Origin of the sequence: Bacillus sp. REN3 (assembly GCF_017912555.1) — a bacterium.
Lineage (GTDB): Bacteria > Bacillota > Bacilli > Bacillales > Cytobacillaceae > Mesobacillus.
The window spans coordinates 74796-132466 of record NZ_JAERSD010000001.1; the positions used below are offsets into that span (position 1 = coordinate 74796).

A 57671-nucleotide genomic window follows, 5' to 3' on the forward strand; every position below is an offset into this window, starting at 1 on the left:
GAGTCTGCCGTGAGAGTCAAAAGGTAGCGCAAAGCCGTCTCTCGTTCCCGAAGAGTCTGCCGTGAGAGTCAAAAGGTACCGCAGAGACATCTCTCGTTCCCGAACGGGTTCTCGGAAAAGCAAAAGGGGAACGATCCGAGCCAGATCGTGTCCAAACGGGTTCCCCGCCGAAAAGCAAAAAGGTAAAAGAGAGCCCGAGAAGTAAAAAAGGGGACAATCAAGATAATCAATACAATCAAGACAATCAAGACAATCAAGACAATAGAATGTCCATAGAGTGCCCGGCAAGGCGAAGGGGACAAAACGGAGATAGACCGTACCCCAAAAAGGTTTGCCTGGACTGAAACAAAGAGGAACGGACATAGGCAGAAAAGGGCTGAAGAGATTGCAATAAGGAGAAAAACGGTGTAAAAGCCTTCGTTTCGCAAAAATCTTCCTTCTTCGGGAGATCCTGCTGTACATGTTAAATGTTTTCCCGGCTCAGTGTGTTGTCTTAGGAAATAATACACCTAAAGAGAAACGGGAGGCGAATATAATGGAGGGAAATCTTGATATTATCTATAGTGAGCTCCTTGAAATGAGGGCGGAACTGTCAGCTTATTTAGGGACATCACATCCAAACCCAGTGATTTTGCATGATATCATTTCCGAAATAGAGGATATCGATTCTGCGTTAGCCAAGATCCGAACAGGGGAATATGGAAAGTGCGAGGTTTGTGGTACAAACATGCCTGCGAAGCTTCTCCAAAGCATCCCTACAGCAGCCTCAGTCCATGATTTTTCCGAAATTCAGAAATATTATCGTAAGCCGCTGTATTGTTAACGCCATCCCGGGGAATAGCTATCGTTTTTAATTCAGATGTGCTAAAATGCAAAGGGAATCTATGCTGTGAATGTGGAGGTAACTTTTGTGTTTTATTACATAATAGGACTTTTTGTTGTTTTGCTTGATCAGCTGACTAAGTGGCTGATTGTTAGAAAACTGGAGCTTGGTGAGAGCATCAAGATCATTGAGGATTTTCTTTATATCACTTCCCATCGCAACCGGGGGGCTGCATGGGGGATCCTTCAGGGTCAAATGTGGTTCTTCTATGTCATCACAATCGTTGTCATCATTGGCCTTGTGATTTACATCCAGAAGGGAGCCAAAGGCAAAACGCTGCTCGGGGTTTCACTGGGTTTGATGCTTGGTGGAGCCATCGGAAATTTCATAGACAGATTATTCCGGAAAGAAGTTGTTGATTTTATCAACACATATATTTTTGGATATGATTTCCCGATTTTCAACATTGCGGATTCCGCACTTGTCATCGGTGTAGGCCTGCTGCTGATTGATATGATCAGGGAAGAGAGAGAGGCGAAAAGAAAAGCATATGGAGAGAATGGAACACATCATCAGTGAGGAACAAGCTGGTGACAGAATCGATAAAGTTGTATCGGCCCTTGATCCAGAATGGTCTAGGACCCAGGTACAGCAATGGATAAAAGGCGGGAGCGTCCTTGTGAATGGATTGCCGGTGAAGACGAATCATAAATGCGGTACCGGCGACAGGCTTGAAATCATGATACCTGATCCAGAGGAACTGGATGTCATCCCGGAGGAAATGGATCTCGACATCTATTTTGAGGATCAGGATGTGCTCGTTGTCAATAAACCGAAAGGGATGGTTGTCCATCCCGCTCCTGGACATATGTCAGGGACGCTGGTAAATGGGCTGATGGCCCACTGCAAAGACTTGTCAGGCATCAATGGTGTGCTGAGGCCGGGTATTGTCCACCGGATCGATAAGGATACATCGGGGCTGCTGATGGTGGCGAAAAACGACCTCGCCCATGAATGCCTTGTGAACCAGCTTGTTGAAAAAACGGTTACCCGCAAATATAAGGCGTTGGTGCACGGGAATATTCCGCATGATTTCGGCACGATCGACGCCCCTCTTGGCAGGGATGTGAAAGACCGCCAGAGCATGACGGTTGTTGACAATGGGAAGCATGCCATCACCCATTTCAATGTGCTTGAGCGCTACAATGATTTTACATTTGTCGAATGCCAGCTTGAAACAGGAAGGACACATCAGATTCGTGTTCATATGAAATATATTGGATATCCACTCGCAGGAGATCCAAAATACGGTCCGAAAAAGACACTTGATATCGGGGGACAAGCATTGCACGCTGGACTCCTTGGTTTTGACCATCCGAGGACAGGAGAGTATCTGGAATTTGAAGCGCCGCTCCCTTCTTATTTTGAACAGCTTTTGGATAAGCTGAGAGAAAACCATTGACATTGTCCATGAATTGCCGTAAGATAGCCTTAGTTTAATAAGTCCTTTAAAGACAGTCCCGTGAGGCTGGGAAGGAAACGGATCAGCATTGGCAGTTGTCTGCCATGCATTAGCATGTCGTTTACCCTCTTGTCTGCACAGGCAAGAGGGTTTTTTACTTCCCGTTTTCAACCGTAAACAGAGACAAAGGAGTGGAAACAATGGCGGAGAAAGCAGTCGTCCTCGACAATCAGGGGATTCGCAGGGCGCTGACAAGGATTGCCCATGAAATCATTGAAAGAAATAAGGGCATCGAGGACTGTATCCTTGTCGGCATCCGGACAAGAGGGATCTATATAGCAAGAAGGCTTGCTGAGAGGATCCGCGAAATCGAAGGGGCTGAAATTCCGGTCGGAGAGCTGGATATCACCCTGTACCGCGATGACCTCTCAAAAAAAACAAAAGACCTTGAACCGGAAGTGAAAGGTTCGGATATCCCAGTGGATGTTGCCAACAAGAAGGTCATCCTTGTAGATGATGTGCTATACACAGGAAGGACCGTCCGGGCAGCGATGGATGCCTTGATAGATATCGGCCGTCCAGCGACCATCCAATTGGCTGTACTGGTGGACAGGGGACACCGCGAACTGCCGATCAGGGCGGATTTTGTAGGGAAGAACATCCCGACCTCCAGTATGGAGAGGATTGTCGTTGAATTACAGGAAGTAGACAATGAAGAACGCGTAAGCATCTTTGAAAAATAAAATAGTGCCCTTTTAACGCAGTCCAGAGAGGCTGGGAAAGGGGGAGCGCCTGGCCTGTCCGGCTTCGTGCGGTTTTTTTGACCATACCCTCTTTGCACCCTCTGGCAAAGAGGTTTTTTTAATCGAAAAAAGGAGAGGGGAATAAAAATGAATAAACCAATTCTTGATATCAAAGATGTACCATCACCATTCCAGTGGCTGACGCTGAGCTTGCAGCATTTATTCGCGATGTTCGGGGCGACTATCCTTGTCCCTTACCTTGTAGGACTCAGCCCGGCGATCGCCTTGATCTCTAGTGGACTTGGAACGATTGCCTTCCTGATCATTACTAAATTCCAGGTTCCGGCCTACCTCGGCTCTTCCTTCGCCTTTATAGCGCCGATTATCGCTGCGAAAGCTGGCGGAGGGCCGGGAGCTGCCATGATCGGAACTTTCCTGGCAGGCTTTGTATACGGGATAGTGGCTCTCATCATCAAAAAGGCAGGCTATCGCTGGATTATGCGTCTGCTGCCGCCGATTGTTGTCGGGCCAGTGATCATCGTCATCGGACTTGCGCTGGCAGGTACAGCTGTCAATATGGCAATGAATGTACCCGGAACAGAAAACTACAGCCTGATCCACTTCTCTGCAGCTCTTGTGACCCTGGCAGCGACCATCGGATTCTCAATCTATGGGAAAGGGATGCTGAGCATGGTGCCAATCCTTGGCGGGATCATTGTCGGATATCTGTACTCATTGGCGATCGGAATCGTCGATTTCGGCCCGGTCAAGGAAGCTAGCATTTTCGAAATGCCTGACTTCATCATCCCGTTTGTTGATTACAATGTAAAAATCAATCTTGATATCATCCTCTTGATGGTACCTGTAGCGATTGTCACACTGTCTGAACATATCGGCCATCAGCTCGTCCTAAGTAAGGTCGTCGGCCGTGACTACATCAAGGAACCAGGGCTCCATCGTTCCATCCTGGGTGACGGAATGGCGACAATGATTTCCGGGCTGATCGGGGGCCCGCCAAAGACAACCTACGGCGAAAACATCGGTGTGCTCGCAATCACCAAAGTATATAGTGTGTATGTACTCCTGGGAGCGGCTGTCGTCGCGACAATATTCGGATTCATCGGCAAGATCACTGCCCTGATTAGTTCAATTCCAACTCCGGTCATGGGCGGAGTATCCATCCTCCTGTTCGGGATCATTGCTTCCTCAGGCATGAGGATGCTCGTTGACAGCAAGATCGATTTCGGCAACACGCGCAATCTGGTCATCTCCTCTGTCATCCTGGTGGTCGGTATCGGAGGGGCATTCATCAAGGTATCGGAACAATTCCAAATCCAGGGCATGGCACTCGCAGCAATCATCGGTGTAGTCCTGAACATCATCCTGCCTGGCCGTCCGGAAGTTGCCGAGAACATGTTCGAGGCGGAAACTGAAAAAAAAACTGAGGAAAAGAACGATGTAGCATAAGTTATCACCTTTTAAACAAGTCCAGAGAGACTTAGAAGGGTGTTATGGGCGAACTGGCTGGCGTATCTCTGTATACACATGAAACCTAAGCAGGTTTTATGCCGGCTTGTCCATAATCAAGCACCCTGTTGAATGACAGGGTGCTTTTTTACGGTCTAACAGGAGGGATGAAAAGTGAAAAATGATTTGTTGACGACTGCCCAGCTTAGCACGGATGAGATTTACGAGCTCCTTGATGAGGCGCAAAAATTCGCGGAAGGAAAAACCTGGAGTCCAAATGGAAAGGTGTTTATCAGTAACTTATTCTATGAACCGAGCACGAGGACGAAAATGAGCTTCGAAATCGCTGAACGGAAGCTGGGGCTCGAGGTCGTCCCTTTTGAAGCACAGACATCCAGCGTCCAGAAAGGGGAAACGCTTTATGACACCGTCAGGACATTAGAATCGATCGGAATGGACGCAGTGGTGATCAGGCATGGGGCAGATAATTATTTTGCAGAACTGGAATCAGGCATTTCCATCCCCATCATCAATGCAGGAGATGGTAGAGGGCACCATCCCACCCAATCATTGCTTGACCTAATGACGATCAAGCAAGAGTTCGGAAGGTTTGCCGGGCTAACAGTCGCCATCATGGGCGATATTCTCCACAGCCGGGTCGCGAGGTCAAATGCCGATACTCTTGTGAGGCTTGGGGCAAGGGTGATTTTTTCGGGACCAGAGGAATGGGTAGAACTGAAGGGGCTTCCGGCAGGCTGCAGTTATATGGATCCAGACAGTGCGATTAAAGAAGCAGATGCCGTCATGCTTCTCCGCGTGCAGCATGAACGCCATGATGGCAAGGCGCTTTTTGATAAAGACGAATACCACCTGCGATACGGATTGACGATCGAAAGGGAAAAGCAAATGAAACCTGGTAGCATCATCCTCCATCCTGCTCCAGTCAACCGGGGTGTGGAAATTGCCGATGGACTCGTTGAAAGCAGGCGATCTCGGATTTTTAAACAAATGGAAAATGGTGTTTATGTAAGGATGGCGGTGCTGAAGCGGGCAATAGAAAACAGGAATGGGGGAAGCAAACATGAAAATGCTAATCAAAAATGGCAAATTGCTTACTGAAGAAGGAAGCTTTGAAGAAATCGAAATTTTAGTTGAAGATGGCAAGATTGCAAAAATCGGGATCGAACTGGATGAAGAAGCAGGAAACATCATCGACGCCGGCGGAAATCTGATCTCACCCGGATTCATCGACCTTCATATCCATTTAAGGGAGCCTGGCGGTGAGAAAAAAGAAACAATTGCAACGGGTACTCAGGCAGCTGCCAGGGGAGGCTTCACGACAGTGGCGGCAATGCCGAACACAAGGCCTGTACCTGATTCAAAAGCCCAGCTGCAATGGCTTCAGGATCGAATCCGCGAGACTGCGGCTGTAAGAGTCCTGCCATATGGTTCGATAACAGTAAGGGAAATGGGGCAGGAGCTGACGGATTTCTCAGAATTGAAAGAAGCTGGCGCCTTCGCTTTTACAGACGATGGTGTAGGTGTCCAGTCAGCAGGGATGATGCTTTCGGCAATGAAGCAGGCAGCAAAGTTGGATGCGGCGATCGTTGCCCACTGCGAAGACAATACTTTGATCAACAAAGGTTCACTCCATGAAGGAATAAAGGCGGCGGAATTAGGGATGAACGGAATTCCTTCAGTATGTGAATCTGTACATATTGCCAGGGATATCCTTCTTGCCGAGAAGGCAGGCTGCCACTACCATGTCTGCCATATCAGCACGAAGGAGTCTGTCAGGGCAGTCCGTGATGCAAAAAGGCACGGTATTAAAGTCACAGCGGAAGTGACGCCTCACCATTTACTATTGAATGAAGAGGATATTCCTGGAGATGATGCGAACTTCAAGATGAATCCGCCGCTGAGGAGCAAGGAGGACCAGGAAGCATTGATCGAAGGGCTGCTTGATGGAACCATCGATTTTATCGCAACCGATCATGCTCCGCATACAGAGGAGGAAAAAGCGGAAGGAATCGAAATTGCACCGTTCGGGATCGTGGGGCTCGAAACAGCATTTCCGCTTCTGTATACACATCTGGTTGAACAAAACATCATCACTTTAAAGCAGCTGATCGACTTTTTGACAGTAAAGCCAGCAGCCGCCTTCGGACTTCCATATGGTAAATTGGAGGCCGGAGCGGAAGCGGATATAACAATCATCGACCTTGGTGAAAAGCGCGCGGTCAATCCTGAGGAGTTTTTATCAAAAGGAAAAAATACACCGTTTGCCGGCTGGGAGTGCAAGGGCTGGCCGGTGCTGACAATCGCGGCAGGTAAAATAGTCTGGGATAAAGGAAGTGTGACGGCATGAAAAGACAATTGATTCTTGAAGACGGCACGATATTTGTTGGTGAAGGGTTCGGCAGCGAAAGGGAGACTTCAGGAGAGGTGGTCTTCAATACAGGAATGACTGGCTACCAGGAAATCCTGTCAGACCCTTCCTATTGCAATCAGATTGTGACACTTACTTATCCGCTTGTCGGCAATTATGGCATCAACCGGGACGATTTTGAATCGATCAACCCGGCTGTCAGTGGACTGGTTGTCAAGGAAAGCGCCGATTTCCCATCGAATTGGAGGTCAGAGCTTTCGCTTGATGAGTACCTGAAAATGAAAAACATCCCCGGTATTTGCGGAGTGGACACAAGAATGCTGACTAAGATCATCCGTCAGCATGGCACACTAAAGGGTGCAATTTGCAGTATTGACGAACACCCGGAAAAAATCATTGAAGCCCTAAAAAACAAAGAACTGAGAAGTGACCAAGTCAAGCAGGTATCTACAAAGACAGCCTATCCAAGCCCAGGGAGAGGGAGCAGGATTGTATTGGTTGATTTCGGGATGAAGCATGGCATTCTTAGGGAGTTGAATGACAGGAACTGCGATGTGATTGTCGTTCCATACAACACAACTGCAGAGGAAATCCTCAGTTTGAGTCCCGATGGCATCATGCTCTCGAATGGACCGGGAAATCCAAAGGATGTTCCGGAAGCAATCGGAATGATCCGAAAGCTTCTCGGCAAAATTCCGCTGTTCGGGATATGCCTTGGACACCAGCTGTTCGCACTTGCGTGCGGGGCGGATACAAGGAAAATGAAATTCGGCCACCGGGGTTCGAACCACCCGGTAAAGGAGCTTCGTACCGGAAAAATTGCGCTCACTTCACAAAACCATGGTTACACTGTCGAGGAGCAATCTATCGCTGGTACGCTGCTTGAAGTCACCCATACAGCATTGAATGATGGCACCATCGAAGGACTTAAACACAGAGATTTCCCGGCATTCACGGTCCAGTACCATCCAGAGGCATCACCTGGACCAGAGGATGCGAATGGGCTTTTTGATCAGTTCCTGCAAATGGTGGAAGCAGAAAAAAGGGAGGCGATTGCCAATGCCAAAGCGTAAAGATGTTAAAAGTATTCTAGTGATCGGTTCTGGCCCAATCATCATTGGGCAGGCCGCGGAGTTTGATTATGCAGGGACACAGGCGTGCATCGCCTTGCGGGAGGAAGGCTACAGGGTCATCCTTGTCAACTCTAACCCGGCAACAATCATGACAGATACAGAGATTGCCGATGTAGTCTACATCGAGCCTCTTACACTTGAATTCGTTTCAAGAATCATCCGGAAGGAACGTCCTGACGCCATCCTCCCAACATTGGGTGGACAGACAGGCTTGAACCTTGCGGTTGAACTCTCAAAAGCAGGCGTGCTGGAGGAATGCGATGTAGAAATCCTAGGGACGAAGCTTGAGGCAATCAACCAGGCAGAAGATCGTGAGCTTTTCCGCAGCCTGATGAACGAACTTGGCCAACCTGTCCCTGACAGTGATATTATCCACAGCCTTGAAGAGGCATACGCTTTCGTTGAAAGGATCGGCTATCCTGTCATCGTCCGCCCAGCCTTCACGATGGGAGGAACAGGCGGAGGTATTTGCAGCAACGAGAAGGAACTTGAGGAAATCGTTTCCGGCGGGTTGAAAAACAGCCCTGTGAATCAATGCCTGCTCGAAAAGAGCATTGCAGGATACAAGGAAATCGAATATGAAGTGATGAGGGATTCAAATGATAATGCAATCGTCGTCTGCAACATGGAGAATTTCGACCCTGTCGGTATCCATACTGGCGATTCGATTGTCGTCGCTCCAAGCCAGACGTTGAGCGATCGTGAATACCAGCTGCTTCGGAACGCGTCACTCAAGATTATCAGAGCTCTTAAAATCGAAGGTGGATGCAACGTCCAGCTTGCTTTAAACCCGGAGAGCTATGATTATTATGTCATTGAAGTAAACCCCCGGGTAAGCCGTTCATCTGCCTTGGCTTCAAAAGCGACAGGCTATCCAATCGCCAAGCTCGCGGCAAAAATCGCCGTGGGCCTGACACTGGATGAAATGCTGAACCCTGTGACCGGCAAGACCTACGCTTGCTTCGAACCGGCACTTGATTATGTCGTGACGAAAATCCCTCGCTGGCCATTTGACAAATTCGAATCAGCGAACCGGACCCTTGGAACACAAATGAAAGCTACAGGCGAAGTGATGGCAATCGGCCGCAGCTTCGAGGAGTCCCTTCAGAAGGCGATTCGTTCACTGGAAGCGGATGTTACACACCTTGATTTGAACAATGCGGATGAAATCGATGATGGATTACTTGAGAAACGGATCCGCAAAGCGGGGGATGAAAGGCTTTTTTACCTCGCGGAAGCACTAAGGAGAGGAATCACGATCGAAACGCTGCACAGCTGGAGCGGAATCGACTTATTCTTCCTTCACAAGCTGGAAAGGCTGATTGCTTTCGAAGACGAAATTTCCAGCCATCCATTTAATCTGGAAACAGCCCGCACTGCCAAGCAAAAAGGTTTTTCAGATAAAGTGATTTCCTCGCTGTGGGGGGTTGCTGAAAAAGAAGTCTATCGTTGGAGGCTAGAAAACAGGCTTACTCCGGTGTTCAAAATGGTTGATACATGCGCAGCGGAATTCGAATCGGGTACACCATACTTTTACGGCACATACGAACAGGAAAATGAATCGGTTGTGACCGAAAGGGAAAGTGTGATAGTCCTTGGTTCCGGTCCGATCAGGATTGGGCAGGGCATCGAATTCGATTACTCAACCGTCCACTCTGTCAAGGCAATCAAGGAAGCAGGCTATGAAGCAATCATCGTCAACAATAACCCTGAGACGGTATCTACCGACTTCAGCATTTCCGACAAACTTTACTTCGAGCCGCTGACAATCGAGGACGTCATGAATATCATCGATCTTGAAAAGCCGATCGGCGCGGTCGTCCAGTTTGGCGGACAAACCGCAATCAACCTTGCGTCACAACTTGTCGACAGAGGCGTCCAGATTCTCGGTACCAGCCTGGAAGATCTCGACCGGGCGGAAGATCGGGATAAATTCGAACATGCCCTTGCGAATCTAGGCATCCCGCTGCCAAAAGGGGATACGGCGAAATCGGTTGAGGAAGCAGCTGTGATTGCTGCAGGGATCGGCTATCCGGTGCTTGTCCGCCCGTCATATGTACTTGGCGGCAGGGCGATGGAAATTGTCTACAAAGAGGAAGAATTGCTCCATTACATGAGGAATGCTGTGAAAATCAATCCGGAATATCCAGTGCTGATCGACAGGTACCTGACTGGCAAAGAGGTTGAAGTGGATGCAATTTCCGACGGTGAGACTGTATTGATACCGGGCATCATGGAGCATATCGAGCGGGCTGGAGTCCATTCAGGCGATTCAATTGGGGTTTATCCGCCGCAAAGCCTCAGTGATGAAATCAAGGACAAGCTCGTTTCCTATACGATCGACCTGGCACGGGGCTTGAATATCGTCGGACTCTTGAACATCCAATATGTGGTTGCCAATGAAGAGGTATATGTCCTTGAAGTCAATCCGCGATCAAGCAGGACTGTCCCGTTCCTGAGCAAGATCACAAATGTGCCGATGGCGAAAATCGCAACAAAAGTGATCCTTGGCCAGAAGCTCCGTGATCAAGGCTATACTTCTGGCCTGGTTCCTGAAGCAGACGGTGTGTTCGTGAAAGTTCCGGTGTTCTCGTTCGAAAAATTGCGACGGGTGGACATCACACTTGGGCCCGAAATGAAATCGACAGGTGAAGTCATGGGGAAAGACACCACACTCGAGAAAGCATTGTATAAAGGCATGATTGCTTCAGGAATGAAGATACAGGAGTTCGGGACCGTCCTGATGACAGTAGCCGATAAAGACAAGGATGAAGCATCTGCGCTGGCGAAAAGATTCTCTAATATCGGCTATCAATTAATGGCGACTGAAGGCACAGCCCGTTTCCTTGAATCGGCAGGAATCAGGGTAAAAACAGTCGGCAAGATCGGCTCTGGGGGTCCTGACCTGATTGATGTGATCCGCAGCGGAGAAGCCCAGCTTGTTGTCAATACCCTGACAAAGGGCAAGCAGCCTGAACGCGATGGCTTCCGGATCCGCCGTGAATCAGTTGAAAACGGCGTACCTTGCCTGACATCACTTGATACGGCAGAAGCAATATTGCGAGTGATCGAAGCGATGACTTTTTCCGCCGAATCCCTTGCTCCTATGGAGGACAGAAAAGTAGGTGCACTGTCATGATCAGGCAGGAGAACTGCAAGGTCATTCATAATAGACAAATAGCCGACTCGATCTTCCAGCTCAATTTAACAGGGAATATCGTAACGGAAATGGCGCAGCCTGGACAATTTGTCCACCTGCGGATTTCCGGGGGCATTGACCCATTGTTGCGCAGGCCGATAAGCATCGCTGAGATTGACCGGGAGAACCATACCTTTACAATCATTTACCGCAGACAGGGGAGAGGGACTTCCCTGCTTGCCGATAAAACAGCGGGAGAAGAGGTCGATGTACTGGGACCGCTTGGCAATGGGTTTCCTGTTCATGCTGTACGACCAGGACAGACCGCCATACTGATTGGCGGAGGTGTAGGAGTCCCTCCCTTGCACGAGCTTGCAAAACAACTGGAAAGAAAAGGCGTGTCGGTCATCAGTGTGCTTGGCTTCCAGACAGAACAAGCGGTTTTTTATGAAAAAGAGTTAGCGCGATGCGGGGAAGTGTATGTATCTACGGTTGATGGCACATATGGTTTGAAAGGCTATGTAACAGATGTTCTTGAGACTGAAGCGCTTAGCGGCGACTTCGTCTTTGCCTGCGGCCCGACTCCCATGCTAAGGGCGGTTGAGGCAGGAGGATTCGCTCCCCAGACATACTTGTCACTTGAAGAAAGGATGGGCTGCGGCATCGGTGCATGCTTCGCTTGTGTCTGCCACACGAAAGAAGACCCACAAGGCCATTCGTATAGGAAAGTCTGCATGGATGGGCCGGTATTTGCGGCAGGGGAGGTTGTCATATGAGTGGAAGTCCATTATCTGTCGAACTGCCAGGGCTCAGCCTGAAAAATCCGATCATGCCGGCTTCTGGATGTTTTGGCTTTGGAAGGGAATTCAGCCAACTATATGATCTCAACCAGCTAGGGGCAATCATGATCAAGGCGACGACTCCAGAGCCCCGGTTTGGCAACCCGACGCCAAGGGTTGCCGAGACGCCGGGCGGGATGCTGAACGCGATAGGCCTTCAAAATCCAGGCCTCGATAAAGTCCTTGATGAAGAACTCCCATGGCTGGAACAATTCGAAGTCCCAATCATTGCCAATATTGCGGGCTCAACTGAGGATGATTATGTGAAGGTAGCCGGAAAAATTTCCAAAGCGCCGAATGTCCATGCACTTGAGCTTAATATTTCTTGCCCGAATGTGAAAACAGGAGGCATTGCTTTTGGCACTGATCCCGAAATGGCTCAGAAACTAACCAAAAAGGTGAAGGAAGTTTCGGCCGTTCCAGTTTATGTGAAGCTCTCCCCGAACGTTGCGGATATCGTTCAGATTGCGAAGGCTGTGGAACAAGGAGGAGCAGATGGCATCACGATGATTAATACACTGCTCGGCATGAGGATTGACCTGGCAACTGGACAGCCGATCCTTGCCAACAAGACCGGCGGGTTATCCGGCCCAGCAGTGAAACCAGTGGCAATCAGGATGATCTACGAAGTAAGCCAGCAAGTGTCAATACCGATCATTGGGATGGGCGGGATTCAAACTGCTGAAGATGTGATTGAATTTTTCATGGCAGGTGCGGATGCGGTCGCGGTCGGCACACAGAATTTCATCGATCCGTTTGTCTGCCCCGGGATCATCCAAGAACTGCCCAACCTATTGGAAAAGCTTGGGGTTGAGCATATTTCTGAACTGACTGGAAGGAGCTGGAGAAAACATGAAAGACTCGCTTATTATCGCCCTTGATTATCCGGAACGGAGGCAGGCTCTCGAGTTCGTGGAGAAATTTGAAAATGAGCAGTTGTTTCTGAAGGTTGGAATGGAGTTGTACTACTCAGAGGGTCCTTTGATCATTGAGGAAATCAAAAAGCGCGGCCACAAAATTTTTCTCGACCTGAAGCTGCATGATATCCCTAACACTGTAAAAAGTGCGATGAAGGTGCTTGCCCGGATGGGATGCGACCTTGTGAATGTCCACGCAGCAGGCGGTTCTGAAATGATGAGTGCGGCAGTCGAAGGCCTCGAAGCGGCAACACCTGCAGGAATGCGCCGTCCTTTTTGCATTGCTGTTACACAGCTGACCAGCACCTCGGAAGAACAGGTAAGGGAGGAACAACTGGTCGGAGCCTCACTAGCGGCATCTGTCATGCACTATGCGAGCCTGGCGGATAATTCGGGACTTGATGGGGTCGTCTGTTCGCCACATGAGTCAAAGCAGATCCACGATACCCTAGGTTCCCGATTCCTTACTGTCACGCCGGGAATCCGTCCCGCCGGCAGCAATGTCCAGGATCAAAAGCGGGTTGCGACACCCGGGATGGCAAGGGAATTTGGAGCCTCGGCGATTGTTGTCGGCCGGCCGATCACGGGTTCTGATGACCCAGTAGCAAGCTATTATAAAATTTTGGATGAATGGAAGGGTGTTTGTAGATGAAGAGAGAGATAGCGGAATCCTTGCTTGAGATTGCAGCAGTGAGCCTGCAGCCTGAAACCCCTTTTACATGGTCATCGGGATTGAAATCTCCGATATACTGCGATAACCGCCTCACGCTCTCCTACCCGGACATCCGCCGGAAAATTGCCCAGGGATTGCAGGAACTGGTTGAGGAGCATTTTCCTGGATGTGAGGTGATTGCTGGTACGGCGACTGCTGGCATTCCACATGCCGCCTGGGTAAGCGACCGGATGGATTTGCCGATGTGCTATGTGCGTTCCAAGGCAAAAGGCCATGGAAAAGGCAATCAAATTGAAGGAATGGTCACTCCCGGACAGAAAGTCGTCGTAATCGAAGATCTGATTTCAACGGGCGGAAGTGTCATCGAGGCCGTCATTGCACTACGGGAAGCCGGCTGTGAAGTCCTTGGGGTCGTATCCATTTTTACCTATGAGCTCCAGAAGGGAACTGCACAGCTGAAAGAGGCAGGAATCACTGCGTACTCCCTGACTGACTTTACGACTCTATCAAAAGTAGCCGAAGAAAAAAGCATGATTTCGGAGAAGAATCTAGAGAGTCTTTCGCAGTGGAGACAGGACCCGGCAGGATGGGGCACGGCCAAGTATGAATAATCAACCTGGAAACGCAGCCGGCAGAAGCTGCGTTTTTCTTTTGGTCATATTTTATTGACTGACTGGGCAGAACGGTCTTCAGTGCACCATTAAGGCTGCAGGCTGCAGGATTTCTAAGATCTCCCATGACAGTTTTGCTGAATGTGCGGACACATTATAGTGCGATAAAACCCTATAGGTTCATTTTACGCAAAATTGAACCCTGCCTTCCACAGGCAGGGTTCAATAACATCATTGCTTCATTTTCAGGATCATGTCTTCATCAGGTGTCACATAGACAGTTTGCTGCTGTTCATAAATGACGAATCCGGGCTTCGCTCCAGACGGCTTCTTTACATGGCGTACCTTTGTGAAGTCAACAGGTACAGAGCTCGAATTACGCGCTTTACTGAAGTAAGCGGCGATATTGGCAGCCTCAAGGATTGTTTCTTCGGAAGGCTCCTTGCTGCGGATGACGACGTGCGAACCTGGGATGTCCTTTGTGTGGAGCCAGATTTCGTCACGTCCGGCGACTTTATTCGTTAAGTAATCATTTTGCTTGTTATTTTTTCCGGCCAGAATTTCCATGCCATCGGATGAAATATACTTTTCAAGCACAGGTTTCAAGTTTTGTTTGTTCTTGTTCTGCTTTCTCTGGCGTGCCCTGATATAGCCTCCCTCAATGAGTTCTTCCCTGATCTCTTCAATATCTTTTGGCGAAGCAGCTTCAATTTGCTGTAGCAATCCTTCAAAGTAGGCTGCCTCTTCTGCGGCGATTTCGATCTGTTCCTTGATGATCTTCACTGAATTCTTTGCCTTTTGGTATTTCGTAAAATATTTCTGGGCATTTTCGCTAGGTGTTTTACGCGGATCCAGCGGGATTGTGACCGACGCACCTTCTTCATCATAGTAATTCACAACGGTTAGTTCCTTCATTCCTTTTTCAGCCATGAAAAGATTCGCGGTCAGCAGTTCTCCAAACAGCTGGTACTGATCCGCTCTTTTCGCCTCGACTAAGGTAGCTTCAAGTTTATTGATTTTCTTTTCATTCTTTTCTTTTTCATTGATGATTAGCCGTTCAAGATCACTTCCCTGCTGTTTGACTCTGTCACGTTCAGCTTTTCCGAAGTAAAACCGGTCAAGCATGCTGCTGATAGAGGGGAATGTTTTCGATTCGCCTACAAGATGTTCCAGCGTGAACAGGTAAAATGCTTCTTTATTCTTTCCATAGGTGATTGCGGGCTTATAGGAATGGCTCCTGAACCGATCCATTAAACTAATGAACGACTTTGGCAGGGTGACCCGATTCGCAAGGCCGGCTCTATGGACAATTTCCTTCGCGAGCAAGGGAGAGACTCCGGCAAAGCCAGCGACCAGCTGCTTTTCGAGGTTCCCTGCGTTGAAATCAATTGCCCTAAGGATATCGTCCGTTCCAGCGTTGAGTGGGTCTGCTTTTTTCTGTTCCGGGGGCATAATGTATGGATGCCCTGGCATGACGGCACGGTGGGAATTGATGGCAAATGAAACATGCTTTATGCTGTCAAGAATGTTATTATTAGTTTGATCGACAATGATGATGTTGCTGTGGCGTCCCATGATTTCCACAATGAGCTGCTTGCTAGAGACATCTCCGATTTCATTCCTGCCTTTCACCTCGAAAATGATGATGCGGTCCAAACCCGCCTGCCTGATGTCCTCGATAATGAATCCTTCCAGATGCTTTCGCAGCAGCATACAGAACATTGGCGGTTCATTTGGGTTATCGTATTGCTCATTCGTAATCTGCACCCTTGCATAGGTTGGATGCGCGGAAAGCAGGACTTTATGGTTGCCGCCGTGCGCCCTTACAGACAGGATGATTTCGTTTTTATATGGCTGGTGGATTTTATTGATTCGTCCACCTTTCAGCAGGGAAGAAATTTCGTTTGTTATCGCTCGTGTAAACAATCCATCAAATGACATGGCATGACATCCTTTTAAATATTTGTCTTATTTTTCATGATAGCATTTTTTTGGACAGGGCTGAATAAGCTTTCTGTAGATAGCATGAAGGTTAAATTTTTTTTGGGTTTTGACAAATGTCCTGCCTGAGCCGCAATCGGCTGGAGGATTGATCTCTTTCGATTCGAAAGGCTAAAGAACATCATCCGCCGTGGCGCCCTCTGCCTGGTTTCCAGGTTCGGTGTTTAGCCAAGTTTCCCTATATGGGCACCCTGCGCTTTGCTTCAGGACAGGACATAGAAGGAGGAAGTGTGATAGCCCCATGAAATTCCATGAGATGAATCAAAAAGAAATTGCCTACGCTTTAAGAACAGATTTTACAGAAGGTTTGGACGAAAAGGAAGTAAAAAGCAGACAGGAACAGCATGGATTTAACGTTTTGGCGGAAGGTGAAAGACAGTCTGCTTTGCTGCTGTTTTTCAGCCAGTTCAAGGATTTTATGGTCCTTGTGCTTTTGGCTGCAACGCTGATTTCCGGACTGCTTGGGGAAGTGATCGATGCAATCGCGATCATTGCCATCGTTATTGTCAATGGGATTCTTGGCTTTTTCCAGGAAAGGAAAGCAGAGAAGTCATTGGATGCGTTGAAGGAATTATCCGCCCCGCAAGTCAGTGTGCTTAGGGATGGGACCTGGATAAAAATTCCTTCGAAGGAGGTCGTCCCAGGAGATATCCTGAAATTTGCAAGCGGTGACAGGATTGGAGCGGATATCCGTCTAATTGAATCAAGGAGCCTGGAAATCGAAGAATCAGCTCTTACCGGCGAGTCTGTTCCAGTACAAAAGCATGTTGACCCATTAAGGATTCCAGACCCGGGACTAGGGGATATGGAAAACATGGCATTCATGGGTACGATGGTCACAAGGGGAAGCGGTACAGGGGTTGCGGTGGCAACAGGGATGAAAACGGCGATGGGGCAGATCGCTAATTTGCTCCAAACAGCCGAGGCACAGGAAACCCCGCTCCAGCGCAGGCTTGGGCAGCTCGGGAAAATCCTGATCACGACAGCATTGTTCCTGACGCTGCTAGTTGTCGGCATCGGTGTTCTCCGCGGGCACGATCTATATACGATGTTCCTCGCGGGTGTGAGCCTCGCAGTCGCAGCTATTCCTGAAGGTCTGCCGGCGATTGTAACGGTCGCGTTGAGCCTCGGCGTCCAGCGGATGATCAGGACGAATGCGATTGTCAGGAAGCTGCCTGCGGTTGAAACCCTTGGATGCGCGTCTGTTATTTGCTCGGACAAGACAGGGACGATGACTCAAAACAAAATGACTGTCACCCACTTGTGGAGCGGGGGAAAGACGTGGACAGTGGATGGTGTCGGCTATTCTCCTGAAGGATCGTTTTTCCATAAAGGGACAAAGATTGAACCGCATTCCGAAAAATCGCTGCAGCAGCTGTTGACATTCGGGATGCTATGCAACCATGCAGAAATGGCAGATAAAGATGGGGAATATGCTATAGATGGAGATCCGACTGAAGGAGCGCTATTGGTTGCTGCCATGAAGGCGGGATACAGAAGGCCGGATTTGCTTGAGCAATTTGAAATTGTGAAGGAGTTCCCATTCGATTCACAAAGGAAAATGATGAGCATGATTGTCAAGGATAAGACTGGGAGGACATTCGCAGTCGTAAAAGGGGCGCCTGACGTCCTTGTCGGCTTGAGTAATTCGATCCTTTGGGATCATAGACAGCAAATGCTTTCAAAGGAGCTGGCATCCAGAGTTCAAAGTGCTATCGATGAACTGGCTGGAAATGCGCTGAGGACGATAGCCATCGCCTATAAGCCAATACCGGAAAAAACGGTCGTCCTGAATGAAAATGAAGCTGAAAATGGGCTGACGTTCATCGGTCTGCAGGGCATGATCGACCCTCCGCGCCCGGAAGTAAAGGCAGCGGTTAAAGAATGCAGGGATGCAGGCATCAAGACAGTAATGATTACCGGTGACCACGTGATCACAGCCAAAGCAATCGCACAGCAGCTTGGGATTTTATCAAAGGGCAGCAAGGTCATCGATGGCAAGGTGCTCTCGGAATGGTCCGTCAATGAGCTTGAGGAAGTAGTCGAAGAAGTAACCGTTTTTGCCAGGGTTTCGCCAGAGCACAAGCTGAAAATCGTCAAGGCACTCCAGAACAGAGGGCACATTGTCGCAATGACGGGCGATGGAGTGAATGATGCGCCCGCGATCAAGGCAGCCGATATTGGTGTTGCGATGGGCATCACCGGTACCGATGTAGCAAAAGAGGCATCATCACTAGTTTTGCTGGATGATAATTTTGCGACGATTAAAGCTGCGATCAAGGAAGGGCGCAATATCTATGAGAATATCAGGAAATTCATCAGATACCTGCTTGCATCCAATGTAGGGGAAATTTTGGTAATGCTTTTTGCGATGATTCTCGGTCTTCCGCTACCGCTCGTCCCCATCCAGATCCTTTGGGTCAACCTTGTGACTGACGGTTTGCCTGCGATGGCCCTTGGGCTTGACCAGCCGGAGGATAACGTGATGAAACGGCCGCCGCGACATCCAAAAGAGGGAGTCTTTGCCCGCGGTCTCGGATGGAAAGTGATATCCAGAGGATTTTTGATTGGACTTGTTACATTGATAGCCTTTATGATCGTGTATAAAAGGGACCCGGACAATCTCGTCTATGCCCAGACAATTGCCTTCTCCACTCTGGTAATGGCCCAGCTGATCCATGTGTTCGACTGCAGGAGCGAAAAGTCTGTTTTTGCCCGCAATCCGTTTGGCAACAAATACTTGATATGGGCTGTGGTATCTTCATTAGTGCTGGTTTTGGCAACCATCTATATTCCTGCTCTCCAGCCGGTATTCCATACAATGCCCATTATAGCAGCTGACTGGCTGCTCGTGGCCGGCTTATCAGCAGTTCCCACATTTTTGCTCGCCGGAACATTTTTTGCAAGAAAAACAAAGAGAAATATGGTATAATCCGTTAGGTAATAGAGAAGGCTCTATTGCCTTTCTTTTTTAGATAAGTTTTGTTGGTTGATAGGGTGGTTTTTTCCGAAGGAGGGCCCCTTTTTTTATATCACGGCTGCTCCCATTCTTGCAGCGTGTCCCGGAAATCTCTTTGGGAAAGGTTTTTTTGGTTCCTCTATCACGTATAACATAGAATTTGCCCTCTTCATGGGTCTATAACAGGTTCGACTTTTTAGAGAGATTGGATGTGTCTTCAATGGTCGTCAGTATGACTGGATTTGGAAGGAGCAAAGCTGAATCGGACCGATTCAGTGTGACGGTCGAGGTGAAGACGGTTAACCACCGTTTTTGCGAGTTTCATATTCGCATGCCCCGCCAGCTCCTGAAAACAGAAGAAAAGATAAAAAAGAAACTTGGCGAACAGATCAAAAGAGGGAGAGTAGAAGTTTTTGTTACTTTGGAAGGGGAAGGAATTGTCAGCAGGAGCGTACATATTGACTGGGAAGCACTGGACGAGTACGTCCATTACATATCTGAAATAAAAAACAGATACAGCATTCCGGGGGAAATCCAGCTTTCGGATCTTATAAACCGGGAAGAAATCATCTATGTTGAAGAGAAAGAGACAGAGAATGCCGAACTTGAACAGCTTGTGCTGGCTGCAGCTGAGAATGCTGCCATCCAGTTGAAAGAAATGCGCCTTCAGGAAGGAAGAGCCCTTGAGAGCGATGTCCTAAACAATATTCAGTTATTGAAAGAACATACCGCCAAAGTCGAACGATTCGCTCCGGATGTGGTTGAACAATACCGGGAACGGCTTCTCAAAAGGATGGAAGAGTTCGTAACTGGCCAGGCTGATGAGGACAGGGTGCTGACGGAGGTGGCTTTTTTTGCCGATAAAGCAGATATCAGTGAGGAAATCACCCGGCTTCGCAGCCATGTGGACCAATTCATGCAAATCCTCAAGGCTAGTGAACCTGTTGGCAGGAAGCTTGATTTTTTGCTTCAGGAAATGAACCGGGAGGTCAATACGATCGGCTCCAAAGCAAATGACGCTAGAGTTGCCAGGGAAGTTGTCGAGATGAAGAGCCTCCTTGAAAAGGTGAAAGAACAAGTACAGAATATAGAGTAGAGTTTAGAAGGACCTTAACAAGGCCAAAATAAATGATGATTGGGGGGCAATCATGGGAATAAAACTTATTAATATAGGTTTCGGCAATATCGTTTCGGCAAACAGGATCATTTCAATTGTCAGTCCTGAATCCGCGCCGATCAAAAGGATCATCCAGGATGCCAGGGACAAGGGGTCCCTGATCGATGCCACATATGGAAGAAGGACCCGGGCTGTCATCGTGATGGACAGCGACCATGTCATTCTTTCTGCGGTCCAGCCGGAAACGGTGGCACATCGTTTGAATGACCGGGATGATATTATAGATGAAGGGTAGGACTAGATAAATGCAAGAAAAGGGATTGTTGATTGTACTCTCCGGGCCATCTGGAGTAGGGAAAGGAACGGTAAGGAAAGAGCTTTTTTCCCATCCGGATACAGCTTTTGAATATTCTGTATCCGCCACCACCAGGCTTCCTCGGGAAGGAGAGCGAAACGGCGTTGATTATTTCTTCAAAACTAGGGAAGAATTCGAGAAAATGATCAGGAAAGATCAATTGCTGGAGTATGCGGAATTTGTCGGGAATTATTATGGCACTCCCGTAGAGTATGTTCGTGAAACGCTTGATGCGGGAAAAGATGTTTTCCTTGAGATTGAAGTCCAGGGTGCAAGCCAGGTCCGCAAGAAATTTCCGGAGGGGCTTTTCATTTTCCTAGCGCCGCCAAGTCTATCGGAACTTGAGAACAGGATCGTCACGAGAGGCACAGAGACTGAAGATATCATAAAGGGCCGTATGAAGGCTGCAAGGGAAGAAATCGAAATGATGGAACTTTATGATTACGTTGTTGAAAATGATCAGGTGGAACGTGCAAGCGAGCGCATCAAGGCGATTGTCGTAGCTGAGCATTGCCGCCGGGAAAGAGTGCAACACCGCTATAAAAAAATGCTGGAGGTAGATTGACCATGCTATATCCTTCTATCGATTCTTTAATGACAAAAATTGATTCGAAATATTCTCTTGTATCAGTGGCTGCCAAGCGCGCCCGCAGCATGCAGCTGCAAATGGATGGCAAACTCGATAACTATGTTTCCCATAAATTCGTCGGCAAAGCACTTGAGGAAATCAACGCTGATAAGCTTCACTTCAAAACAGCCGGAAGCCACGAAGAGTTAAACATCAATGAATGACCGATGATAACAACCTGTTCCGGGTTGTTATTTTTTTTGCGGCCAATAGGGATTCCGCTTTTATGCTTAATGAGCAAAAAAATGGTATAGTTCTATCATAATGAAAGTTTGTGACCAATGGGGGTTCTCTGACATGCTGAACGGAAAGAAAATCTTATTATGCGTAACCGGCGGAATCGCCGTATATAAGGCTGCCGCACTTACGAGCAAACTGACGCAGGCCGGAGCGGAAGTAAAGGTTATCCTAAGCGAATCGGCAGCAAAATTCGTCACGCCGCTGACCTTTCAGGCATTGTCGCAAAGCGAAGTGTATACAGATACATTCGATGAAAAACATCCTGAAAAAATCGCGCATATCTACCTCGCAGATTGGGCGGATTTGATCATGATCGCCCCTGCGACTGCAAACATTATCGGCAAGCTGGCGAATGGCATTGCTGACAATATGATCTCGACAACATTGCTTGCTGCCACGGCTCCGGTTTGGATTGCCCCGGCGATGAATGTCCACATGTATAGCCATCCAGCCGTACAAAGAAACATGGAAACGTTAAAAACTTTTGGATACAGCTTCATCGAACCGGGAGAAGGATATTTGGCCTGCGGCTATACCGGGAAAGGAAGGCTGGAGGAACCTGATACAATCGTTGAACTGGCAACAGGATTCTTCAACAGGAAAACGGGTGAGCTTGCAGGAAAAACCATCCTGATTACTGCTGGACCGACACGCGAAAGAATCGATCCTGTCCGGTTCATCTCTAACCATTCAACAGGAAAGATGGGCTACGCGCTTGCAGCAGAGGCCGTCAAAATGGGAGCGAAAGTCATCCTCGTCTCAGGCCCTGTAAACATTGAAGCCCCTGATGGGGCAGAGCTTGTGCGTGTTGAGAGTGCTGCCCAGATGTATCATCAAGTGCTTGAACGATTTGATGATGCCGATGTTGTCATAAAGACGGCAGCAGTGGCTGATTACCGGCCGAAACATGTGTATGATGAAAAACTGAAGAAGAAGGAAGGCGGCCAATCGATCGAACTTGAGCGCACAAAGGATATCCTATTCGAGCTCGGACAGAAGAAAAAAGGCCAGTTTCTTGTAGGCTTTGCCGCTGAAACGAACAATGTCGAAGATTATGCCCGAGGAAAGCTTGCGAAAAAGAATGCGGATATGATTGTTGCGAACAACGTGAAACAGGCAGGGGCTGGTTTTGGCTCTGATACGAATATTGTTACCATCTTCAAAAAGGACGGCTCCCAGCTCGATTTTCCGCTGATGGCAAAAGAGAAGGTGGCAAAGGCAATCCTTACGGAATTGGTGAAGGTGATGAAAGAGGGGGATCGCCTATGAATATAGCAAGTGTGATTGTCGACGTTCCAGCCAAGCAGACGGACCGAACCTTCGATTACAAAATACCCGACCATCTACTCGATGTCATCAAACCAGGTATCAGGGTGATTGTCCCCTTTGGTCCTAGAAAGATCCAAGGGTTTGTAACAGGCTTAAAAAGCGAGTCGGACTTCTCAAAGCTAAGAGCGATCATCGAGCCGCTTGATTTGACACCGATTTTAAATGAAGAACTCCTAGCCCTTGGGGAATGGCTGACGGAAAATACGTTAAGCTACAAGATATCCTCCTACCAGGCTATGCTACCCGCGGCATTGAAGGCAAAGTATGAAAAGAAAATCGTATTGGCTGAAGGGGCGAACCCGAAGGACTTTCCAGAAAAGGTAAGGGCACTTTTTAAGAATAACAGGGAAATCAAGTGGGAAGACGCTGTTTCCCAAAAGCTTGTCCAGCAGCTGCAAAAAGAAGCGGCTGCCGGCAGGGTCGAAGTCATTTACCAGGTGAAGGACCGGGTGCGGAAGAAACTGTTGAAGCATGTTTATCCAGCCGTCGATGCTGCGGACTTGAAAGCAATAAAGGATATACTGCCTTCGCAGGCATCAGGACAGCAGGCGATCATTGATTTTTTCCTGGAGCACCCGGAACCGGTTGAACAAAGGCTGATAGTTTCTTCCCTTGGCATTTCCCAGGGGTCGGTGAATTCGCTTGTGAAAAAAGGAGCCCTGAAAGTAAAACAACTTGAGGTATACAGGGATCCGTACGCTGAACGGGAGTTTGAGAGGAAGCAGGCACTTATACTTACAGATGAGCAGGAAAAAGCGATTTCACCGATCCTTTCTTCAATAGAAGAAGGCAGGCATGAAGTCTTTTTATTATATGGAGTGACAGGAAGCGGGAAGACCGAAGTCTATCTGCAGTCCATCCAGGAAGTGCTCGACAAAGGGAAGGAAGCAATTGTGCTTGTACCGGAAATTTCACTGACACCCCAGATGGTTACAAGATTCAAGGAGCGGTTTGGGGAAAATGTCGCTGTCATGCACAGCGGTCTATCGGCAGGGGAGAAGTACGATGAGTGGAGGAAAATCCAGCGACAGGAAGTAAAAGTCGTAGTTGGCGCCAGGTCAGCCATTTTCGCTCCATTTGAAAACCTTGGCATCATCATTATTGACGAGGAACATGAAACAAGTTATAAACAGGAGGAAAATCCAAGATACCATGCCAGGGATGTTGCAATCCAAAGGGCAAAGACCTATAATTGTCCAGTTGTCCTTGGTAGTGCGACGCCATCACTGGAATCGTTCGCCCGCGCCAAGAAAGGAAGGTATACATTGCTTTCCTTGCCAAGACGGATGAACAACCAGCCGCTTCCAACAGTTGAAATTGTCGATATGAGAGAGGAACTCAGGTCAGGCAACCGTTCGATGTTCTCCGTCAAGCTTTTTGAAAAATTGAAGGATAGGCTCGAGAGAAAAGAGCAGACGGTCCTTTTTTTGAACAAAAGGGGCCATTCATCCTTTGTCATGTGCAGGGATTGCGGATACGTAATGAACTGTCCGCATTGTGATATCACTCTCACATATCACAGATACACGGAGAAGATGAAATGCCATTACTGCGGTTTTGAGGATCAGGTCCCAGTCATATGCCCGGAATGCAATAGCGAGCATATCCGCTATTTTGGGACAGGCACCCAAAAGGTTGAGGAAGAGCTGAACAGGCTGCTCCCAGAGGCCAAAGTCATCCGGATGGATGTCGACACGACTGGAAGGAAAGGGTCGCATGAAAAACTCCTCTCCGCTTTCCAGGAAGGACAGGCTGATATTTTGCTAGGAACACAGATGATCGCAAAAGGACTTGATTTCCCAAACATCACGCTTGTCGGTGTCCTTTCCGCAGATACAATGCTGCACCTGCCTGATTTCCGGGCTTCGGAAAAGACTTTCCAACTATTGACCCAGGTCAGCGGCAGGGCTGGGAGGCACAAACTGGCAGGAGAGGTTGTCATCCAGACTTATACACCTGAACATTATAGCGTCGAGCTAGCGGGCACACAGGATTATGAACGATTTTACCAGCAGGAAATGCTTGTCCGGAAAGTCCGGCAGTATCCGCCTTTTTACTATCTGTCGCTTGTGACAGTTAGTCATGAAGAGTTGATGAAGGTTGTTGCGGTAACTGAAAAAACAGCCAAATACCTTTCTTCCAAGCTTTCGAAGCAATCGGTCGTGCTTGGCCCGGTCGCATCGCCGATTCCTCGCATCAACGATAGATATCGCTACCAATGTTTGATAAAATACAAAAAGGAACCAGAACTTAACAGTGCGCTGAAAGCCATCCTCGACCATTACCAGCAGGAAATGGGCTCAAGCGGGCTGCAAATTTCCGTGGACTTGAACCCATACATTCTAATGTAAAGGGAATACTAACCACGAAACAAAACAATTGGAGGATTTACTTTGGCTGTACGAAAAATTGTGACCTACCCGGCCGGAATATTGGAGCAGGAATGCCAGAAGGTTGCGGTGTTTGATAAAAAGCTAGCGAAGCTGCTTGATGATATGTATGACACGATGATCGAATTCGATGGAGTGGGATTGGCTGCTCCGCAAATCGGGATAGACCAACAAATCGCCATCGTTGATATTGACGATGAGAACGGCACGATCGAAATGATCAATCCGGAAATAATCGAGACAAGCGGGGAGCAAACGGGCCCTGAAGGCTGCTTGAGCTTCCCGGGTTTATATGGGGAAGTCAGCAGGCCGGCACACGTGAAAATCAGGGCTAAGAACCGGAAGGGAAAAACCTGCTTATTTGAAGCGGACGGCTTCCTGGCAAGGGCAATCCTTCATGAGATCGACCACTTGCACGGTGTTTTATTCACTTCAAAGGTGACAAGATATTTAGAAGAGACAGAACTAGAGGAGTTGAACCAGGAATGACAAGAATTGTATTTATGGGAACACCAGACTTTTCCGTACCTGTCTTGCGGAGGCTGATCATAGATGGATACAATGTGGTGGCTGCTGTCACCCAGCCCGACCGCCCTGTCGGCAGGAAACGTATACTGACACCTCCTCCGGTTAAGGAAGAAGCCCTGAAGCACGGAATTCCAGTATACCAGCCCGAGAAGATCCGCATACAGGAGGAAGTCGATAAAATCCTTGCATTGAAGCCCGACTTGATCGTTACTGCTGCTTTTGGCCAGATCCTTCCCAAACAGCTTCTTCAAGCTCCAAAACACGGGTGCATCAATGTACATGCTTCCCTGCTTCCAGAGCTCCGCGGAGGTGCGCCGATCCACTATGCGATCATCCAAGGCAAAGAAAAAACAGGCATCACGATTATGTATATGGTTGAAAAGCTTGACGCGGGCGACATCCTGACACAGGTTGAGGTCCCGATTTCCGAAAGGGATACAGTCGGAACCTTGCATGATAAATTGAGCGCCGCCGGAGCTGACTTGTTGGCTGAAACCATCCCTAAGCTTCTTAATGGGGAAATCACGCCGATACAGCAAAACGATAAGGAAGCAACATATGCATGGAACATCAAACGGGAACAGGAAAAAATAGATTGGACGAAACCAGGCGAAAAAATCTATAACCATATTCGCGGGATGAATCCTTGGCCAGTTGCGTATACAACATTGAATGGCACAGTGATGAAGCTGTGGGCTGCTGAGAAAGCAGCCTATTCCGGAGCGGGGGAACCAGGAACGATTGTCAGGCTTGAAGAAGATGGCCTTGTCACTGCCTCCGGTAATGGCACAGCAATCAAGATTACGGAACTGCAGCCTGCCGGCAAGAAACGAATGAGCGCAAAACAGTTCTTGCTTGGAGCGGGTTCGGATATCGAGCCGGGCATGAAGTTGGGAGAAAGCAATGGAGAACAATAGGAAAAGTGTCAGGGATGCAGCTCTTGATTTGCTTGAGACAATTGAAAAGAAACAGGCATACAGCAATCTGCTTCTTAACAGCGTAATTGAAAAGAATGGGATCAGCAAAGCGGATATAGGTTTGTTGACGGAACTCGTCTATGGTACATTGCAGCGGAAATGGACACTTGACTTCTATTTGAAGCCTTTCATCGAAAAGAACAAGAAGCTGCAAAGCTGGGTCGTCAACCTTCTTCGGCTGACGGTTTACCAAATGGTGTATTTAGATAGAATACCTGACAGGGCGGCAATCTATGAAGCGGTGGAAATTGCCAAGAGGCGTGGGCATAAAGGAATTGCCAGCCTGGTGAATGGAGTGCTCCGCAGTATACAAAGAAAAGGCTTTCCTTCATTGAATGACATTGCTGATCCGGCAGAACGGATTGCCATCGAAACAAGCCATCCTCTATGGCTTGTGAAGAGGTGGATAAGCCAATTCGGTGTTGATGATACAAGGAAGATGTGTGAAGTGAACCTGACTGCGCCGGTGCAGACAGGACGTGTTAACTTGACGAGGATTACCCGGGAGGAATGCATTGAACTTCTGCGGGCTGAAGGGTTCGAGGTGGAACCAAGCGGAGTCATCCCTGAAGCAATCAAATGCCTGCGCGGCAACCTGGCATCATCAGCTGCCTTCAAGGACGGATATTTGACGATACAGGATGAAAGCTCGATGCTGGTTGCATACGCACTTGGGGTCGAGGAAGATGAAGTCATTCTTGATGCATGCGCAGCTCCAGGCGGAAAATCATCACATATTGCCGAGAAGCTAAGCAACAGCGGGAAGGTGATTTCGCTCGACCTGCATGAGCATAAGGTGAAGCTGATCGTTAAAAATGCCGAACGGTTAGGACTGGAAAACATCGAAGCTCAAAAAATGGACAGCAGGAAAGCAACGGGGCATTTTGAAAAAGAGGCGATTGACCGTATCCTTCTTGATGCTCCTTGCTCTGGACTTGGGGTGATGAGACGGAAACCGGACATGAAATACACAAAAAAGGAAGACGATCTTTTTCAGCTGCAGGCAATCCAGCTTAAGCTGCTTGAATCCGTCTCGCCGCTTTTGAAAAAAGGAGGCACCCTTGTTTACAGTACTTGTACTGTGGACAGGGAGGAGAACCAGGAAGTAATCGGGAAGTTTTTGCGCGAGCACGATGAATACGAAGGAGACCAGCGGCTAGCTGACAGAATGCCGGAAGCGGTAAGGCCATTGATCAATGGCTATAACCTCCAGATTCTTCCGCAGGATTTTGGCTCTGATGGGTTTTACATCGCTTGTTTACGAAAGAAGGTGGAATAATGGAACAAGAGAAAGCAACAAGGAATCATACCGAGGCCGACACAGGGAAAAGGTCCATTTATTCACTTCAGCTTGATGAAATGAAAGACTGGCTGAAGGAACAAGGAGAGAAACCCTTTAGAGCTGAACAAATATTTGATTGGCTATACAAAAAACGAGCAACTTCCTTCGAGGATATGTCGAACGTTCCAAAAACGTTGAGGGAAAAGCTGGACCAGCACTTTGTCCTTACAACACTTAAGACAATCGTTCAGAAGACTTCATCGGACGGAACGATTAAATTTTTGTTTGAGCTTCATGATGGCGTTTCGATTGAAACTGTCTTGATGAGGCATGATTATGGAAATTCCGTTTGTGTCACCACCCAGGTGGGCTGCAGGATTGGCTGTACTTTCTGCGCTTCGACTCTCGGCGGCTTAAAAAGAAACCTGGAAGCAGGAGAAATCGTTGCGCAGGTCGTAAAAGTACAACAGGCCCTAGATGAGACGGACGAAAGGGTAAGCTCGATTGTCATCATGGGAATTGGCGAGCCTTTTGACAATTATGACAGCATGCTCTCCTTCCTGAAAATTGTCAACCATGAAAAAGGATTGAACATCGGGGCAAGGCATATCACTGTTTCAACTAGCGGAATCATCCCGAAAATCTATCAGTTTGCCGATGAAAACATGCAAATCAACTTTGCTATTTCACTGCATGCACCGAACACAGAACTAAGGAGCAGGCTGATGCCGATCAACCGGGCATACAAGCTCCCTGATTTGATGGAAGCCGTCCGTTATTATGTGAACAAAACAGGACGGAGGATCAGTTTTGAATACGGACTGTTCGGGGGCGTGAATGACCAGGTCGAACACGCGGAAGAACTGGCTGACCTTGTAAAAGGGCTGAAATGCCATATTAATTTGATTCCTGTCAATTATGTACCTGAACGTGACTACGTAAGAACACCAAAGAGCCAGATCTTCAAGTTTGAGCGGACACTTCGCGAAAAGGGAGTGAACGTGACGATCAGAAGGGAACAAGGGCATGACATTGAAGCAGCTTGCGGACAACTTCGGGCCAAAGAAAGGAAAGAAGAGACGAGGTGAAAAGATGAAGGCTGTTTTCATGACAGACAGGGGCAAAGTTCGCCTCCACAATGAAGACAATGGCGGCATCTTCATCAATCCTGACGGGCAGCGCCTTGCCATCGTAGCAGATGGCATGGGCGGCCACCGCGCAGGTGATGTTGCCAGTGAGATGACAATCAAACACTTAAAGGCTCTATGGGAAACATCCGCCAGGATCGAGACGGCGGCAGATGCAGAGAAATGGCTGAGGGAGGCAGTAGTCGATGTTAACAAGCAAATATTCCAGCATTCGTTAAAGAATACCGAGTGTGAAGGAATGGGAACCACAATTGTTGCAGCGATCAGTACAGATCTTTTTGCGACAGTTGTCAATATCGGGGATAGCCGCTGCTATTTATTGAATGAGGCAGGTTTCAAGCAATTGACCGAAGATCACTCGCTGGTCAATGAACTGGTCCGTTCTGGGCAGATCTCAAAGGAAGATGCCGAACACCACCCACGGAAAAATGTATTATTGAGAGCCCTGGGGACAGAAGAAAATGTGGAAGTGGATTTGAAGACGATTACTTTTGAAGAAGGCGATGCTTTACTTCTTTGCTCCGACGGACTTTCCAATAAGGTGAGCCAGGCAGAAATGGAAAGCATCATTTCGAGTGAACAGCCGCTGGAGGATAAAGCAGCGGAATTGATTTCAAAGGCCAACCAGTACGGCGGCGAAGATAATATCACTCTTGCAATCGTCGAATACCAGGAATTCAGCGAGGGCAGGTGAAGAAAATGATCATCGGAAAAAGAATCAGCGGGCGTTATAAGATACTCGATATGATTGGCGGGGGAGGCATGGCGAATGTTTATCTTGCCCATGACATGATCCTCGACAGGGATGTTGCAGTCAAGATGCTCCGGCTCGACTTCGCCAATGATGATGAATTCATCCGCAGGTTCCATAGAGAAGCTCAATCCGCAACCAGCCTTGCCCACCCAAACATCGTTAGTATCTATGATGTGGGGGAAGAGGACGGATTATATTATATCGTCATGGAATATGTCGATGGACAGACATTGAAGCAATACATACAGCAGCATGCACCCATTCCTGTGGAGGAAGCGCTTGACATCATGCAGCAGTTGACCTCCGCAATCTCGCATGCCCATCATAACCATATCATCCATCGTGATATCAAGCCTCATAATATCCTGATTGACAGCAGCGGAATGGTGAAAATCACTGATTTCGGGATTGCGATGGCCCTGAGTGCGACGAGTATCACGCAAACCAACTCGGTGCTCGGATCTGTCCATTATCTTTCCCCCGAGCAAGCCAGGGGCGGAATGGCAAACAAGAAATCGGATATATACTCGATCGGGATCGTTATGTTTGAGCTCTTAACCGGCAGGCTCCCATTCTCTGGTGAGTCAGCTGTTTCGATTGCTTTAAAGCATTTGCAATCGGAAACACCATCCCTCAGACGCTGGAATCCAAAAATACCGCAGAGCGTAGAAAATATCGTTTTGAAGGCTACGGCAAAGGATCCTTTCCATAGATACGATGATGTAGATGAAATGGAAGATGACTTGCGGACTGCCTTGGATGCGAATCGCATGAACGAAGGGAAATTCATCATTCCGGATGATGATGAGGCAACCAAAGCGATTCCGGTGATAACGGATGACCAGGACTTCCATAATATGGATGAAACGATTATCCGGAAAGAGCCTAGGGATTCACAGACAGAAACGAACAAAGAAAAATTAGACAAGAAGAAAAAGAAGAATAAGAATAAAAAGAAGAAGAAGAAGTGGCCTATTATCCTGACACTCTTGTTTTTGCTGATTGCTGCGGCTGGCATTGTGGCCGTCACGAAAGGCCCAGACCTTTTCGGGCCGAAAGAAGTGGAAGTACCAGACGTAAGCGGCATGGAATTGGAAGAAGCGGTCTCAGAGCTGATGTCAGCGGGATTCACCATTGGGGACCAGAAAGAAATCAGTGATGATGAGGTAGAAAAGGGAAGGATCATCCGCACCAATCCTAAGGCAGGAAAGCTCGTAAAGGAACAGAGTGAAATCGATTTGTACATCAGCACAGGGAAAGAAGAGCTGGAGCTGTCGGATTATCGTGGGAGGATGTTCGATGATGTCGTAAGATTGCTTGAAAACAAAGGGTTCAAGGATATCACCAAGACAGAGGTACACGATGACAGTGAACCCGGTACAATCCTGGATCAGTATCCTTCAGACGGGGAATCGGTCATTCCAGAGGAAACGGAACTTGAATTCACAGTCAGTCTTGGACCTGAATTAGTCAAGCTGATCGATCTGAGCGGATATACCGAAAAGGCTGTCAACGATTATGTGAATACGAACGGCCTTGTCGTTGAAACTTCAGAGGAGTTCAATGACACGGTTGCAAACGGCCAGGTTATTTCCCAGGTACCTGCGCCTGGCACAGAACTGGAAAAAGGCAGCAAGGTTAAAGTTGTCATTTCAAAGGGACAGGAAGGCCCCAAGACAGTAAAAAAAGAAATAGATATAAAGTATGATACAAGCAAAGCAGGAGAACCCCAGACAGTCCAGGTTTATGTGCAGGATTTCAACCGGACCACGCTTACACCGGTTGACAGTTTTGAATTAACCGAAGACAGGAAATATCCGCTTGAACTGGTGATTGAAAAAGGCAAACAAGCCTCTTATCAAGTCATCATCGATGGCTCTGTGGCAATAGAGGATAAGTTAGATTATCCTAAAGAATAAAAGACAAGGAGTGATGCTATGCCTGAGGGCAAAATCATCAAAGCGCTTAGCGGGTTTTATTACGTTGCCAGCGAAGAGGGGATTGTCCAATGCAGGGGACGGGGGATATTCCGGAAAAACAAAGTGACCCCTCTTGTTGGCGACGAAGTCATATACCAGGCAGAAAACGATAGTGAGGGCTATATTCTGGAGGTCAAGGAGCGGAAAAACGAACTCGTACGCCCTCCAATTGCGAATGTCGACCAGGCGATCCTGGTGTTTTCAGCCTTAGAGCCAGATTTCAGCACTGCCCTGCTTGACCGGTTTCTCGTCCTCGTAGAACACAACCGTATTGAACCGATCATTTGCATAACAAAAATGGACCTGGTTTCAGATGAGAAAATGGCCCGTTTCGAGGCATTTGCGGCCGATTACCGGAAAGCAGGATACAAAGTCGTCTTCACCTCATCGGAAACTTCAGCAGGAATCGAGCAGCTAAGCCCTCATCTTGCTGGGAAGATTTCTGTATTTGCCGGACAATCTGGAGTTGGGAAATCCTCCCTTTTAAATGCCATACGCCCCGATTTAGCACTCAAGACAGACGACATCTCATCTTCTCTCGGGCGAGGCAAGCATACGACCAGGCATGTCGAACTGATTTCAATCAACGATGGCCTTGTTGCCGATACACCCGGCTTCAGTTCACTTGAATTCACGGATATCGAAGCCGAGGAGCTTGATGCATGCTTCCCAGAGATCGCTGAATACAGCAAGAAATGCAAGTTCAGGGGCTGCCTGCACATGGCGGAACCCAAATGCGCGGTAAAAGCAGCAGTAGAGGCAGGGGAGCTTCCGGATTACAGATATGGGCATTACAAAGACTTTTTAATGGAAATAAAAGATAGAAAGCCGAGGTATTGAATCATGGTAAAAATTGCACCATCGATCCTGTCAGCTGACTTTGCGAGATTGGGAGAGGAAGTCAAGGATGTAGAGCAAGGAGGAGCGGATTACATCCATGTCGATGTCATGGATGGCCATTTCGTGCCGAATATTACGATTGGCCCGCTGATCGTGGATGCAATCCGGCCTGTAACAACTCTGCCGCTGGATGTACATCTGATGATTGAACACCCAGACCAGTACATCGAGGCTTTCGCAAAAGCAGGGGCCGATTATCTCACTGTCCATGTTGAAACATGCAGGCACCTGCACAGGACAGTCCAATCAATCAAGGCGGCAGGAGTAAAAGCAGGAGTAGTACTCAATCCCGCTACTCCAGTTGACAGCCTAAAGAATATCATCGAGGACCTTGATATGGTGCTGCTTATGTCTGTCAATCCGGGATTCGGCGGACAGAAATTCATCCATTCTGTCCTTCCGAAAATCAGGCAAGTAAAAGAAATGGCGGATAGCCTTAATCCGGGGCTTGAGATCGAAGTGGATGGCGGCGTGAATGAAGATACAGCCAGCCTCTGCGTTGAAGCTGGAGCAACCGTGCTTGTTGCTGGTTCAGCTGTATTCAATAAGGAAGACAGGGCAGCCGCAATATCAGCATTGAAAAAGTAAAGAAAAGCCAGCCGGATGCCGGCTGGCTTTTGGCATAAGGAGAAAGATATGAAGATAAATATAGTAGCAGGCGGCCCGCTCGAATTGATTCCATCCCTGGAACTTTTCAATGGCCAGCAATCGGTATGGGTTGGTGTCGACCGGGGAGTGTATTATTTGATGGAATCTGGAATCTTGCCTGAAAGGGCCTTTGGCGATTTCGACTCGGTCAGCGAAGAAGAGTTGGAAATGATTGAAAGGAAAGTGCCTCAACTGAATAAGTTCAAGCCAGAAAAGGATGAGACGGATATGGAGCTGGCGCTGAATTGGGCTATTGAACAAGAGCCTGAGTCTATTACAATCTTTGGCGCTACAGGCGGCAGGCTAGACCATTTGATGGCAAACGTGCAGCTTCTTGTAAAACCGGTTATCCTGCAGAGTGGGATACAAATCGAACTGATCGACAAATACAATACTGTATATGTTAAAGAACCAGGAAGCTACAAGGTCGCCAGGAATGAAGACCTGAAGTACATTTCCTTCCTTCCTGTAACGCCATCTGTATCGGGGATGACACTCGAAAATTTCAAGTACCCATTAAAAGACAGACATATTCCGCTGGGTTCAACATTATGTATCAGTAATGAACTTATTGGTGATCATGGTACTTTTTCTTTTTCTGAAGGCATATTATTAGTTGTAAGAAGCAGGGATTGAAAAGTCTTAGGAAAATTTTGCGTATTCGCGAATATATTGATAGGGATACTGAGAGTAGACTTGTTTGCATGAGATGGTGAGGAGGGACGGTATGAGATTCTATACAATCAAACTGCCAAGATTTCTGGGCGGCCTCGTCCGGGCGATGTTGGGTGCCTTTAAGAAGGAATGAAAATCCACAGTTCAAAAAAGTATAGAGATGACAGGCATAACTCTGTGCTTGGATAACTGGCACCCTGGGAACAGGGTGTCTTTATTTATCCCAGGATTAGTATTGTGTAAATGTCAAGAAGGCTATTTCCATATGGGCCGCTCTTTGTATCTGCTTTGCCAGTAAAAATTTGAGGGTTGCGGGGTGATACGTGATTGATTCAAATGAAGCCTGTGGCCCTTGGAGAAAAATGGCCGCTAAAGGGAAACAGACAGCCTTTATTGGATGCGTCATATGCGGAAGAAAGAAAAATGGACATTGTACACAATCTTGCTCAAATTGGCCGCTTGATATTGAATAGAGGCCCTCGCGGTTCCAAGTTTCCTTTTTAAAGGGGGAGTCTCTTTCGGAAGCAAGATCGTTCTATTTTATGCGGTGTTGATATCCTGAATGTAATTCAATGATCTGCCGAAGAAACGGATCAAGGGAAACTTCATAGGCGCGCATGAACTGCCCTTGACGCGAGCGCCTGTATCTAGCCTGGTCCTTCTGATTCCAACAAAAAAGGCACCCTGGTGGATGCCGTACGCCTGCCATTTGGCTGGCCCTTACATTATTAAACGCGTTCTACCTTACCTGACTTCAGGGCTCTTGCAGATACCCAAACACGCTTAGGTTTACCATCTACAAGAATACGTACTTTTTGAAGGTTGGCACCCCATGTACGCTTGTTCGCGTTCATTGCGTGAGAGCGTGCGTTTCCAGAACGAGTTTTTCTACCAGTTACTACACATTTACGTGGCATATGATTCCCCTCCTTACTGACAAAACTAAAACTATTTTTCACTGCAATTATTTGCATATCGTCAGAACTGCTAATTGAACAGAATAACCTCTTTCTGACATACTTTAATAATTTATCATAGATATCAGTGGTTTGCAATAGTTCTGTCAAAGACTATAAAGAAAAAAACCTTGACATCCTTTCCGGATTCTTGCTGAATAATAAGGTGGGGACAGAATGACTTTTAAAAATGGCTGGCTTATAGTAAAATAACTATAGCCTAGTGCAATTTTCCAAAGGGGGAACGATCTATGTCCATCGAGTTGAACACGAATTACGGACAAATTGATATATCAAATGATGTCATTGCGACGATTGCTGGCGGTGCAGCGGTTGATTGCTACGGCATTGTCGGGATGGCTTCAAAGAACCAGATCAAAGACGGATTAACAGACATTCTGCGCAGGGAAAACTTCACTCGCGGAGTGATCGTTCGCCAGGAAAACGATCAAGTACATATCGATATGTATATTATTGTGAGCTATGGAACGAAAATTTCCGAGGTTGCCCACAATGTTCAGTCGAAGGTGAAGTACACCCTTGATAAGACAGTCGGGTTGTCTGTGGACTCGGTAAATATTTACGTTCAGGGAGTTCGTGTAACGAACCCGTAGTGAGGAGGAAAGATTTGTGTCTATTAAAGTTCTAGACGGAAAACGTTTCGCGGAGATGGTCATACAGGGGGCAAATCATTTGTCGGCTAATGCCAGGTATGTAGATGCGCTGAATGTTTTCCCGGTTCCTGATGGCGACACGGGAACGAATATGAATTTATCGATGACTTCCGGTGCGAAGGAAGTGAAAAATAACGTACAGGAGCATGTCGGCAAAGTCGGGGCTGCACTTGCAAAAGGTCTTTTGATGGGGGCGAGGGGGAACTCCGGTGTCATCCTTTCCCAACTGTTCCGCGGCTTTGCGAAAGCGATCGAAAATAAGTCCACGATTACAGCAAAGGACTTCGCTGCCGCCCTTGACGCTGGTGTCAAGACGGCTTATAAAGCAGTCATGAAGCCAGTCGAGGGAACAATCTTGACCGTGGCAAAGGACGCAGCAAAGCATGCAGTCGCAACAGCCAGGACCCATGATGATTTGGTCGGCCTGATGGAGGAGGTCCTGAAGGAAGCAAAAGCTTCGCTGAACCGTACACCAGACCTCCTGCCCGTATTAAAGGAAGTCGGTGTCGTGGACAGCGGCGGCCAGGGACTTGTTTTCGTGTATGAAGGGTTCCTTGCTGAACTGAAGGGAGAGAAGCTTCCGGATTCTCCTTCTTCCCTTCCGAACATGAATGAGCTCATCAATGCTGAACACCACAAGAGCGTCCAGAGCCATATGAATACAGAGGATATTGAATTCGGCTACTGTACTGAGTTCATGGTAAGGCTTGAAGGGAAGGCGCCATTCTCCGAAGAAAACTTCCGCCAGGACTTAAGCAGTTATGGAGACTCATTGCTTGTGATTGCTGATGAAGAGGTTGTCAAAGTACATATCCACTCCGAGCAGCCTGGGGAAGTCCTGACTTATGGACAAAAATATGGTTCCCTTATCAATATGAAAATTGAAAACATGCGACAGCAGCATTCCAACATTGTTGGAGAAACGACAACACCTCTCCGCTCTGAATCGGACGTGCCTAAGAAGGAAAAGCAGGAATATGGCATCGTTGCTGTTTCGATGGGTCCAGGGATTGCGGAATTGTTCCGCAGCATCGGGGCCAATGCTGTAATCGAAGGCGGCCAGACGATGAATCCGAGTACGGAAGATATCGTGAAAGCAATCAAGGAAGTGAATGCGCGGAAAGTCATCATCCTTCCCAACAACAAAAATATCATCATGGCAGCTGAGCAGGCAGCGGAAGTAGCTGAAGAAGAAGTTATTGTCATTCCGTCAAAAACTGTTCCTCAGGGACTGACAGCCTTACTTTCATTCAATCCTTCAGCCGGCAGTCCGGCAAACAAGGAAGCAATGACCGAAGCATTGAGCCATGTGAAAACTGGACAGCTGACCTATGCAGTCCGTGATACAAGCATTGATGGGCTCGAAATTTCCAAAGGGGATTTCATGGGCATCGCCGACGGAAAGATTGTCTTGAAAGACCAGGATAGAGTCAAGGCAGCCAGAAATCTCTTAGGCAAGATGCTTGACGATGAGTCCGAAATCCTGACGATCCTCAAAGGCGAAGATGCATCCCAGGAAGATGTTGATTCACTCGTTGAATACGTTGAAAATGAATTCAAAGATGTTGAGATTGAAGTCCATAATGGCGAACAGCCATTATATGCGTTCATTTTTGCGATTGAATAATTAAAGTTTTTCCAGCCTGGAATGTACTCCGGCTGGACAGATAAAATAAGAATATGGTACTAAGGAATAGAAGGGGCTGCCCCTTCTATTTCGTTATGTTTGAAGATATTTTTCCGGTGATTCCCTAACATCCATTTGAAAGGGGTGCTCATGAATGAAATACAAAAGTGTCTTTGATATTATCGGACCGGTTATGATTGGGCCATCTAGCTCGCATACAGCAGGGGCCGCGAGGATCGGCCGGGTTGCCAGAAGCTTGTTTGGCAGGCAGCCCAAATGGGCGGCCATCTCATTTTATGGTTCCTTCGCAAAGACGTACAAAGGCCATGGAACGGATGTGGCACTGGTCGGAGGGTTGCTTGATTTTGACACATCCGATGAACGGATCACCCGTGCTATAGACATTGCCAAAGAAGCAGGAATGAAAATCAAGTTCATTGAAGAAGAAGCGATAACAGACCACCCGAATACTGTCCGTGTCAAGATTGGTGATGATGAGGATGAAATGGAGCTTGTCGGCATTTCCATCGGAGGCGGCAAGATAGAAATCATCGAACTGAACGGGTTTGAATTAAAGCTTTCTGGGCACCATCCCGCTATCCTAGTTGTCCATAATGACCGCCATGGAGCAATAGCGGCAGTTTCCAACGTTCTTGCTCATGAAGAAATCAATATCGGCCATATGGAAGTTTCGCGCAAGGAAAAAGGAAAAATGGCGCTGATGACGATTGAAGTCGATCAGAATATCGATGCAAATGTCATCAAGAAATTGGAAGAACTTCCGAATGTCCTGCAGGTCACGAAGATTGTCGAGTAATTTTCTCAACGAGGAGGAATGCGCTATGTTCCGGAATGTAGCTGAATTGGTAGAGCTTGCCACCAGTAAAAACAAGAGGATTTCCGAATTGATGATTGAACAAGAGACAGAAGTGACCGGCCGCAGCCGGGAAGAAGTGATGGCAATGATGGACAGGAGCCTGTCGGTCATGGAACAGGCTGTGGAAAGAGGGATCAAAGGCGTGAAATCCCACTCCGGTTTGACAGGAGGAGATGCCGTCTTATTGCAGAAATACATTGAAAAAGGAAACTTCCTTTCGGGTGAAACATTGCTTGATGCAGTCAGCAAGGCAGTAGCGACGAATGAAGTGAACGCGGCGATGGGGACGATTTGCGCTACTCCTACTGCTGGTTCTGCCGGAGTTGTTCCAGGAACGTTGTTCGCGGTAAAAAACAAATTGAAGCCAACCCGGGAGCAAATGGTTTCCTTCCTTTTCACTGCAGGGGCTTTTGGATTCGTTGTCGCCAATAATGCTTCCATTTCCGGCGCTGCAGGCGGCTGCCAGGCTGAAGTGGGATCTGCGGCAGGGATGGCTGCCGCTGCACTGGTAGAAATGGCGGGAGGAACACCAGGTCAAAGTGCCGAAGCGATGGCGATCACACTCAAGAATATGCTGGGGTTGGTTTGTGATCCTGTCGCAGGGCTTGTCGAGGTTCCGTGCGTAAAAAGGAACGCGATGGGGGCTGCCAATGCGATGGTTGCCGCCGATATGGCACTGGCAGGAATCACAAGCAGGATCCCTTGCGATGAAGTCATTGACGCGATGTATAAAATCGGGCAATCGATGCCTTCCGCACTTAGAGAAACAGCACAGGGAGGGTTGGCGGCAACACCGACTGGCCGTGAGTTGGAGGCCAAAATATTCGGTATTCCGCTTGATAAACGTGAATGATACATTAAAGCAACCAGTCACAGCGGTCAAAGGAATCGGCCGGGAAATGGCCGATGCACTTGCAGACATGAACATCAGGTCTGTCGGTGATCTTCTCGATTATTTTCCATACCGTTATGAAGACTATAGGCTGAAAGACCTGGCAGAGGTCAAGCATGACGAAAAAGTGACGGTGGAAGGGAAGGTTCACAGCGAACCTTCTCTCATCTATTATGGACGGAAAAAAAGCAGGCTCACTGTCCGCCTGCTTGTTGGCCGATATCTCGTCCTTGCTACCTTTTTCAACCAGCCATATTTAAAACAAAAAATCAACGTGAATGATATGATTACCGTCACAGGAAAGTGGGACCAACACAGGCAGACGATAACCGTTAATGAAATGACGATAGGATCGCATGCGAAAAGTAAGGATTTTGAACCGGTTTATGCTGTGAGAGGAAAAATGACCGTAAAGACGATCAGAAGGTTCATCAAGCAGGCGTTTTCCCAATTCGGCCACGAGGTAACTGAAATCCTGCCGGCTGAACTGCTGCAGAAATATAAACTGCTAAGCCGGAGGGAAGCATTGCGGATCATGCATTTTCCTGATGGTACAGCTGAAATGAAGCAGGCCAGAAGAAGGTTTGTATATGAGGAATTCCTGCTGTTCCAGCTGAAAATGCAAGCATTAAGGAAGCTTGAACGGGAACAGACCAGAGGGCTTGTGATTGCCTATAAATTGGACGAACTTAGGCTGTTTCTGGATAGTCTTCCATTCCCTTTGACAGGAGCACAAAAGAGGGTAGTCAACGAAATCCTCGGCGATCTGAAATCGCCATATCGAATGAACCGCCTGCTGCAGGGGGATGTGGGTTCTGGGAAGACGGTTGTTGCAGCAATCGGCCTTTTTGCAGCTAAGACAGCGGGATTCCAGGGTGCCTTGATGGTTCCAACCGAAATCCTCGCTGAACAGCATTCACAGTCCCTGACTCAACTGCTTGAACCGGTTGGAGTCCGATGCGCATTGTTGACAAGCTCCGTAAAAGGAAAACGGAGAAGAGAAATCCTTGGATTGCTCAAGAAGGGAGAGATCGACGTTTTAGTTGGAACCCATGCGCTTATCCAGGATGACGTCGATTTTTTCAATCTGGGTCTTGTCATTACAGACGAGCAGCATCGGTTTGGAGTCGAACAGCGCCGAATCCTCAGGGATAAAGGAGAAAATCCGGATGTCCTGTTCATGACAGCGACCCCGATTCCACGCACGCTGGCAATTACGGTGTTCGGTGAAATGGATGTTTCCGTCATTGATGAAATGCCTGCCGGCAGGAAAACGATCGAGACATACTGGGCAAAGCATGAGATGCTCGAGAGGGTCCTTGGGTTCGTGGAAAAAGAACTCGCCAAGGGGAGGCAGGCATATGTCATTTGCCCCCTGATCGAAGAATCGGACAAGCTGGATGTCCAGAATGCCATCGATGTCCACAGTACACTCAGTGTATATTTCCAGAAGCGATATAAGGTTGGCTTGATGCACGGCCGGCTTCATCCGGATGAAAAGGACCAGGTGATGAAGGCATTCAGCGATAACGAAGTCCAGGTGCTCGTTTCGACGACCGTCGTGGAAGTAGGAGTGAACGTGCCAAACGCGACAGTCATGCTCATCTATGATGCGGAAAGGTTCGGGCTAGCCCAGCTTCATCAGCTTCGAGGAAGAGTCGGCCGGGGAAGTGAGCAATCTTATTGCATTCTGCTTGCCGACCCAAAAAGCGAGGTCGGGAAAGAAAGAATGAAAATCCTGTCCGAAACGAACGATGGATTTGTGTTGAGCGAGAAAGACCTCGAACTTCGCGGACCTGGAGATTTCTTCGGAAAGAAACAGAGCGGCCTTCCTGAATTCAAGGTGGCAGACATGGTCCATGATTATCGCGCGCTTGAAACAGCCAGGAATGATGCTTCCTTGCTTGTGCAGTCGTCAGCATTCTGGAATGGTGAGAAATACAGGCAGCTCCGCGAGTATTTAAAGGAAACAGGCGCGCTTGTGAGCGAGAAACTGGATTGATCCTTTCAAAGAATAGAGTTGGAGAAAAGCAGATTCACAGCGAGTCTGCTTTCTTCTTTATCCAAAGGCTATGTTAAAGACCAGTGTTGATTTTTGAATAAGCGTTGGTTAGAGCCGAAGGCACGAAGATGCCTCTAAAATGCTAACGCATTTTCTTCGGGCGTGGGTGAATTCACGGAAGCTTATCAGTGTCCCGCGAAAAGAAGGGGCGGGGGAGCGCGAACACGCAAGGCGAAGAGGAGCCTTCCCGGCACGGCCGAGGAAATCGAAGTGCCTGAAGCTGAAAACAATAGTCTAATTTAACAATAGCCTATCCAAAAAATGCAGGAAGTTTATTCTTGCAATCTTATTCCATAGTCTATATACTACTATTAGTACCTAGTCTTAATAGCTCGGGCGGTGTATGTTTAAATGAAGCGAAATAAAAAGGAACGGCAGTCATTGCTGGCTGAAACGATAAAGGAAAATCCATTTATAACAGATGAAGAGTTAGCGGAAAAATTTTCAGTAAGCATCCAGACGATTCGGCTGGACAGGCTTGAACTTTCGATTCCTGAACTGCGTGAAAGGATCAAGAATGTTGCTGAGAAGCGGTTCGAAGATGAAGTCCGCTCGCTTCCGCTTGAAGAAGTAATTGGTGAAATCATAGATATTGAGCTTGATAAGAGTGCGATTTCGATACTTGATATAAAAAAGGAACATGTGTTTAAACGAAATAAAATCGCCAGGGGCCACCATTTATTTGCCCAGGCAAATTCGCTTGCAGTCGCTGTCATCAATGACGAACTAGCCTTGACCGCCAAATCGAGCATCCAATTCACAAGATCAGTGAAGGAAAACGAGAGGGTAATCGCTAAGGCAAGGGTCGTGAAAATCGATAATGACAACGGCAGGACATTTGTCGAAGTCAACAGCTATGTGAACAATGAGCTTGTATTCAGAGGCGATTTCGAGATGTACCGATCAAATTATGACAAGTAAGGGATGAAAGCAATGAGGCTTGCAGTAGACGCGATGGGCGGAGATCATGCACCAAAGGAAATCGTCCTCGGAGCAATGAAGGCAGTTGAAAAATATAGTGATATACATATTATCCTTGTAGGAGATGAAAAGCGGATCAGAGAGCATCTGGCGATTGAAGAAAGGATCGAGATTCTTCATACAGAAGAAGTCATACTAGGTACAGATGAACCTGTAAGGGCTGTTCGCAGGAAAAAGAATGCATCGATGGTGCTCGCTGCCCGGCAGGTTGCGGATGGCCTAGCTGATGCATGCATATCCGCAGGGAATACCGGGGCCCTGATGGCTTCGGGTCTGTTTGTTGTCGGCAGGATCGACGGGATTGAACGGCCGGCGCTTGCTCCGACACTCCCGACTGTTGGCGGTGAAGGATTCTTGCTGCTCGACGTCGGAGCCAATGCCGATGCCAGGCCGGAACATCTTCTTCAATATGCAATCATGGGATCCATTTACTGCGAAAAAGCAAGAGGGATTGCCAGCCCGCGTGTCGGATTGTTGAACATAGGCACGGAGGAGAAAAAAGGGAATGAACTTGTCCGGAATACATATGGATTGCTGAAAGGTGCTGACATCAATTTTATCGGCAATGTCGAGGCGAGGGATTTGCTTGAGGGTGCAGCCGATGTAGTCGTAGCCGATGGCTTCACAGGCAATATGGTGCTCAAGACAATCGAAGGGACAGCGATGTCCGTTTTCAAAATGCTGAAGACTGCGCTGACTTCAAGCTTCAAGTCAAAGATGGCTGCAGCAATCTTGAAACCGGATCTTGTTGATCTCAAGAACAAGATGGATTATACCGAGTATGGTGGAGCCGGTCTGTTTGGATTGAAGGCCCCTGTGATAAAAGCACATGGATCTTCAGATGCCAATGCTATGTTCAATTCCATTCGCCAAGCGCGTGAAATGGTCGAAAAGAACGTATCCGAAACAATCAGGACCGCAATCGAAAAGACTCAAGAACTGAATCAATAACGTAATAAAGGAGAATCATTCATGGGGAAAATCGCGTTTTTGTTTCCAGGCCAGGGATCCCAAGCAACAGGGATGGGGAAGGCCCTTGCTGCTACTGAACAAATCGTCTCTGAAACTTTCAAAAAAGCAGACGAAGTGCTTGGCGAAAACTTGAGCGGCCTGATTTTTGAAGGTCCACAGGAAAAATTGACTTTGACAGTCAACGCACAGCCTGCATTGCTCACGACAAGCATCGCCATCCTGGCATATTTCAGACAGTTTGGCTTTGAGCCGGATTATACTGCAGGCCACAGTCTCGGGGAATACTCAGCCCTTGTCGCCTCTGGAGCGATTTCTTTCGAGGATGCAGTATACGCTGTCAGGAAACGTGGGGAGCTTATGGAAGAAGCTGTCCCAAATGGCGAGGGAACGATGGCTGCGGTGCTTGGCATGGATCGTGAAAAGCTGAAGGAAGTGACCGGGGCGGTTACTGCCGGCGGGAATCCAGTCCAGCTTGCGAATTTGAATTGTCCTGGACAAATCGTGATTTCCGGATCGAAAAAAGGGGTTGAAGAAGCTGCAGGGAAAGCCCGTGAAGCTGGAGCGAAGCGGGTCATCCCGCTTGATGTCAGCGGCCCTTTCCACTCAATACTGATGAAGCCTGCAGCCGAAAGGTTTGAAGCCGTTCTTGACAGCATCAAACTTAGCGACGCAGCTATTCCCGTCATAGGAAATGTTACAGCAGAAGAGGTCACGGAGGCCTCTGAGATTAAAAAGAGATTGGTCGAACAGCTTTACTCACCTGTTTTATGGGAGGATTCAGTTGCCAGGATGATCGCGCTTGGTGTCGATACTTTCATCGAGATTGGTCCAGGCAAAGTGCTGACGGGACTGGTGAAAAAGGTAGACCGTTCTGTACGCACATTTGCCATCAGCGATCGGGAAACATGCGACGCAGCAGTAGCTGCCTTGAAGGAGGGGTCAGAATGAGACTGGAAGGAAAGATAGCACTTGTCACGGGAGCGGCCCGTGGAATCGGACATGAAATTGCTTTAGAACTTGCCAGGGAGGGTGCATCCGTTGCCGTCAATTATGCAGGCAGTGAAGCAAAAGCTCAGGCTTTGGCTGATGAAATCAAAGCGATGGGACGGGAGGCCTTTGCCATTCAGGCCGATGTTTCGAATTCAGAATCGGTCACTGGAATGGTCAAGGAAACGATCGATCGTTTCGGCAGGCTCGATATACTGGTAAATAACGCAGGGATAACAAAAGACAACTTGTTGATGCGCATGAAGGAATCCGAATGGGATGATGTCATCAACATCAACCTGAAGGGCGTCTTCCTTTGCACGAAAGCTGTCACGAGGCAGATGATGAAACAGCGTAGCGGCAGGATCGTCAATATTTCTTCCATTGTCGGCGTCAGCGGCAATGCTGGCCAAGCTAACTATGTTGCTGCCAAAGCAGGTGTCATCGGATTGACGAAGACATCTGCAAAAGAGCTTGCGTCTAGAGGGATTACTGTCAATGCAGTAGCCCCAGGTTTCATTACGACGGATATGACCGATAAGCTCGGCGAAGAAGTAAAGGAAGAAATGCTCAAGCAAATCCCGTTGGGTCGTTTCGGGAATCCGAAGGACATTGCTAGGACAGTTGTGTTCCTTGCCTCGGAAGACAGCAGTTACATGACCGGCCAGACGCTTCATATTGATGGGGGCATGGTCATGTGAATGGTGGGGGAAAACCCTGCTGGAAGTCCATTCAATAATCATCTGGACAGTCATTTATTATTTCATCAAAATCATCTATAATGGCTTGAGGGGAGGTGAACGAGCATGGCAGATGTTTTGGAACGTGTAACAAAAATCATTGTTGACCGTTTGGGTGTAGATGAATCTCAAGTAACTTTAGAAGCATCTTTCAAAGATGACCTTGGTGCTGATTCCCTTGATGTAGTTGAGTTGGTTATGGAATTGGAAGACGAATTCGACATGGAAATCTCTGATGAAGATGCAGAAAAAATCGCTTCAGTTGGTGACGCTGTAAACTACATAAATAGCAAAATGTGACTGTAGGATTTTATGTTAAGAAGCTCCGTTTTTTAAACGGGGCTTTCTTCTATGTAAAGAAGACCGGTACCGCGGGGCTGGGAATCGCCATTATCTTGCAGCATTTCCCTTTTTCCCGGGATCCAGGGCGAAAAAAACAAAGTTTTTTTGCTTTGAGGGCAATTTTTTTTGTAAACTGTTAGTAGTCTTAAATAATGAGCAAGGTGGAATAAAAACATGCGCAACAATGAAAAGGTAAGCGATAAAAAAAATACCCGCGCAAAGGAAGGTAAATTCAAGGTTTTTCAGGCTCGGATTGGCATCCAATTTGAGAACGAAAAATTGTTGAAACAAGCCTTTACGCATTCATCCTATGTGAATGAGCATCGCAGGAAGCCGCATGAAGACAATGAGAGGCTGGAGTTCTTGGGAGATGCTGTCCTTGAATTGACCGTATCCCATTTTTTATTCAAGAAGTATCCGATGATGTCAGAGGGAGAATTGACAAAGCTAAGGGCCGCAGTGGTATGCGAGCCGTCACTTGTTTCCTTTGCCAATGAACTTTCTTTTGGGAGCCTCGTGCTGCTTGGAAAGGGAGAAGAAATGACTGGCGGACGGACAAGGCCAGCTCTGCTGGCAGATGTTTTCGAAGCCTTCATCGGAGCTTTGTACCTGGACAAGGGGATCAGTACGGTAACAGCATTCCTCGAAGAAATCATGTTTCCGAAAATCGATGCCGGTGCTTTTTCTCATGTGATGGATTTTAAAAGCCAGCTGCAGGAACATGTCCAAAGGGATGGGGCAGGGAGCCTTGAATATAAGATTCTTAAGGAAATCGGCCCTGCCCACAGCCGGGAATTCGAATCAAGGGTCTATTTGAACGGGGATGAGCTGGGGGCAGGGACGGGCAGGTCGAAGAAAGAAGCGGAGCAGCACGCAGCCCAAATGGCACTGGAAAAGTTGAAAGCGCACATAGAGAAGGGCAGCCAGGAAAAAATTTAACTGGAAAGGGAGAGCCATTTTGTTTTTAAAAAGATTAGATGTGGTCGGTTTTAAATCCTTTGCCGATAGGATTTCTGTAGAATTCGTTCCAGGTGTGACTGCAGTGGTCGGACCGAACGGAAGCGGCAAGAGCAATATTACCGATTCCATCCGCTGGGTGCTGGGTGAGCAGTCGGCCAAATCGCTCCGCGGCGCAAAAATGGAGGATATCATTTTTGCCGGGAGTGACTCTAGAAAGCCGCTGAACTTTGCGGAAGTGACTTTGACCTTGGACAACGATGACCAATCCTTGCCTCTCGATTACAGTGAAGTAAGTGTGACGAGACGGGTGTACCGGTCCGGCGACAGCGAGTATTTGATCAATAAACAAACCTGCAGGCTAAAGGACATCGTCGATTTATTCATGGATTCCGGCCTTGGCAGGGAGGCCTTTTCCATAATAAGCCAGGGAAGGGTCGAAGAAATACTGAACAGCAAGCCCGAAGACCGCAGGACAATCTTTGAAGAGGCGGCAGGGGTTCTAAAATATAAATCCCGAAAAAAGAAAGCTGAACACAAACTCTTCGAAACTCAAGAGAACCTGAACCGGGTCACTGATATCCTCCATGAACTGGAAGGGCAGGTCGAGCCATTGAAAATCCAGGCCTCGATCGCTAAGGACTATCTTCAGCAGAAGGAAGAGCTCGAGAAAATCGAAGTGGCTTTGACAGCCTATGAAATCGAAGATCTGCATACCCGCTGGGAGCAGCTTTCAAAGCAGCTGGAGGAGCACAAAGAAAATGAACTCCGGCAATCAGCTGTTTTGCAAAAAAAGGAAGCTGAAATCGAAAAAATGCGGGACGAGCTGACTGCGCTTGACGAATCGGTCAGCGATTTGCAGAATGTCCTTCTCCACGCAAGCGAGGAGTTGGAAAAGCTGGAGGGAAGAAAGGAAGTCCTTAAAGAACGGAAGAAAAATGCCTCGCAGAACAAGGGACAACTCGAAAGCAACATCAAAGAACTATCGGAGTCGATTTCCCGCCTTGAGAGCCAGAAGGTGGAATATGAGCGTAATGTCGCCGAGCTTTCAAAAGCAGCGGCCGAATTGCAAAAGGAGCTCAAGGAAAAGCAAGAGAAGCTTACACTCTACAGTGAGGATGTCGAACAGAAGATCGATTCAATCAAGAGTGATTACATCGAGGTATTGAATGAACAGGCCAGCGCGAGGAATGAAAGAGTCTACATTGAACAACAGCTTGAACAGCAGGAAGCAAAGGGATCAAGGCTTGACAGCGAGAATGACCGTTTCGTTTCCATCCGGGCTGATATAGAAGAAAAAAAAGCAGGGATTGAACAGCAGATTGCCTCTGTGCAGCAGGAGCTTGAACGGCAGGTCAAGTTGTATTTTGATGGGCAAAAAGAGTTGGAATCCCTGAAAAACTCTTATCAGAAGCAGGAGAAAATGCTATACCAGGCCTATCAGTACCTCCAGCAGGCAAAATCGAAAAAGGAAATGCTGGAGGAAATGGAAGAAGATTACTCAGGCTTCTTCCAGGGGGTTAAAGAGGTACTGAAGGCAAGGAAGGATAAACTTAAAGGCATCGAGGGTGCGATTGCAGAGTTGGTCCAGGTTCCGAAGCAATATGAGATTGCAATCGAAACAGCTCTTGGCGGCGCAATGCAGCACATTGTTGTCCAGAATGAAGAAAACGCCAGGACGGCAATCCAATACTTGAAGCAAAAGTCATTCGGACGGGCTACTTTCCTGCCGATGAGCATCATCAAAGGCAAGTCGCTTGGAGCGTCGCAGCTGGCATCGCTTTCTAGCCACGCATCCTATGTCGGCACTGCAGCAGACTTGATCCAGTATGACAAGCGATTTGCAGAAGTCATCAGGAACCTACTTGGCAATGTTGTTGTCGCTGCCGATTTGAAAGGCGCGAATGAGATAGCAAGGCTACTTCAGTATCGAAGCAGGATTGTCACCCTTGAAGGAGATGTTGTCAACCCTGGTGGATCGATGACTGGAGGTGCTGTCAAACAAAAGTCTTCCTCCCTGCTTAGCCGAAAAGGAGAGCTCGAGGACTTGACCAGCAAGCTGGCAGACATGGAAGAAAAGACTGGCTTGCTTGAGAAAAAAGTCAAATCGCTTAAAGCTGCGATTCAGGCTGGAGAGACAAAGCAGGAGGAACTGCGGAAAAAAGGCGAAAACCTGCGCCTTAAGGAACAAGCTCTAAAAGGCGATCTGCGTGAAGTGGAACTTGAACAGAAAAATATTAACGAACGATTATCCGTGTACGATTCTGAAAAAGTCCAGATTGTCACGGATAAAGCCAGACTTGAAGCAAGGCTGGCCGAACTTTCGAAGCTCCTGGACAAATACCACGATCAGCTGAGTGGATTCGATTCCGAAATCGCCAGGCTTACAGAGTTGAAGAATTCGAACTCGACTTCAAGGGAAAGCCTCGCTGCTGGAATCAGCGAATTGAAAATCAGCCTTGCTGCGAAGAAGGAGCAGCTTACCCACGCGAATGAAAAGCTGGATTCTGTCATCCTGCAAACAAGGGAGCAATCGAAGAAACTGAAGGTTTTCAAGGAGGACCTGGCGTTGCTCTCTTCCGAGATGACTGACAGTTCTTCAGGAGAAGTCCAGTTGGAAGAGGCTGCGAAGCAGAAGCTCAAAGACAAGAATGAAACAATCAAATTGATTGGTGAAAGGAGGGCAGAGCGTCTCGAACGCCAGACAAGGCTTGAAGATCTCGAACTTGAAGCGAAAGAGGCAAGGAGGCTCCTCAAAGGAGTCAGCGAGGTCCTTAAGGACGAGGAAGTAAAGCTCAATAGGCTTGATGTTGAACTTGACAACAGGCTTGCCCATCTGCGGGAAGAGTATCTCCTTTCATATGAAGCCGCTAAAGAGCAATATCCATTGACAATCCCTCCCGAAGAGGCGAGGAGGAAAGTGAAGCTGATCAAACTGGCAATCGAGGAGCTCGGCACTGTCAACCTTGGAGCAATAGAAGAATATGAAAGAGTTTCGGAGCGCTATGAATTTTTACTGGAACAAAAAACTGACCTTCAGGAAGCAAAGGATACATTGTTCCTTGTAATCGAGGAAATGGATGGTGAAATGAAGAAACGGTTCGAACAGACCTTCACTGCGATTCGTTCCCACTTTGAATCCGTGTTCCAGGCTTTGTTTGGCGGCGGGAGAGCTGATTTAAAGCTTACTCAGCCGGAGGATCTCCTGAACACAGGAGTTGAAATCGTTGCCCAGCCTCCAGGAAAGAAGCTGCAGAACCTTGGGCTCCTTTCGGGAGGGGAGCGTGCGCTGACAGCCATCGCGCTGCTGTTCTCTATCCTGAAGGTCCGGCCAGTGCCATTCTGCATTCTTGATGAAGTCGAAGCAGCGCTTGATGAAGCGAATGTCCACCGTTTCAGCCAGTATTTGAAAAAATTCAGTGCCGAAACGCAGTTCATTGTCATCACCCACCGCCAGGGAACGATGGAGGGGGCGGATGTCCTCTATGGAGTGACAATGCAGGAATCAGGTGTATCCAAGCTTGTTTCGGTTCGGCTAGAGGAATCTAAGGAGCTTGTAAAATCGTAAAGGAGAGGGGATGGAACCGTGAGTTTTTTTAAGAAGCTGAAAGAAAAATTTACAAACCAGACTGAGAGTGTCAGCGATAAATTCAAAGTAGGACTGACAAGGACAAGGGATAACTTCTCGAATAAGGTGAACGATCTCGTATCCCGCTACCGGAAAGTCGATGAGGAATTCTTTGAGGAGCTGGAAGAAATTCTTATCCAGGCAGATGTCGGTTTTGAGACCGTCATGGAACTCGTTGAGGAGCTAAAGAAAGAAGTGAAACGCCGCAATATCCAGGACCCAAAAGAAGTGCAGGATGTCATCTCCGAAAAACTCGTTGATATTTATCAGGGAGGGAACGATCGTTCCTCCACGCTCGATATCCAGGAAGACGACCTGACAGTCATCCTGTTTGTCGGAGTCAATGGGGTCGGTAAAACGACGACAATCGGCAAGCTTGCCCACAAGTTCAAAAGCGAAGGGAAAAAGGTCCTGCTAGCAGCTGGGGATACCTTCAGGGCGGGAGCGATCGAACAACTCGAAGTATGGGGCGAGAGGGTTGGCGTCGATGTCATTAAACAGGCTGAAGGATCCGATCCTGCAGCCGTCATGTATGATGCCGTCCGGGCTGCAAAATCCCGCAGTGTCGATATCCTGATTTGCGACACAGCTGGGCGGCTCCAGAACAAGGTCAATTTGATGAAGGAGCTCGAGAAGGTCAAGCGAGTCATCGAGCGTGAGATTCCCGGTGCCCCGCATGAAGTCCTGCTAGTACTTGATGCGACAACTGGCCAAAATGCGTTGGTCCAGGCGAAAACTTTCAAGGAAGCCACAGACGTGAGTGGAATCGTCTTGACAAAACTTGATGGCACCGCAAAGGGGGGGATTGTCATCGCGATCCGCAAGGAATTGGATATTCCGGTCAAATTCGTTGGCCTTGGGGAAAAAATGGATGATCTGCAGGAGTTCGATCCTGAAAAATATGTTTACGGTCTATTTGCTGATGCTGTCGAGAAGGAAGAAATAGCCGAATAACCTTGATTTACCAAGGGATTGCTGTAAAGGCAGCAGCTTGACAGGAAGGGTTAACGTGTGTAAACTGTCATTATGTAAAGGTATTTCACTTAACATGGAGGAATCGGAATGCTTGAAAAAACGAACCGCATGAACTATTTGTACGATTTTTATCAGGCATTGTTAACTCCTAAGCAAAGCAGCTATATGGCCCTTTACTACCTCGATGATTATTCGCTCGGGGAAATCGCCGAAGAGTATGATGTCAGCCGGCAGGCTGTGTATGACAACATCAAACGCACTGAAGCGATGCTTGAGGAATATGAAGAAAAGCTGTTATTATTCGAGAAATTCCAGAAGCGCAGCGAGCTAGTATCGAAGATGAAGCAATTGCTGGGTGAAGGGAATGACAATCCGGCTCTATTGGAATTGATAGCCGAGCTTGAGAAATTAGACTAGGGAGGCGGCATGGAATGGCATTTGAAGGATTGGCCGACCGACTGCAAAATACAATGCAAAAAATCCGCGGCAAAGGAAAGGTAACTGAAGCGGATGTCAAAGAAATGATGCGGGAAGTCCGTTTGGCGCTATTGGAGGCAGATGTTAACTTCAAAGTCGTCAAAGACTTTGTCAAAAGGGTCACGGAGCGGGCGATCGGGCAGGAAGTGGTCAAGAGCCTGACCCCCGGCCAGCAGGTTATAAAGGTTGTTAAGGAAGAACTGACAGAGCTGATGGGTGGGGAGCAAAGCAAAATTGCAGCTTCGAACCGTCCGCCTACCGTCATCATGATGGTGGGGCTGCAGGGAGCCGGTAAAACAACGACAACTGGGAAACTTGCCAATCTGCTGCGAAAAAAATTTAACCGTAAGCCGCTGCTTGTCGCTGCAGATATATACCGTCCAGCGGCGATCAAGCAGCTGGAAACACTGGGCAGGCAGTTAAGCATGCCGGTGTTCTCGCTTGGCGATCAGGTCAGCCCAGTCGAAATCGCCAGACAGGCTATCGAGAAAGCGAAGGAAGACCATCTTGACTATGTCCTGATTGATACTGCAGGACGCCTGCATGTCGATGAAAACCTGATGGATGAGCTCAAGGAAATCAAAGAGCTTTCAAAACCGGATGAAATTTTCCTTGTGGTGGACGCGATGACTGGACAGGATGCTGTGAACGTCGCCCAGAGTTTCAATGAGCAGCTGGGGCTGACCGGAGTTGTCCTGACCAAGCTTGATGGGGATACGAGAGGCGGTGCCGCGCTATCCATCAGGGCAGTGACAAATACGCCGATCAAATTCGTCGGTTTGGGCGAAAAGCTCGACGCAATTGAACCCTTCCATCCGGAACGCATGGCTTCCCGGATTCTCGGGATGGGTGATGTGCTTACCCTGATCGAGAAGGCACAGGCAAATGTCGATGAAGAGAAAGCGAAAGAGCTTGAGAAAAAAATGCGCACGGCCTCTTTCACCCTTGATGACTTCCTCGACCAGCTTGGACAGGTCAAGAAGATGGGGCCGCTGGATGAAATCCTGAAGATGATGCCTGGCGCTAACAAGATCAAAGGCATGAACAATCTCCAGATTGACGAGAAACAAATCTCGCATGTTGAGGCAATCATCCAATCGATGACGACCGAGGAAAAAGCGCATCCTGAAATCATCAATGCCAACAGGCGGAAGAGGATCGCAAGAGGAAGCGGAACATCCATCCAGGAAGTGAACCGCCTGCTCAAGCAATTCGAAGACATGAAAAAGATGATGAAGCAGATGACAGGCATGCAGCAAAAAGGGAAGAAAAAAGGTGGTTTCAAATTGCCTTTCAATCCTTTTTGACTTGTCATTTGAGGAAAGCGGAAGAGTGTAAAGAAAAAACCCTTTACAAGACGTTTTGAATTTGATATTATTCTATCTTGTGTGAAACTATTCGGAGGTGCTTATTTAAAATGGCAGTAAAAATTCGTTTAAAACGTATGGGAGCTAAAAAATCTCCTTTCTATCGTATTGTAGTAGCTGATTCACGTTCACCACGTGACGGCCGTTTCATCGAGACTATAGGAACTTACAACCCAGTTGCCCAGCCTGCACAGGTTGAAATCAACGAAGAGTTGGTTCTTAAGTGGCTTAAGGACGGAGCAAAACCATCTGATACAGTGCGCAACTTGTTCTCTAAGCAAGGTATCATGGAAAAATTCCACAACTCCAAGAACAGCAAGTAATCGTGGTTGCGCCCATGAAGGAATTAATTGAGACGATCGTCAAGCCCCTTGTTGATTTTCCGGAAGATGTTCATGTGAATGTGCACGAAGAGGATCAGCGCGTAACCTATAAGCTTTCCGTCAACAAAAGTGATATGGGCAAAGTAATCGGAAAGCAGGGGCGCGTTGCAAAGGCGATAAGAACCGTAGTCTATGCAGCAGGATCATCACAACAAAAGAAGATATTCCTGGAGATAGTCGAATAAACGCCATGAAAGCAGCAAGCTCACGCAGGAGCACCAGCTGCCTGGCGGATTGAAAGGGAGGGGATGCCCCTCCTTTTTTCTATTTTGGGAAGCATGCTGTATAATAATGATATCAATTGCCAAGCTAAATATCCGTATGAGTCTTTGAGGGGGGAAATGCCTTGAAAGTACTGCAAACGATAGTGGTAAAACAAGTACTGACGGAGAAAAGCAAGGAGAGGATCCTACAAAAATACCACTCCAGAAAGCTTCAGCTCCAAAAAGAATGCGACCAGCTAAGGTTCGAATTGAGAAAACTGGAAAAGACGAAGAAATTCCCTCCCGAAACCTTGAAAAGACATTTTGAACAGGAAATCAAAGTCCATAAGGAAAAAATCAAGCTGATGGATTTTCAGATAGAACAATTACATATCCTTCCGCTCGGAAGTGAAATCAAGGAGACGGAATTGCAGGGACTCGTCGAGATCAACGAAGGTGATGAATGGGACGGGTTCCTTACAGGGAAAACCATCATTGTGAAAGATGGGATCGTTGCTGAAATACGCGAGAGGTGATTTTTACAATGGAAAAGATGTTTAACGTCGGCAAAATTGTCAACACACACGGTATCAGGGGAGAGGTAAGAGTCATCTCCCGGACAGACTTTCCAGAAGAACGATACAAGACAGGAAATACCCTGTATCTTTTCATGCCCGGTTCGAAGGATCCATCCGAGCTGATTGTGGGCAGCCACAGAGTCCATAAGAATTTCGATTTGCTGACATTTGAAGGCTATGACAATGTGAATCAGGTTGAAAAGATGAAGGGAGGCATCCTGAAAGTCCCGGAAAGCCAGCGGGGAGAATTGGAGGAGGGAGAGTATTATTTCCAGGATATCATTGGCTGCGTAATGCTATCAATTGACGGGGAGGAAATTGGCAAAGTTGTTGAAATCCTAACTCCCGGCGCCAATGATGTCTGGGTCGTCAAAGGACGCGATGGGAAAGAACACCTGATTCCATATATCGAAGACATCGTGAAGAAAGTCGATGTCAATCAAAAGGTCATCATAATCGAGCCGTTGGAAGGGCTCCTGCCATGATGAATATTGATGTGCTATCCATTTTTCCAGAGATGTTCGAAGGAATATTCGGCCATTCAATCCTGAAGAAAGCTGCTGAAAAAGGAGCCGTCCAGTATAACGTTGTCAATTTCAGGGGATTCGCCGATAATAAACATAAAACAGTCGATGATTATCCTTATGGCGGCGGTGCCGGCATGGTCTTAAAGCCGCAGCCGATTTTTGATGCTGTCTCTTCGCTGGTGGAGCAGGCAAAAAAGACTGCACCACGTGTGATCCTCCTGTGTCCGCAGGGAGAGAGGTATACGCAGAAAAAAGCGGAGGAGTTGGCGAAGGAAGATCACCTGATATTCATTTGCGGCCATTATGAAGGCTATGACGAACGGATCCGGGAGCATCTTGTTACAGATGAAATTTCAATCGGGGATTATGTCCTTACCGGAGGAGAACTAGGCGCGATGGTCGTCATCGATAGTGTCGTGAGGCTCCTGCCTGGCGTCCTTGGAAGCGAAGAATCCCACCTCCAGGACTCCTTCAGCACCGGTCTCCTTGAGCACCCTCACTATACAAGGCCCGCGGATTTCCGCGGAATGAAGGTGCCGGAAGTACTTTTGTCCGGAAACCACCGCCACATAGAGGAGTGGAGGATGAAGGAAAGTCTGAAACGGACTCTCAACCGCCGTCCTGACTTGCTTGATGATGCAGAGCTGACAGAAGATCAAAAAAAATGGCTCGCTGAACTGGCAAAAATGGATGAATGATATTGCAGATACGCTTCGTTTATGGTAAGATACTTTTTGTGGCCTGGAGCGGCAATGCCCCTTGGCCTTATAACAATGTTCCGCTGCAGTCAAGTTGTGCAAGAGCATTTGTGGGAGGAGATGAAAACGATGCAAAAACTAATCGAAGAAATCACAAAAGAACAACTTCGCACAGATCTTCCTTCTTTCCGTCCTGGTGACACTGTACGTGTCCACGTTAAGGTAGTTGAAGGAACACGCGAACGTATCCAGTTGTTCGAAGGTGTTGTGATTAAGCGTCGTGGTGGTGGAATCAGCGAAACTTTTACTGTACGTAAAATTTCTTATGGAGTAGGCGTAGAGCGTACTTTCCCTGTACACACACCGAAAATTGCGAAGCTTGAAGTGATCCGCCGCGGTAAAGTCCGCCGTGCGAAACTTTACTACTTGCGTAACCTTCGCGGTAAGAAAGCTCGTATCAAGGAAATCAGATAGCATTGAATGCCAAAAAGGAGCTTGCCTTGACAAGCTCCTTTTTCATCATTATCAGAGAAAACAATTATTAAATTTATTTAAAAAAATCATCACCGATCGTGTTTATCTTGCCTTGCTTATGTAAAATAAAGTTATGTACTCAAACAACATATTTTGGAATGGTGGGGAAAGAATGGCCGAAAAGAAGAAGAGTGAATTGTGGGAATGGACGAAAGCACTTCTGATCGCTGTGCTGCTTGCGGTTGTGATCCGTTATTTCTTATTTGCGCCGATTGTAGTGGATGGGCTTTCGATGATGCCAACGCTTCATGACCAGGACCGCATGATTGTCAATAAGCTGAGCTACAAAGTAGGAGAGCCAAAACGATTCGATATCATCGTCTTCCATGCTCCTGAAAATAAGGACTACATAAAAAGGGTCATCGGTTTGCCAGGAGATAAAATAGAGTACAAAAATGATACATTGTATGTCAATGGCAAAGCATACGAAGAACCGTATCTGGAAGAATATAAAAAACAGGTGATTGACGGGCCGCTGACAGATCCGTTCACGCTGGAAGAAAAAATTGGCCGGGAAACTGTTCCTGAGGGCCATCTTTTCGTGATGGGTGACAATCGCCGTTTCAGCAAGGACAGCCGCCATATCGGTACTGTTCCTTTTGAAGAGGTGCTTGGGAAGACGAGCATCATCTATTGGCCGATAGCCGATATCCGTTCAGTGGATTGAACATGGCGTGTACGCCATACGGCTGCAAATCAGATTTAGGAGGTGGCTGCTTTGACGATCCAATGGTTTCCAGGGCATATGGCCAAGGCTCGCAGGGAGGTCACAGAAAAATTAAAGCTAGTGGATGTGATTTTTGAACTGGTGGATGCAAGGATTCCATACTCTTCCAGAAATCCAATGATTGATGAAATCATCCACCAAAAACCAAGGATAGTCCTTTTGAATAAGGCTGACATGGCCGATAAAGCCGCAACGGAAGAATGGCTGCGCTACTATCGCGACAGAGGCATAAAGGCGTTGGCGATTAATTCACAGGCAGGCACAGGTCTCAAACAAATCGTCCAGGAAGCGAAGCTTCTCCTGAAGGACAAGTTCGACCGCCTGGAATCGAAAGGTGTGAAGCCCAGGGCTATCCGGGCGATGATCGTTGGGATCCCCAACTCTGGGAAGTCTACCCTGATCAACAGGCTGGCGGGGAAGAATATCGCCCAGACAGGAAATAGGCCTGGGGTCACGAAATCACAGCAGTGGATCAAGGTGGGAAAAGAACTTGAATTGCTTGATACTCCAGGGATACTCTGGCCAAAGTTTGAGGATCAGGAGGTAGGCATGAAGCTTGCTGTCACTGGAGCGATTAAGGATACAATCCTCAATCTGCAGGATCTGGCTGTGTACGCCCTGAAATTCCTGGAAAAGCATTATCCTGAACAGTTGAAGGATCGGTACAGGCTGGAGGGCTTCCCCGAAGATATCGTGGAGCTTTTTGATCAGATCGGCGATTTCCGCGGGTGCCGGATGCCAGGGGGATATGTTGATTATGATAAAGTTGCGGAGCTAGTGATTCGTGAAATCCGCAGTGAAAAACTCGGCCGTTTATCGTTTGAACGTCCTTCAGATCTGGAGCAGAGTGAAGATATAAGAGGAAAACAAGAATAAAGGTCCTGGATCAGGGCCTTTATTTTTTCACATGCTTGCCGATATTACTTAGAGAAATGATCAATAGGAGCGCTAGATGGAAAACTTGAAAATAGCTGAAATAGAACGATTGCTTTTGAACAGCGACAATGTTGAAGGAACGGTAGTAGAGTCATTGAGGAAGGACAACAGGAAAGGCGTCCAGAGTCTCTTGGCAAAATGGGAAAGGAAAGAGGAGCATCGGCGGAGGCAGCATGAACAATTTGTGGCTATGACAGCTTTTGAACGAAGGCTGCGAGGCAAAGGGTATCAGAACATTGCCGGAATCGATGAAGCGGGCAGAGGACCGCTTGCCGGCCCGGTAGTCGCAGGTGCTGTCATTTTGCAAGAAGACTTCTATCTACCGGGACTGAATGATTCCAAGAAGCTGAACGAATCGAAAAGAGAAGAATATTTCCGCATAATCAATAAGGAAGCACTTGCTATTGGTATCGGGATTGTAAGCGCGGCTGAAATCGATGAAATCAACATTTTGCAGGCAACAAA

The 57671-nt window shown here is 47.7% G+C and carries 56 protein-coding genes (1 of these 56 only partly in view); 54 read left to right on the forward strand and 2 right to left on the reverse strand.

The annotated features are described in order from the left end of the window. Nucleotides 1-535 precede the first annotated feature (535 nt). The 13 genes from JJQ88_RS00395 (at nucleotide 536) to pyrE (ending at nucleotide 14196) form a co-directional block, all read left to right on the forward strand. The gene (locus tag JJQ88_RS00395) at nucleotides 536-823 is read left to right on the forward strand and encodes a TraR/DksA family transcriptional regulator (protein WP_210363751.1); all 288 of its coding nucleotides are present in this window, start codon (nucleotides 536-538) and stop codon (nucleotides 821-823) included. An 87-nt stretch (nucleotides 824-910) separates the two neighbouring features. Then, the gene (lspA, locus tag JJQ88_RS00400) at nucleotides 911-1402 is read left to right on the forward strand and encodes a signal peptidase II (RefSeq protein ID WP_210363752.1); all 492 of its coding nucleotides are present in this window, start codon (nucleotides 911-913) and stop codon (nucleotides 1400-1402) included. Further along, a complete protein-coding gene (locus tag JJQ88_RS00405; RefSeq protein ID WP_210363753.1) occupies nucleotides 1374-2285 on the forward strand; it encodes an RluA family pseudouridine synthase in 912 nt (303 codons plus the stop codon). The genes lspA and JJQ88_RS00405 overlap by 29 nt, the downstream gene beginning before the upstream one ends. A 200-nt stretch (nucleotides 2286-2485) precedes the next feature. After that, complete coding sequence (gene pyrR, locus JJQ88_RS00410; protein WP_210363754.1) at nucleotides 2486-3028, forward strand: bifunctional pyr operon transcriptional regulator/uracil phosphoribosyltransferase PyrR; 543 nt, start codon at nucleotides 2486-2488, stop codon at nucleotides 3026-3028. Nucleotides 3029-3175: 147 nt separating this feature from the next. Continuing rightward, complete coding sequence (locus tag JJQ88_RS00415) at nucleotides 3176-4495, forward strand: solute carrier family 23 protein (protein WP_210363755.1); 1320 nt, start codon at nucleotides 3176-3178, stop codon at nucleotides 4493-4495. Nucleotides 4496-4669: 174 nt separating this feature from the next. Further along, a complete protein-coding gene (locus JJQ88_RS00420; RefSeq protein WP_210363756.1) occupies nucleotides 4670-5614 on the forward strand; it encodes an aspartate carbamoyltransferase catalytic subunit in 945 nt (314 codons plus the stop codon). Further along, nucleotides 5577-6863, forward strand: a complete 1287-nt coding sequence (locus tag JJQ88_RS00425) for a dihydroorotase (protein ID WP_210363757.1) — start codon at nucleotides 5577-5579, stop codon at nucleotides 6861-6863. The genes JJQ88_RS00420 and JJQ88_RS00425 overlap by 38 nt, the downstream gene beginning before the upstream one ends. Then, on the forward strand, nucleotides 6860-7957 hold the full coding sequence (locus JJQ88_RS00430) for a carbamoyl phosphate synthase small subunit (protein WP_210363758.1): 1098 nt from the start codon (nucleotides 6860-6862) through the stop codon (nucleotides 7955-7957). Before JJQ88_RS00425 ends, JJQ88_RS00430 begins: the two co-directional genes overlap by 4 nt. After that, nucleotides 7944-11156, forward strand: coding sequence for a carbamoyl-phosphate synthase large subunit (gene carB, locus JJQ88_RS00435; RefSeq protein ID WP_210363759.1), 3213 nt, complete (start codon nucleotides 7944-7946; stop codon nucleotides 11154-11156). The genes JJQ88_RS00430 and carB overlap by 14 nt, the downstream gene beginning before the upstream one ends. Further along, nucleotides 11156-11932: a dihydroorotate dehydrogenase electron transfer subunit gene (locus JJQ88_RS00440; protein WP_349237084.1), complete on the forward strand. Its 777-nt coding sequence runs from the start codon at nucleotides 11156-11158 to the stop codon at nucleotides 11930-11932. Before carB ends, JJQ88_RS00440 begins: the two co-directional genes overlap by 1 nt. Next, entirely contained in the window at nucleotides 11929-12876 is a 948-nt protein-coding gene (locus tag JJQ88_RS00445) for a dihydroorotate dehydrogenase (protein WP_210363761.1), read from the forward strand. Before JJQ88_RS00440 ends, JJQ88_RS00445 begins: the two co-directional genes overlap by 4 nt. Beyond that, nucleotides 12848-13564 carry an orotidine-5'-phosphate decarboxylase gene (pyrF, locus tag JJQ88_RS00450; protein ID WP_210363762.1) on the forward strand — a complete coding sequence of 239 codons (717 nt, stop codon included), beginning with the start codon at nucleotides 12848-12850 and terminating at the stop codon, nucleotides 13562-13564. The genes JJQ88_RS00445 and pyrF overlap by 29 nt, the downstream gene beginning before the upstream one ends. Next, the gene (gene pyrE, locus JJQ88_RS00455; protein ID WP_210363763.1) at nucleotides 13561-14196 is read left to right on the forward strand and encodes an orotate phosphoribosyltransferase; all 636 of its coding nucleotides are present in this window, start codon (nucleotides 13561-13563) and stop codon (nucleotides 14194-14196) included. The genes pyrF and pyrE overlap by 4 nt, the downstream gene beginning before the upstream one ends. 231 nt (nucleotides 14197-14427) lie before the next feature. Here pyrE and JJQ88_RS00460 read toward each other — a convergent pair whose 3' ends face one another. Then, nucleotides 14428-16137 carry an Rqc2 family fibronectin-binding protein gene (locus tag JJQ88_RS00460; protein WP_210363764.1) on the reverse strand — a complete coding sequence of 570 codons (1710 nt, stop codon included), beginning with the start codon at nucleotides 16135-16137 and terminating at the stop codon, nucleotides 14428-14430. Between the two features lie 301 nt (nucleotides 16138-16438). Between JJQ88_RS00460 and JJQ88_RS00465 the strand changes: the two genes are divergently transcribed. From JJQ88_RS00465 to spoVM, 17 genes are all read left to right on the forward strand, one after another. Then, nucleotides 16439-19129 carry a calcium-translocating P-type ATPase, SERCA-type gene (locus tag JJQ88_RS00465; RefSeq protein WP_210363765.1) on the forward strand — a complete coding sequence of 897 codons (2691 nt, stop codon included), beginning with the start codon at nucleotides 16439-16441 and terminating at the stop codon, nucleotides 19127-19129. 247 nt (nucleotides 19130-19376) lie between these two features. Next, nucleotides 19377-20252 (forward strand): YicC/YloC family endoribonuclease, encoded by an 876-nt coding sequence (locus tag JJQ88_RS00470; RefSeq protein ID WP_210363766.1) that lies wholly within the window; start codon nucleotides 19377-19379, stop codon nucleotides 20250-20252. A gap of 52 nt (nucleotides 20253-20304) precedes the next feature. Continuing rightward, on the forward strand, nucleotides 20305-20568 hold the full coding sequence (gene remA, locus JJQ88_RS00475; RefSeq protein WP_210363767.1) for an extracellular matrix/biofilm regulator RemA: 264 nt from the start codon (nucleotides 20305-20307) through the stop codon (nucleotides 20566-20568). Between the two features lie 10 nt (nucleotides 20569-20578). Then, a complete protein-coding gene (gmk, locus tag JJQ88_RS00480) occupies nucleotides 20579-21193 on the forward strand; it encodes a guanylate kinase (RefSeq protein WP_210363768.1) in 615 nt (204 codons plus the stop codon). Nucleotides 21194-21195: 2 nt separating this feature from the next. Next, nucleotides 21196-21420 carry a DNA-directed RNA polymerase subunit omega gene (rpoZ, locus tag JJQ88_RS00485; RefSeq protein ID WP_210363769.1) on the forward strand — a complete coding sequence of 75 codons (225 nt, stop codon included), beginning with the start codon at nucleotides 21196-21198 and terminating at the stop codon, nucleotides 21418-21420. 133 nt (nucleotides 21421-21553) lie between these two features. Further along, the gene (gene coaBC / locus JJQ88_RS00490; protein WP_210363770.1) at nucleotides 21554-22765 is read left to right on the forward strand and encodes a bifunctional phosphopantothenoylcysteine decarboxylase/phosphopantothenate--cysteine ligase CoaBC; all 1212 of its coding nucleotides are present in this window, start codon (nucleotides 21554-21556) and stop codon (nucleotides 22763-22765) included. After that, nucleotides 22762-25176 (forward strand): primosomal protein N', encoded by a 2415-nt coding sequence (gene priA, locus JJQ88_RS00495; RefSeq protein WP_210363771.1) that lies wholly within the window; start codon nucleotides 22762-22764, stop codon nucleotides 25174-25176. Before coaBC ends, priA begins: the two co-directional genes overlap by 4 nt. A 42-nt stretch (nucleotides 25177-25218) precedes the next feature. Further along, a complete protein-coding gene (gene def / locus JJQ88_RS00500; RefSeq protein WP_210363772.1) occupies nucleotides 25219-25704 on the forward strand; it encodes a peptide deformylase in 486 nt (161 codons plus the stop codon). Continuing rightward, entirely contained in the window at nucleotides 25701-26660 is a 960-nt protein-coding gene (fmt, locus tag JJQ88_RS00505; RefSeq protein WP_210363773.1) for a methionyl-tRNA formyltransferase, read from the forward strand. Before def ends, fmt begins: the two co-directional genes overlap by 4 nt. Next, nucleotides 26647-27999 carry a 16S rRNA (cytosine(967)-C(5))-methyltransferase RsmB gene (gene rsmB / locus JJQ88_RS00510; RefSeq protein ID WP_210363774.1) on the forward strand — a complete coding sequence of 451 codons (1353 nt, stop codon included), beginning with the start codon at nucleotides 26647-26649 and terminating at the stop codon, nucleotides 27997-27999. Before fmt ends, rsmB begins: the two co-directional genes overlap by 14 nt. After that, the gene (rlmN, locus tag JJQ88_RS00515) at nucleotides 27999-29090 is read left to right on the forward strand and encodes a dual-specificity RNA methyltransferase RlmN (protein ID WP_210363775.1); all 1092 of its coding nucleotides are present in this window, start codon (nucleotides 27999-28001) and stop codon (nucleotides 29088-29090) included. Before rsmB ends, rlmN begins: the two co-directional genes overlap by 1 nt. A gap of 4 nt (nucleotides 29091-29094) precedes the next feature. Further along, the gene (locus tag JJQ88_RS00520) at nucleotides 29095-29844 is read left to right on the forward strand and encodes a Stp1/IreP family PP2C-type Ser/Thr phosphatase (RefSeq protein ID WP_210363963.1); all 750 of its coding nucleotides are present in this window, start codon (nucleotides 29095-29097) and stop codon (nucleotides 29842-29844) included. A gap of 5 nt (nucleotides 29845-29849) precedes the next feature. Then, nucleotides 29850-31823 (forward strand): Stk1 family PASTA domain-containing Ser/Thr kinase, encoded by a 1974-nt coding sequence (pknB, locus tag JJQ88_RS00525; RefSeq protein ID WP_210363776.1) that lies wholly within the window; start codon nucleotides 29850-29852, stop codon nucleotides 31821-31823. An 18-nt stretch (nucleotides 31824-31841) separates the two neighbouring features. Next, complete coding sequence (gene rsgA, locus JJQ88_RS00530; protein ID WP_210363777.1) at nucleotides 31842-32723, forward strand: ribosome small subunit-dependent GTPase A; 882 nt, start codon at nucleotides 31842-31844, stop codon at nucleotides 32721-32723. Nucleotides 32724-32726: 3 nt separating this feature from the next. Beyond that, entirely contained in the window at nucleotides 32727-33371 is a 645-nt protein-coding gene (gene rpe, locus JJQ88_RS00535) for a ribulose-phosphate 3-epimerase (RefSeq protein ID WP_210363778.1), read from the forward strand. Between the two features lie 48 nt (nucleotides 33372-33419). Further along, a complete protein-coding gene (locus tag JJQ88_RS00540; RefSeq protein WP_210363779.1) occupies nucleotides 33420-34067 on the forward strand; it encodes a thiamine diphosphokinase in 648 nt (215 codons plus the stop codon). A gap of 91 nt (nucleotides 34068-34158) precedes the next feature. Then, nucleotides 34159-34239, forward strand: a complete 81-nt coding sequence (spoVM, locus tag JJQ88_RS00545; RefSeq protein WP_210363964.1) for a stage V sporulation protein SpoVM — start codon at nucleotides 34159-34161, stop codon at nucleotides 34237-34239. 595 nt (nucleotides 34240-34834) lie between these two features. On the opposite strand, the gene rpmB is transcribed toward spoVM, so the two are convergent. Beyond that, a complete protein-coding gene (rpmB, locus tag JJQ88_RS00550) occupies nucleotides 34835-35023 on the reverse strand; it encodes a 50S ribosomal protein L28 (RefSeq protein ID WP_210363965.1) in 189 nt (62 codons plus the stop codon). Nucleotides 35024-35313: 290 nt separating this feature from the next. On the opposite strand from rpmB, the gene JJQ88_RS00555 reads away from it, so the two are divergent. The 24 genes from JJQ88_RS00555 to JJQ88_RS00670 form a co-directional block, all read left to right on the forward strand. Beyond that, nucleotides 35314-35676, forward strand: coding sequence for an Asp23/Gls24 family envelope stress response protein (locus JJQ88_RS00555; RefSeq protein WP_210363780.1), 363 nt, complete (start codon nucleotides 35314-35316; stop codon nucleotides 35674-35676). Between the two features lie 16 nt (nucleotides 35677-35692). Continuing rightward, on the forward strand, nucleotides 35693-37363 hold the full coding sequence (locus JJQ88_RS00560; protein WP_210363781.1) for a DAK2 domain-containing protein: 1671 nt from the start codon (nucleotides 35693-35695) through the stop codon (nucleotides 37361-37363). A gap of 154 nt (nucleotides 37364-37517) precedes the next feature. Beyond that, complete coding sequence (sdaAB, locus tag JJQ88_RS00565) at nucleotides 37518-38180, forward strand: L-serine ammonia-lyase, iron-sulfur-dependent subunit beta (protein WP_210363782.1); 663 nt, start codon at nucleotides 37518-37520, stop codon at nucleotides 38178-38180. A 25-nt stretch (nucleotides 38181-38205) separates the two neighbouring features. After that, nucleotides 38206-39093, forward strand: coding sequence for an L-serine ammonia-lyase, iron-sulfur-dependent, subunit alpha (sdaAA, locus tag JJQ88_RS00570; protein WP_210363783.1), 888 nt, complete (start codon nucleotides 38206-38208; stop codon nucleotides 39091-39093). Next, nucleotides 39086-41134: an ATP-dependent DNA helicase RecG gene (gene recG, locus JJQ88_RS00575; RefSeq protein WP_210363784.1), complete on the forward strand. Its 2049-nt coding sequence runs from the start codon at nucleotides 39086-39088 to the stop codon at nucleotides 41132-41134. The genes sdaAA and recG overlap by 8 nt, the downstream gene beginning before the upstream one ends. 411 nt (nucleotides 41135-41545) lie before the next feature. Then, complete coding sequence (gene fapR, locus JJQ88_RS00580) at nucleotides 41546-42115, forward strand: transcription factor FapR (protein WP_210363785.1); 570 nt, start codon at nucleotides 41546-41548, stop codon at nucleotides 42113-42115. A 12-nt stretch (nucleotides 42116-42127) separates the two neighbouring features. Beyond that, nucleotides 42128-43126, forward strand: a complete 999-nt coding sequence (gene plsX / locus JJQ88_RS00585) for a phosphate acyltransferase PlsX (protein WP_210363786.1) — start codon at nucleotides 42128-42130, stop codon at nucleotides 43124-43126. A 21-nt stretch (nucleotides 43127-43147) separates the two neighbouring features. Next, a complete protein-coding gene (gene fabD, locus JJQ88_RS00590) occupies nucleotides 43148-44095 on the forward strand; it encodes an ACP S-malonyltransferase (RefSeq protein WP_210363787.1) in 948 nt (315 codons plus the stop codon). Next, nucleotides 44092-44835, forward strand: a complete 744-nt coding sequence (gene fabG / locus JJQ88_RS00595; protein WP_210363788.1) for a 3-oxoacyl-[acyl-carrier-protein] reductase — start codon at nucleotides 44092-44094, stop codon at nucleotides 44833-44835. Before fabD ends, fabG begins: the two co-directional genes overlap by 4 nt. A 105-nt stretch (nucleotides 44836-44940) precedes the next feature. Further along, nucleotides 44941-45174 carry an acyl carrier protein gene (gene acpP, locus JJQ88_RS00600; RefSeq protein ID WP_210363789.1) on the forward strand — a complete coding sequence of 78 codons (234 nt, stop codon included), beginning with the start codon at nucleotides 44941-44943 and terminating at the stop codon, nucleotides 45172-45174. A 216-nt stretch (nucleotides 45175-45390) separates the two neighbouring features. Further along, nucleotides 45391-46155, forward strand: a complete 765-nt coding sequence (gene rnc, locus JJQ88_RS00605; RefSeq protein ID WP_210363790.1) for a ribonuclease III — start codon at nucleotides 45391-45393, stop codon at nucleotides 46153-46155. A 19-nt stretch (nucleotides 46156-46174) separates the two neighbouring features. Beyond that, on the forward strand, nucleotides 46175-49741 hold the full coding sequence (gene smc, locus JJQ88_RS00610; protein ID WP_210363791.1) for a chromosome segregation protein SMC: 3567 nt from the start codon (nucleotides 46175-46177) through the stop codon (nucleotides 49739-49741). An 18-nt stretch (nucleotides 49742-49759) separates the two neighbouring features. Continuing rightward, nucleotides 49760-50755: a signal recognition particle-docking protein FtsY gene (gene ftsY / locus JJQ88_RS00615; protein WP_210363792.1), complete on the forward strand. Its 996-nt coding sequence runs from the start codon at nucleotides 49760-49762 to the stop codon at nucleotides 50753-50755. A 108-nt stretch (nucleotides 50756-50863) separates the two neighbouring features. Next, on the forward strand, nucleotides 50864-51193 hold the full coding sequence (locus JJQ88_RS00620; RefSeq protein ID WP_210363793.1) for a putative DNA-binding protein: 330 nt from the start codon (nucleotides 50864-50866) through the stop codon (nucleotides 51191-51193). A gap of 14 nt (nucleotides 51194-51207) precedes the next feature. Next, nucleotides 51208-52560 carry a signal recognition particle protein gene (ffh, locus tag JJQ88_RS00625; protein ID WP_210363794.1) on the forward strand — a complete coding sequence of 451 codons (1353 nt, stop codon included), beginning with the start codon at nucleotides 51208-51210 and terminating at the stop codon, nucleotides 52558-52560. A gap of 110 nt (nucleotides 52561-52670) precedes the next feature. Then, entirely contained in the window at nucleotides 52671-52943 is a 273-nt protein-coding gene (rpsP, locus tag JJQ88_RS00630; protein ID WP_210363795.1) for a 30S ribosomal protein S16, read from the forward strand. A 14-nt stretch (nucleotides 52944-52957) separates the two neighbouring features. Next, on the forward strand, nucleotides 52958-53188 hold the full coding sequence (locus JJQ88_RS00635; protein ID WP_125479141.1) for a KH domain-containing protein: 231 nt from the start codon (nucleotides 52958-52960) through the stop codon (nucleotides 53186-53188). Between the two features lie 161 nt (nucleotides 53189-53349). Then, complete coding sequence (locus JJQ88_RS00640) at nucleotides 53350-53742, forward strand: YlqD family protein (RefSeq protein WP_210363796.1); 393 nt, start codon at nucleotides 53350-53352, stop codon at nucleotides 53740-53742. 8 nt (nucleotides 53743-53750) lie between these two features. Then, nucleotides 53751-54269 (forward strand): ribosome maturation factor RimM, encoded by a 519-nt coding sequence (gene rimM, locus JJQ88_RS00645; RefSeq protein WP_210363797.1) that lies wholly within the window; start codon nucleotides 53751-53753, stop codon nucleotides 54267-54269. Further along, nucleotides 54269-55009 carry a tRNA (guanosine(37)-N1)-methyltransferase TrmD gene (gene trmD, locus JJQ88_RS00650; RefSeq protein WP_210363966.1) on the forward strand — a complete coding sequence of 247 codons (741 nt, stop codon included), beginning with the start codon at nucleotides 54269-54271 and terminating at the stop codon, nucleotides 55007-55009. The genes rimM and trmD overlap by 1 nt, the downstream gene beginning before the upstream one ends. A 129-nt stretch (nucleotides 55010-55138) precedes the next feature. Then, on the forward strand, nucleotides 55139-55483 hold the full coding sequence (gene rplS / locus JJQ88_RS00655) for a 50S ribosomal protein L19 (RefSeq protein ID WP_210363798.1): 345 nt from the start codon (nucleotides 55139-55141) through the stop codon (nucleotides 55481-55483). A 172-nt stretch (nucleotides 55484-55655) separates the two neighbouring features. Beyond that, nucleotides 55656-56210, forward strand: a complete 555-nt coding sequence (gene lepB / locus JJQ88_RS00660; RefSeq protein ID WP_210363799.1) for a signal peptidase I — start codon at nucleotides 55656-55658, stop codon at nucleotides 56208-56210. Nucleotides 56211-56261: 51 nt separating this feature from the next. Then, nucleotides 56262-57146: a ribosome biogenesis GTPase YlqF gene (gene ylqF, locus JJQ88_RS00665; RefSeq protein ID WP_210363800.1), complete on the forward strand. Its 885-nt coding sequence runs from the start codon at nucleotides 56262-56264 to the stop codon at nucleotides 57144-57146. Nucleotides 57147-57222: 76 nt separating this feature from the next. Then, nucleotides 57223-57671: the 5' portion of a ribonuclease HII gene (locus tag JJQ88_RS00670; protein WP_210363801.1), read on the forward strand. It continues 334 nt past the right edge of the window; the window shows 449 of its 783 coding nt (coding positions 1-449); its start codon is at nucleotides 57223-57225; the stop codon falls past the right edge of the window.

Coding starts and splice junctions, on each gene's coding strand:
- JJQ88_RS00395 (WP_210363751.1), top strand. CDS start 536: ATGGAGGGAAATCTTGATATTATCTATAGTGAGCTCCTTGAAATGAGG.
- rimM (WP_210363797.1), top strand. CDS start 53,751: ATGGAAAAGATGTTTAACGTCGGCAAAATTGTCAACACACACGGTATC.
- JJQ88_RS00555 (WP_210363780.1), top strand. CDS start 35,314: ATGTCCATCGAGTTGAACACGAATTACGGACAAATTGATATATCAAAT.
- JJQ88_RS00425 (WP_210363757.1), top strand. CDS start 5,577: ATGAAAATGCTAATCAAAAATGGCAAATTGCTTACTGAAGAAGGAAGC.
- pyrR (WP_210363754.1), top strand. CDS start 2,486: ATGGCGGAGAAAGCAGTCGTCCTCGACAATCAGGGGATTCGCAGGGCG.
- spoVM (WP_210363964.1), top strand. CDS start 34,159: ATGAGATTCTATACAATCAAACTGCCAAGATTTCTGGGCGGCCTCGTC.
- ffh (WP_210363794.1), top strand. CDS start 51,208: ATGGCATTTGAAGGATTGGCCGACCGACTGCAAAATACAATGCAAAAA.
- fabD (WP_210363787.1), top strand. CDS start 43,148: ATGGGGAAAATCGCGTTTTTGTTTCCAGGCCAGGGATCCCAAGCAACA.
- coaBC (WP_210363770.1), top strand. CDS start 21,554: ATGCTGAACGGAAAGAAAATCTTATTATGCGTAACCGGCGGAATCGCC.
- rpoZ (WP_210363769.1), top strand. CDS start 21,196: ATGCTATATCCTTCTATCGATTCTTTAATGACAAAAATTGATTCGAAA.
- carB (WP_210363759.1), top strand. CDS start 7,944: ATGCCAAAGCGTAAAGATGTTAAAAGTATTCTAGTGATCGGTTCTGGC.
- pyrE (WP_210363763.1), top strand. CDS start 13,561: ATGAAGAGAGAGATAGCGGAATCCTTGCTTGAGATTGCAGCAGTGAGC.
- trmD (WP_210363966.1), top strand. CDS start 54,269: ATGAATATTGATGTGCTATCCATTTTTCCAGAGATGTTCGAAGGAATA.
- rsmB (WP_210363774.1), top strand. CDS start 26,647: ATGGAGAACAATAGGAAAAGTGTCAGGGATGCAGCTCTTGATTTGCTT.
- fapR (WP_210363785.1), top strand. CDS start 41,546: ATGAAGCGAAATAAAAAGGAACGGCAGTCATTGCTGGCTGAAACGATA.
- plsX (WP_210363786.1), top strand. CDS start 42,128: ATGAGGCTTGCAGTAGACGCGATGGGCGGAGATCATGCACCAAAGGAA.
- JJQ88_RS00405 (WP_210363753.1), top strand. CDS start 1,374: ATGGAGAGAATGGAACACATCATCAGTGAGGAACAAGCTGGTGACAGA.
- JJQ88_RS00445 (WP_210363761.1), top strand. CDS start 11,929: ATGAGTGGAAGTCCATTATCTGTCGAACTGCCAGGGCTCAGCCTGAAA.
- lepB (WP_210363799.1), top strand. CDS start 55,656: ATGGCCGAAAAGAAGAAGAGTGAATTGTGGGAATGGACGAAAGCACTT.
- JJQ88_RS00520 (WP_210363963.1), top strand. CDS start 29,095: ATGAAGGCTGTTTTCATGACAGACAGGGGCAAAGTTCGCCTCCACAAT.
- pknB (WP_210363776.1), top strand. CDS start 29,850: ATGATCATCGGAAAAAGAATCAGCGGGCGTTATAAGATACTCGATATG.
- acpP (WP_210363789.1), top strand. CDS start 44,941: ATGGCAGATGTTTTGGAACGTGTAACAAAAATCATTGTTGACCGTTTG.
- rpmB (WP_210363965.1), bottom strand. CDS start 35,023: ATGCCACGTAAATGTGTAGTAACTGGTAGAAAAACTCGTTCTGGAAAC.
- priA (WP_210363771.1), top strand. CDS start 22,762: ATGAATATAGCAAGTGTGATTGTCGACGTTCCAGCCAAGCAGACGGAC.
- JJQ88_RS00470 (WP_210363766.1), top strand. CDS start 19,377: ATGGTCGTCAGTATGACTGGATTTGGAAGGAGCAAAGCTGAATCGGAC.
- JJQ88_RS00620 (WP_210363793.1), top strand. CDS start 50,864: ATGCTTGAAAAAACGAACCGCATGAACTATTTGTACGATTTTTATCAG.
- sdaAB (WP_210363782.1), top strand. CDS start 37,518: ATGAAATACAAAAGTGTCTTTGATATTATCGGACCGGTTATGATTGGG.
- rplS (WP_210363798.1), top strand. CDS start 55,139: ATGCAAAAACTAATCGAAGAAATCACAAAAGAACAACTTCGCACAGAT.
- JJQ88_RS00465 (WP_210363765.1), top strand. CDS start 16,439: ATGAAATTCCATGAGATGAATCAAAAAGAAATTGCCTACGCTTTAAGA.
- sdaAA (WP_210363783.1), top strand. CDS start 38,206: ATGTTCCGGAATGTAGCTGAATTGGTAGAGCTTGCCACCAGTAAAAAC.
- remA (WP_210363767.1), top strand. CDS start 20,305: ATGGGAATAAAACTTATTAATATAGGTTTCGGCAATATCGTTTCGGCA.
- rlmN (WP_210363775.1), top strand. CDS start 27,999: ATGGAACAAGAGAAAGCAACAAGGAATCATACCGAGGCCGACACAGGG.
- pyrF (WP_210363762.1), top strand. CDS start 12,848: ATGAAAGACTCGCTTATTATCGCCCTTGATTATCCGGAACGGAGGCAG.
- gmk (WP_210363768.1), top strand. CDS start 20,579: ATGCAAGAAAAGGGATTGTTGATTGTACTCTCCGGGCCATCTGGAGTA.
- rpsP (WP_210363795.1), top strand. CDS start 52,671: ATGGCAGTAAAAATTCGTTTAAAACGTATGGGAGCTAAAAAATCTCCT.
- JJQ88_RS00430 (WP_210363758.1), top strand. CDS start 6,860: ATGAAAAGACAATTGATTCTTGAAGACGGCACGATATTTGTTGGTGAA.
- rsgA (WP_210363777.1), top strand. CDS start 31,842: ATGCCTGAGGGCAAAATCATCAAAGCGCTTAGCGGGTTTTATTACGTT.
- JJQ88_RS00415 (WP_210363755.1), top strand. CDS start 3,176: ATGAATAAACCAATTCTTGATATCAAAGATGTACCATCACCATTCCAG.
- JJQ88_RS00460 (WP_210363764.1), bottom strand. CDS start 16,137: ATGTCATTTGATGGATTGTTTACACGAGCGATAACAAACGAAATTTCT.
- rpe (WP_210363778.1), top strand. CDS start 32,727: ATGGTAAAAATTGCACCATCGATCCTGTCAGCTGACTTTGCGAGATTG.
- rnc (WP_210363790.1), top strand. CDS start 45,391: ATGCGCAACAATGAAAAGGTAAGCGATAAAAAAAATACCCGCGCAAAG.
- JJQ88_RS00540 (WP_210363779.1), top strand. CDS start 33,420: ATGAAGATAAATATAGTAGCAGGCGGCCCGCTCGAATTGATTCCATCC.
- fmt (WP_210363773.1), top strand. CDS start 25,701: ATGACAAGAATTGTATTTATGGGAACACCAGACTTTTCCGTACCTGTC.
- fabG (WP_210363788.1), top strand. CDS start 44,092: ATGAGACTGGAAGGAAAGATAGCACTTGTCACGGGAGCGGCCCGTGGA.
- JJQ88_RS00635 (WP_125479141.1), top strand. CDS start 52,958: ATGAAGGAATTAATTGAGACGATCGTCAAGCCCCTTGTTGATTTTCCG.